At 42.9% G+C, this 57,671-nt stretch carries 43 protein-coding genes (2 of these 43 cut by a window edge); 23 read left to right on the top strand and 20 right to left on the bottom strand.

Annotation, left to right across the window (positions count from 1 at the left end; translation table 11 throughout):
- From dnaQ to ACS8FC_RS10655, 8 genes are all read left to right on the top strand, one after another.
- Positions 1–505 carry the 3' portion of a DNA polymerase III subunit epsilon gene (gene dnaQ, locus ACS8FC_RS10690; protein WP_439296742.1) on the top strand. Its footprint begins 1,112 nt before the window's first position, so 505 of the gene's 1,617 nt are visible here — the last part of the coding sequence; its start codon lies beyond the left edge, outside the window; its stop codon occupies positions 503–505.
- A 129-nt stretch (positions 506–634) separates the two neighbouring features.
- Positions 635–2,314 carry a hypothetical protein gene (locus ACS8FC_RS10685; protein ID WP_439296741.1) on the top strand — a complete coding sequence of 560 codons (1,680 nt, stop codon included), beginning with the start codon at positions 635–637 and terminating at the stop codon, positions 2,312–2,314.
- A gap of 61 nt (positions 2,315–2,375) precedes the next feature.
- Positions 2,376–3,371, top strand: a complete 996-nt coding sequence (gene nudC / locus ACS8FC_RS10680; RefSeq protein ID WP_439296739.1) for an NAD(+) diphosphatase — start codon at positions 2,376–2,378, stop codon at positions 3,369–3,371.
- Positions 3,372–3,508: 137 nt separating this feature from the next.
- Positions 3,509–4,387 (top strand): RnfABCDGE type electron transport complex subunit B, encoded by an 879-nt coding sequence (locus ACS8FC_RS10675; protein WP_439296737.1) that lies wholly within the window; start codon positions 3,509–3,511, stop codon positions 4,385–4,387.
- A 110-nt stretch (positions 4,388–4,497) separates the two neighbouring features.
- The gene (gene nth / locus ACS8FC_RS10670; protein WP_439296735.1) at positions 4,498–5,193 is read left to right on the top strand and encodes an endonuclease III; all 696 of its coding nucleotides are present in this window, start codon (positions 4,498–4,500) and stop codon (positions 5,191–5,193) included.
- A 254-nt stretch (positions 5,194–5,447) separates the two neighbouring features.
- A complete protein-coding gene (gene metK / locus ACS8FC_RS10665; RefSeq protein ID WP_299219483.1) occupies positions 5,448–6,614 on the top strand; it encodes a methionine adenosyltransferase in 1,167 nt (388 codons plus the stop codon).
- A 34-nt stretch (positions 6,615–6,648) separates the two neighbouring features.
- Positions 6,649–7,017, top strand: coding sequence for a DUF3144 domain-containing protein (locus ACS8FC_RS10660; protein ID WP_439260992.1), 369 nt, complete (start codon positions 6,649–6,651; stop codon positions 7,015–7,017).
- A gap of 275 nt (positions 7,018–7,292) precedes the next feature.
- A complete protein-coding gene (locus tag ACS8FC_RS10655; protein ID WP_439260993.1) occupies positions 7,293–7,634 on the top strand; it encodes a hypothetical protein in 342 nt (113 codons plus the stop codon).
- A 102-nt stretch (positions 7,635–7,736) separates the two neighbouring features.
- Here ACS8FC_RS10655 and ACS8FC_RS10650 read toward each other — a convergent pair whose 3' ends face one another.
- From ACS8FC_RS10650 to ACS8FC_RS10590, 13 genes are all read right to left on the bottom strand, one after another.
- Positions 7,737–9,389: a BCCT family transporter gene (locus ACS8FC_RS10650; RefSeq protein WP_439260994.1), complete on the bottom strand. Its 1,653-nt coding sequence runs from the start codon at positions 9,387–9,389 to the stop codon at positions 7,737–7,739.
- A gap of 199 nt (positions 9,390–9,588) precedes the next feature.
- Positions 9,589–11,217, bottom strand: a complete 1,629-nt coding sequence (locus tag ACS8FC_RS10645) for a BCCT family transporter (protein WP_439296733.1) — start codon at positions 11,215–11,217, stop codon at positions 9,589–9,591.
- A 152-nt stretch (positions 11,218–11,369) separates the two neighbouring features.
- Positions 11,370–13,022: a BCCT family transporter gene (locus ACS8FC_RS10640; protein WP_439296732.1), complete on the bottom strand. Its 1,653-nt coding sequence runs from the start codon at positions 13,020–13,022 to the stop codon at positions 11,370–11,372.
- A 282-nt stretch (positions 13,023–13,304) separates the two neighbouring features.
- Entirely contained in the window at positions 13,305–14,546 is a 1,242-nt protein-coding gene (locus ACS8FC_RS10635; protein WP_439296731.1) for a PQQ-dependent sugar dehydrogenase, read from the bottom strand.
- 137 nt (positions 14,547–14,683) lie between these two features.
- Positions 14,684–17,281 carry an ATP-dependent chaperone ClpB gene (clpB, locus tag ACS8FC_RS10630; protein ID WP_439260998.1) on the bottom strand — a complete coding sequence of 866 codons (2,598 nt, stop codon included), beginning with the start codon at positions 17,279–17,281 and terminating at the stop codon, positions 14,684–14,686.
- 401 nt (positions 17,282–17,682) lie between these two features.
- Complete coding sequence (locus ACS8FC_RS10625; protein ID WP_439296730.1) at positions 17,683–19,656, bottom strand: acyltransferase family protein; 1,974 nt, start codon at positions 19,654–19,656, stop codon at positions 17,683–17,685.
- A gap of 629 nt (positions 19,657–20,285) precedes the next feature.
- Complete coding sequence (locus ACS8FC_RS10620; protein WP_439296729.1) at positions 20,286–21,077, bottom strand: SDR family NAD(P)-dependent oxidoreductase; 792 nt, start codon at positions 21,075–21,077, stop codon at positions 20,286–20,288.
- Positions 21,078–21,183: 106 nt separating this feature from the next.
- Positions 21,184–22,896: an AMP-binding protein gene (locus ACS8FC_RS10615; RefSeq protein ID WP_439296728.1), complete on the bottom strand. Its 1,713-nt coding sequence runs from the start codon at positions 22,894–22,896 to the stop codon at positions 21,184–21,186.
- A 205-nt stretch (positions 22,897–23,101) separates the two neighbouring features.
- Positions 23,102–24,220, bottom strand: a complete 1,119-nt coding sequence (locus ACS8FC_RS10610) for a DNA topoisomerase IB (protein ID WP_439296727.1) — start codon at positions 24,218–24,220, stop codon at positions 23,102–23,104.
- 184 nt (positions 24,221–24,404) lie between these two features.
- Positions 24,405–24,689 (bottom strand): pyrimidine/purine nucleoside phosphorylase, encoded by a 285-nt coding sequence (gene ppnP, locus ACS8FC_RS10605; RefSeq protein WP_439296725.1) that lies wholly within the window; start codon positions 24,687–24,689, stop codon positions 24,405–24,407.
- A gap of 122 nt (positions 24,690–24,811) precedes the next feature.
- A protein-coding gene (gene prfB, locus ACS8FC_RS10600; protein ID WP_299219459.1) for a peptide chain release factor 2 occupies positions 24,812–25,907 on the bottom strand; the annotation gives its coding sequence in 2 pieces (ribosomal slippage) (positions 24,812–25,834 and positions 25,836–25,907; 1,095 coding nt in all).
- 178 nt (positions 25,908–26,085) lie between these two features.
- Complete coding sequence (locus ACS8FC_RS10595; RefSeq protein ID WP_299219458.1) at positions 26,086–26,793, bottom strand: HAD family hydrolase; 708 nt, start codon at positions 26,791–26,793, stop codon at positions 26,086–26,088.
- 88 nt (positions 26,794–26,881) lie between these two features.
- The gene (locus ACS8FC_RS10590; RefSeq protein ID WP_439296723.1) at positions 26,882–27,418 is read right to left on the bottom strand and encodes a gamma carbonic anhydrase family protein; all 537 of its coding nucleotides are present in this window, start codon (positions 27,416–27,418) and stop codon (positions 26,882–26,884) included.
- A 497-nt stretch (positions 27,419–27,915) separates the two neighbouring features.
- On the opposite strand from ACS8FC_RS10590, the gene carA reads away from it, so the two are divergent.
- The 7 genes from carA (at position 27,916) to ACS8FC_RS10555 (ending at position 38,424) form a co-directional block, all read left to right on the top strand.
- Positions 27,916–29,157 (top strand): glutamine-hydrolyzing carbamoyl-phosphate synthase small subunit, encoded by a 1,242-nt coding sequence (gene carA, locus ACS8FC_RS10585; protein ID WP_439296721.1) that lies wholly within the window; start codon positions 27,916–27,918, stop codon positions 29,155–29,157.
- 166 nt (positions 29,158–29,323) lie between these two features.
- Positions 29,324–32,587, top strand: a complete 3,264-nt coding sequence (gene carB, locus ACS8FC_RS10580) for a carbamoyl-phosphate synthase large subunit (RefSeq protein ID WP_439296720.1) — start codon at positions 29,324–29,326, stop codon at positions 32,585–32,587.
- Positions 32,588–32,839: 252 nt separating this feature from the next.
- Positions 32,840–33,316 (top strand): transcription elongation factor GreA, encoded by a 477-nt coding sequence (greA, locus tag ACS8FC_RS10575; RefSeq protein WP_299219453.1) that lies wholly within the window; start codon positions 32,840–32,842, stop codon positions 33,314–33,316.
- Positions 33,317–33,609: 293 nt separating this feature from the next.
- Positions 33,610–34,563: a hypothetical protein gene (locus ACS8FC_RS10570; protein WP_439296718.1), complete on the top strand. Its 954-nt coding sequence runs from the start codon at positions 33,610–33,612 to the stop codon at positions 34,561–34,563.
- Between the two features lie 192 nt (positions 34,564–34,755).
- Positions 34,756–36,024, top strand: a complete 1,269-nt coding sequence (locus ACS8FC_RS10565; protein WP_439296717.1) for a putative DNA modification/repair radical SAM protein — start codon at positions 34,756–34,758, stop codon at positions 36,022–36,024.
- A gap of 11 nt (positions 36,025–36,035) precedes the next feature.
- Positions 36,036–36,908 (top strand): TIGR03915 family putative DNA repair protein, encoded by an 873-nt coding sequence (locus ACS8FC_RS10560; protein WP_439296715.1) that lies wholly within the window; start codon positions 36,036–36,038, stop codon positions 36,906–36,908.
- A 139-nt stretch (positions 36,909–37,047) separates the two neighbouring features.
- Entirely contained in the window at positions 37,048–38,424 is a 1,377-nt protein-coding gene (locus ACS8FC_RS10555) for a glycosyltransferase (RefSeq protein ID WP_439296714.1), read from the top strand.
- A gap of 60 nt (positions 38,425–38,484) precedes the next feature.
- Here ACS8FC_RS10555 and ACS8FC_RS10550 read toward each other — a convergent pair whose 3' ends face one another.
- Positions 38,485–39,141 (bottom strand): cupin domain-containing protein, encoded by a 657-nt coding sequence (locus tag ACS8FC_RS10550; protein WP_439261012.1) that lies wholly within the window; start codon positions 39,139–39,141, stop codon positions 38,485–38,487.
- Positions 39,116–39,856 (bottom strand): gamma-glutamyl-gamma-aminobutyrate hydrolase family protein, encoded by a 741-nt coding sequence (locus tag ACS8FC_RS10545; protein ID WP_439261013.1) that lies wholly within the window; start codon positions 39,854–39,856, stop codon positions 39,116–39,118. The genes ACS8FC_RS10550 and ACS8FC_RS10545 overlap by 26 nt, the downstream gene beginning before the upstream one ends.
- Before the next feature lie 483 nt (positions 39,857–40,339).
- Here ACS8FC_RS10545 and ACS8FC_RS10540 point away from each other — a divergent pair, with 483 nt between their 5' ends.
- The 6 genes from ACS8FC_RS10540 (at position 40,340) to ACS8FC_RS10515 (ending at position 48,472) form a co-directional block, all read left to right on the top strand.
- Positions 40,340–41,683 carry a glutamine synthetase family protein gene (locus ACS8FC_RS10540; protein ID WP_439261014.1) on the top strand — a complete coding sequence of 448 codons (1,344 nt, stop codon included), beginning with the start codon at positions 40,340–40,342 and terminating at the stop codon, positions 41,681–41,683.
- A gap of 1 nt (position 41,684) precedes the next feature.
- Positions 41,685–43,055 carry an NAD(P)/FAD-dependent oxidoreductase gene (locus tag ACS8FC_RS10535; RefSeq protein WP_439296712.1) on the top strand — a complete coding sequence of 457 codons (1,371 nt, stop codon included), beginning with the start codon at positions 41,685–41,687 and terminating at the stop codon, positions 43,053–43,055.
- A gap of 189 nt (positions 43,056–43,244) precedes the next feature.
- Positions 43,245–44,738 (top strand): Na+/H+ antiporter NhaC family protein, encoded by a 1,494-nt coding sequence (locus tag ACS8FC_RS10530; RefSeq protein ID WP_439261016.1) that lies wholly within the window; start codon positions 43,245–43,247, stop codon positions 44,736–44,738.
- 133 nt (positions 44,739–44,871) lie between these two features.
- Complete coding sequence (gene aguB, locus ACS8FC_RS10525) at positions 44,872–45,741, top strand: N-carbamoylputrescine amidase (protein WP_439261017.1); 870 nt, start codon at positions 44,872–44,874, stop codon at positions 45,739–45,741.
- Positions 45,742–45,823: 82 nt separating this feature from the next.
- Positions 45,824–46,927: an agmatine deiminase gene (gene aguA, locus ACS8FC_RS10520; RefSeq protein WP_439296710.1), complete on the top strand. Its 1,104-nt coding sequence runs from the start codon at positions 45,824–45,826 to the stop codon at positions 46,925–46,927.
- Positions 46,928–47,098: 171 nt separating this feature from the next.
- The gene (locus ACS8FC_RS10515) at positions 47,099–48,472 is read left to right on the top strand and encodes an NAD-dependent succinate-semialdehyde dehydrogenase (protein WP_439261019.1); all 1,374 of its coding nucleotides are present in this window, start codon (positions 47,099–47,101) and stop codon (positions 48,470–48,472) included.
- Between the two features lie 79 nt (positions 48,473–48,551).
- Here ACS8FC_RS10515 and ACS8FC_RS10510 read toward each other — a convergent pair whose 3' ends face one another.
- The 3 genes from ACS8FC_RS10510 to ACS8FC_RS10500 form a co-directional block, all read right to left on the bottom strand.
- On the bottom strand, positions 48,552–49,994 hold the full coding sequence (locus ACS8FC_RS10510; RefSeq protein ID WP_439261020.1) for an APC family permease: 1,443 nt from the start codon (positions 49,992–49,994) through the stop codon (positions 48,552–48,554).
- Positions 49,995–50,342: 348 nt separating this feature from the next.
- Positions 50,343–51,605 carry a 4-aminobutyrate--2-oxoglutarate transaminase gene (gene gabT / locus ACS8FC_RS10505; protein WP_439261021.1) on the bottom strand — a complete coding sequence of 421 codons (1,263 nt, stop codon included), beginning with the start codon at positions 51,603–51,605 and terminating at the stop codon, positions 50,343–50,345.
- Positions 51,606–51,813: 208 nt separating this feature from the next.
- Positions 51,814–53,289, bottom strand: coding sequence for an NAD-dependent succinate-semialdehyde dehydrogenase (locus ACS8FC_RS10500; RefSeq protein WP_439261022.1), 1,476 nt, complete (start codon positions 53,287–53,289; stop codon positions 51,814–51,816).
- Positions 53,290–53,562: 273 nt separating this feature from the next.
- Here ACS8FC_RS10500 and ACS8FC_RS10495 point away from each other — a divergent pair, with 273 nt between their 5' ends.
- Positions 53,563–54,333, top strand: a complete 771-nt coding sequence (locus ACS8FC_RS10495) for an IclR family transcriptional regulator (RefSeq protein WP_439261023.1) — start codon at positions 53,563–53,565, stop codon at positions 54,331–54,333.
- A gap of 18 nt (positions 54,334–54,351) precedes the next feature.
- On the opposite strand, the gene ACS8FC_RS10490 is transcribed toward ACS8FC_RS10495, so the two are convergent.
- Positions 54,352–55,590, bottom strand: coding sequence for a CaiB/BaiF CoA transferase family protein (locus ACS8FC_RS10490; protein WP_439296708.1), 1,239 nt, complete (start codon positions 55,588–55,590; stop codon positions 54,352–54,354).
- 202 nt (positions 55,591–55,792) lie between these two features.
- The gene (locus tag ACS8FC_RS10485; protein ID WP_439296707.1) at positions 55,793–56,995 is read right to left on the bottom strand and encodes an acyl-CoA dehydrogenase; all 1,203 of its coding nucleotides are present in this window, start codon (positions 56,993–56,995) and stop codon (positions 55,793–55,795) included.
- Positions 56,996–57,212: 217 nt separating this feature from the next.
- Between ACS8FC_RS10485 and ACS8FC_RS10480 the strand changes: the two genes are divergently transcribed.
- Positions 57,213–57,671, top strand: the 5' portion of a protein-coding gene (locus ACS8FC_RS10480) for an IclR family transcriptional regulator (protein ID WP_439296705.1). The gene runs 369 nt beyond the window's last position; 459 of the gene's 828 nt are visible here — the first part of the coding sequence; the start codon lies at positions 57,213–57,215; its stop codon lies beyond the right edge, outside the window.

Here is a 57,671-nt window from a genome sequence, read left to right as displayed (position 1 = left end):
TTTGGCAGATAAGCCAACCTTCGATCAGGTTGCTAAGTCGTTATATGATTTTATGGATGGCGCAGAAATCATCGCTCACAACGCCACGTTTGATATGAACTTTTTAAACATGGAGTTTAGTAAAGTGGGTCTGTCAGACTTCGCCGAGCGTGTACAAGTGACTGACTCTTTATTAATGGCAAAGCAGCAATACCCTGGACAAAAAAACACGCTAGATGCTTTGGTTCGCCGATTAGATGTCGGTAAGCAAGATCGTACTTTTCACGGCGCCTTGTTGGATTCGGAGATTTTAGCTGAAGTTTATCTGGCCATGACAGGAGGACAGGTAACGTTAGCGATCGAAGAAGATACTCAAACAGAGGGTGGCAACACCGCTCATGCTAATTTTGCAAATTTGGCATCTTTATTGCTAGAGTCAACCGTAGACAACCATGCCAATCAAAACTGGTTTGCAGGGTTAGCAGAAGATTATCCTGATTTAAACGCTAGGCTATCGCAGTGGTAGAGCGCGTTACTGCGCATGATTAATTGGCTTGCGCCTATTATACGTCCAATAACATACTAAAAAGCCTGCTTTTATTAATAATTATCTGCTGTTAAAGTCGACTCTATCAATATTTTATGGAAAAAAACTATGAGCCAGTCTGAGCAAACAATATTGACCACCCCTGCCCTTAGTATTACTAACTTTAACCTACCTTCTCTACATCTGCTTCATAATGAGATTACAGTCATTTTAAAGGATACTGAGAATCATCTTAGCGAATTTAATGATGATCAAGAACAAGTCTCTTTATTATTAGACTCTATTAGTATGTTAACACAACTGTCTTGTATTTTTGAATTGGTTGCATTAACTGGCGGACAGCTACTAAGTACGGCCATCGCACAAGGTCTACAACAGCTTTATGACAATAATAATAACGGCGACACCGCTTTGATTATGGATCTATCAGAGGCGATCATGACACTTGATCGTTATATTGAATTTGTACTGTTAACTGAAACGGTAGAGCCAACCCTACTATTGCCAATTATCAACAAACTATATGCCCACAGTCAGCAAGATACGATCAATGCCGATTGTTTTTCTGACTTTGGTAGCAGCAGCGTTATTATTGCCAATCCTGAACAGAACTTTAAACCATTATGCGAGTTAAGCCTGAATAGCGACTTACTCACCAATGCTTATCGCAGCGGTCTAAATGTCGTTCTTGCCAAACATGCACCACTAACGGCAGATACCCAGCAAAAACTAGATGCTATGAGTGCTGCTTGTGCGATGATTGCTGCCCATACTGATAGCCTGTTTTGGCAAGCGGCAACGGCTGTCGTCACAGATATCAAAGACATATTACCGTTAAATGCTAGTCAAAAACATACACTAATCTACTTAGAGCAGCAGTTTCATAGCTATTTGCCAATCATGGATGCCCGTTTTGCAGACCTAGTAAGTTTTGCTTGTCAGCGTGACAATCAACAAGCGCAAAAGCTACGCATTCAGTATGCAAATAATCGGCTTGAGTCATCACAGCTTGAGCAAATGCAGCGCTTCTTGTTTGGACCAAACCGTGCCATTACTGATACGCTAAATGATATTATTCAAAACCAAATCAGCACTATCAAAGAAAAAGTTGATAGTTATGCCCGCGGTGACACGCTTAGCCCTGCGGCGGTACAAGTAAACTCAATAGCTGCCGATCTTATAGAGCTGAGCTCAGTATTGCAGTTATTATGTTTGGCTGATGCAGCAACCTCTCTTAAAAATGTTGCCTCAGCTGTAGCAAAATGGCAAACGCCAGCCCCTAATGAGTTTGACTCTCTGCTATTGGCGCTAATGCATGCCGAGAATGCTTCGAACGCAATGGCAAAAATACACACACCAGGCGCTATTCATTTGGCAACGCATAGTCAGCATATCTCATTACATCAAATCGATACGGCCTATGATACGTTGGTACAAGAGAGTCGTACAGCCATATCAAGTGCAGAGCAAGCAATTAACGACTATCTAGTGGACGACAATCGCGACCTGCTTAACCTTGAGAATATACCTGATCTGATACATCAAGTCGCGGGTGCAATACGCTTCTTACAATTGGCTACACCTGCAAATATGCTTAATCAGTTGACCATCAATATGCAAAAACGTCTTGAAAGTGGTCAAAGTATAGATGATCGTACACTTGCTCATATAGCTGATGTACTTATGGCAGTAGACTATCGCTTAGATGGTTTTGAGAACAACCATCCTGTGAGCAAAAAATCACTGGATGTTGCTCAGGATAGTTTGAGCCAACTACTTGCCGCTTAATCGTTGCAGATAAATATAAGTAAATTTTTATCAACCCTCTTGCTGCTTTGGATAGCTATTTATGACCACCGCTTTTGTAATTGATAACGAGACTGTACTGTGCCGCTATACTGCAAAAGGCTGGTGGCCTGTGCAAGTTCCTGTTTTGGCTATTGAAAACGATATTGTTACAAAAGACCAAGCAGCAGAGTCATCAATTAAGCTTTATCAGGTTGGCCGTGTTGAGTTACTGGCAAGCTTAGCAGCAAGTAACTGGGAGACAGGTGGATTACAAAAGTTGAATACTGATCCCGAGTCTATTGATGGCGATGATGTACCTGCTACCATTGCCATTACTTACGATTATGCGCAAACCCACGGCATTGCTATTCCTAACTTAACTAAAAACTCTTATAAGTCAACCGTATTGCAGACGCCATTAGCTGGTACTGAAAAGATAGGCTTTATTACTTACCGACAGCTTATCACCCAATTGCCAGCAGCGCTCTCTACGCAGCTGAGTCAAGCGATTCAATTGCTGCGCTGGCAAGCAGATACTCAGTTTTGTAGTCGCTGCAGCGCTTCGGTTACGGTAGCCAAATTTGGTGAGCGTGCGATGGTCTGTCCAGTCTGCCGCTTACGCCAGTATCCACGAGTACAACCTTGTGTCATCACAGCCATCACTCGTCCAAACCCACAAACCGGCGAGATGCAAATACTCTTGGCACACCATCACCGCTATGGTCGACCGAGTACCCAGCTTCAGTATGGACTGATTGCAGGTTTTGTAGAAGTAGGTGAAAGCTTAGAGCATGCGGTAGTACGTGAAGTCGCTGAAGAAGTAGGTATCTGCTTGACTGACATTCGCTACGTCAGCAGTCAACCATGGCCGTTTCCCTCAAACTTAATGCTAGGATTTCGAGCGTCTTATACAAGCGGTGAGATAGTCATACAAGAAGATGAGCTCTCGCACGCCGACTTCTTTGATATCTCAAACTTACCAAAGATACCTTTTAAAGGCAGTATTGCTTATGATTTAATTGCACAAATTGCTCACGAACAAGGCATAATACTCTAGCTTTATAGAATATATTCGTGTGTAACCAATAGTATGCCATTATGAACAATCCTCTTTTATGATAGATTATCTATACTAGTCACGACCAATAGTAACTCTCGCCAATTCTTTACGCCAGTTTTAAGGCCTTTGATTAAATGCCCAGTAATATTCATACCCGTCTAACAAACCTGCCGATACTGTTTGATACATTAACTTTAGAGACGCTGCCAGCCGACACACAACAACAAATTGCGTATGTTGACTCGTGCCTGCCCCAGACACAATGTGGTCTTTGTGATCATCCCGACGGGTGTCTACCTTATGCTACCGCTATCGTCGTAAATGGTGAACCGCATAATAAATGTGTACCTGGTGGACAACCTGTCAGTGATGCCATTGGCCATATTTTAGACGCAGATCATGCTACTTTAGATACGGTCTTTTTACAAAGCCAAGACTCAAGTAACGAGCCAAAACGCTTAAGTGCTGTACCATCAAAGTGGCCAATAGACCCCACGACTGAGCGTCCGCATGAAGTACGCGCCATCATTCGTGAAGATGATTGTATTGGTTGTACAAAGTGTATCCCAGCCTGTCCGGTCGATGCCATCGTCGGTACTGGCAAACATATGCATACGATTTTTACAGACTTATGCACTGGTTGTGAGCTGTGTATTGCACCCTGCCCTGTTGACTGCATCGATCTTGTGCCTATTGAGCGTGAATTGTCAGCAGCAGAGCGCACGCAAGAACAAAACGAGCTGCGACAACGTTATCACACGCATCTTAGGCGCGTAACTGAGCAACTGACCGACAGTAATAATAGTAGACCTGTCGTCAGTATGGTAGAAGCCAAGCTAAATAACGCCAGCGCACAAGCGATTGACATTGACGAGCAGCAAGCAAAGAATACTATTGCTGCCGCCAAACTACGTACCAAAATCAAAAAACTAGAAAAACAGCTAAGCGTCCGTCCTAATCCGAAAAAAAGCGCTGAGTTGGCTATGTTGCAAGATCAACTGTCTCAGTTATAGCTTTAGTATTAGTTTTAGAGATAGTTTGTCCATACCCTATTGTCTTATTTGATCTAATTCAGTATCGACCTTAACCACTATTAACAGCTATAAAAGATTGTCCATATACTATGAGCAAAACTGTCAAACACAAAACTGCAAACACACCGCCATCGAGACGATTGCCCAATCGTAACGTACGACCATTTTTTGAAAAGCTAGCTGCTACTATTGACGATCCCATTACTGAATTAAACTACAGTAATAATTTTGAGCTACTTGTTGCAGTCATACTCTCTGCACAAGCGACTGATGTGAGCGTCAATATCGCAACCCAGCAGCTATACCCAGTCGCGAATACTCCTGAGGCCGTATTGGCACTGGGTGAAGAAGGACTAAAATCTTATATCAAAAATATTGGCTTATACAATGCCAAAGCCAAAAATGTCATCAAAACTTGTCGCGATTTAATAGAGAAGTTTGACAGCACGGTACCTGATAACCGTAAAGACTTAGAGTCGCTCGCTGGGGTCGGACGCAAAACCGCTAATGTGGTCTTAAACACCGCTTTTGGACAACCAACAATGGCAGTCGATACGCATATCTTCCGTGTGGGCAATCGCACGGGGCTGGCTACTGGCAAGAACGTATCAATAGTAGAGAAAAAGCTGGTCGAGCGCATTCCAGAAGACTTATTGGTTGACGCTCACCACTATCTCATCTTGCATGGGCGCTATACCTGTCAAGCGCGTACCCCCAAATGCGGAGCCTGTCCAGTCTACGAGGAATGTATGTTTAAGGATAAAGCCGCGTTTTTAGAGATTTAACAATTCTTTATGGCTAATGTTGTTTAATAGAGTCACTTCAACTTAAAGAAAAACGATACAGATAACCACTGACAAAAATTTAGCTAGCTCGTTGGTTTTTACGATTGTTAGCAACCATAGCTGACACTAGAGTTTTGACTCGATTCACGGTAAAATGTGCTAATTTTTTGATTCACTTTTGCCTCTTATTTTCCGTTAACATTCAATTATGACTGATTTAGTAACGACAGTCCTTGCAATTAAGCGATCTAACTATGCGTGAATACAACTTATTTACATCTGAATCTGTAAGCGAAGGCCATCCTGATAAAATGGCTGACCAAATATCAGACGCTATCCTTGATGCCATCTTACGTGAAGACATCCAAGCTCGCGTAGCATGCGAGACGCTGGTCAAAACTGGTGCCGTCATACTAGCAGGTGAAGTGACGACTACTGCTAATATCGATGTAGAGCGTATTGTACGTGATACGGTTAATGGTATCGGCTATCATCACTCAGATCTTGGCTTTGATGGTGAGACTTGTGCGGTTATTAATATGCTTGGTAAGCAATCACCTGAAATCGCTCAAGGTGTCGATCGTAGCAGCCCAGAAGAGCAAGGCGCTGGTGATCAAGGCTTAATGTTTGGCTATGCTAGTAATGAAACCGAAGTATTAATGCCGGCTCCTATTGAGTTTGCGCATCGTCTTATGGAGCGTCAGTCTGAGCTACGCCGTGCTGGCGATCTGCCTTGGTTGCGTCCAGATGCCAAAGCACAAGTTACCTTAAAATATGATGGCAACCGTCCGACTGCGATTGACGCTGTAGTATTGTCTACTCAGCATGATCCAAGTATCTCGCAAAAAGATCTGCAAGAAGCAGTCATGGAATCTATCATTAAACAAGTACTGCCAGCCGATCTGTTACATGCTGGTACTCGCTACCACATCAACCCAACTGGCAAGTTTGTCATTGGTGGTCCTGTCGGTGATGCAGGCTTAACCGGACGTAAAATCATCGTCGATACCTACGGCGGTATGGCTCGTCATGGTGGCGGTGCATTCAGTGGTAAAGATCCTTCAAAAGTCGATCGCAGCGCCGCTTATGCGGTACGTTATGTCGCCAAAAACATCGTCGCGGCAGGATTGGCTGAGCGCTGTGAAGTACAAGTGAGCTACGCGATTGGAGTCGCTGAACCTACCTCTATCTCGGTGAATACTTTTGGCACGAGTAAAATTAGCTCTGAAGAGATCATTCGCCTGATTCGTACGCATTTCGATTTGCGTCCTTATGGCATCACGCAAATGCTCAACTTACTCCAACCTATGTATCAACGCACAGCAACCTTTGGACATTTTGGACGCGTTGGCTCTGAGACTGCCTTTACTTGGGAAAAAACAGACAAAGCTGAATTGCTAAAAGCAGATGCAGGTCTATAAATCTATATTCAAATACACTCAATAGGAGTCGCTTATGTCTCAAGATAATATTGATAACAATGCTCAAAATCACAATGCTGAAGCATTGGCTGAAATCACCCCTGAAATGCAGGCATTTTATCAGCGTGCTGACGCCATCATTGGTGTTGCGAATAGCCAATTGGGTCCTGATGCTCATTCAGGGCAAGTCGGCGCTTCATTGCTTTATGCAGCTGCGCGTTATAGCGCTTCGGTCGCCTCTATTGGTTTTGTAAAGGGTGATGACTTTGCAAAAGAAAAAGACGATATCGTAGAGTTTTACGTTAAGCAGTACCGTCAGATGCTAAGTGACAATTTGACTGATTATGCACAAAACTTTGATAAATATGTTCAGCTCAATCAAGATGATAAGTCGTCTAAATAAGCACTTCATTACTCAGTCTTAAAACAAAACCCCAGCCTATTTATAGACTGGGGTTTTTTATTGGCTATCTTTTTAGTACACGACTGACTACAATTAGACTAGTACTTAGGAAACTTAAGCTATTTAAGCTTAGGCCGTCTTTAACTTATAAAAGCAGATATAGCAGAAGAGTCTGCTTTATAACCGATTATTAGTTCATCCACTACAACAGGACGTTGTAGTTTTCATAAATTGCGACTTTCATACATTATGCTTTTCGTAAATAAGGACATCTTATGTTTAATAATAATTTTTGGACATCTTGGCGTTCATGCTTGTCGTTACTTGGAATATCTGTAGCGATGACAATAGCAGGCTGTAGTAATATTCCGAGTGTCGCCGAGCCCGACACTACTCCAATTCATACACCAGCCACTAATCAACCAGCACCCAGTGATAATCTATTTACTAAGTGCCCGCCTCACAACCCAGAGCAAAACATGTGTACCATGCAATACGACCCTGTTTGCGTTACTACTAAAGTTGGCTCGGTAGTCAGTTATCGTACGGCAGGTAATGCCTGCTCAGCCTGTGGCACAACTGCAGCGATAGGTTATGTACCAGGGAAATGTATCTAAACTTTTAATAGCCTTAAAAAATCTAGCGTTATACTTATAAAAAAACCCCAGCCTATTTATAAACTGGGGTTTTCTATTATTCGCGTCATTTTTACAATCTTACTAATCAGACTTGGTAACTTTAGGAGGACCTTTTAGCAAATGTTCATCACGGAACTCGTTTGCTGAGTTATGTTCTGCTGATTCTTCAGTGACAAACCACTGCTGATTGCGATATAACACCAGACGATCTCGGCTCAAGCCGCGAAGTAGCGCATACATCATGACCAGCATGACAATAGCAAAGGGAAACCCTGACACAATAGCTGCGGCCTGTAATGCCCCAAGTCCTCCCGCTGCTAACAATATCGCTGCAATCACACCTTCAGTCCCTGCCCAAAACAGGCGCTGAACCTTAGGTGGATTGGTATCACCGCCCGATGTCAACATATCGATGACGAAGCTGGCAGAATCAGATGAGGTCACGAACCATAGTACGATCATGACAATAATTAAGGCAGTTGCTGCTTGAGTAAAGGGATAGGTTTCCATCAATTTAAAGATAGCACTACCAGTATCTGCTTGTACTGCCTCAACCAGTCCAGGACTGGCTATGTCAGGACTGACTGCAGCCATTAGCTCCATGTGCACTGCCGACCCGCCGAAGGCTGTAAACCATAAGAACAATATGGTAACCGGAATCAGTAACACCCCTAATATGAATTCACGAATCGTGCGACCACGAGAAATACGGGCGACGAATACGCCAACAAACGGTGACCAGCTGATCCACCATGCCCAATAAAAGATTGTCCATGAAGATTGCCAGTTTTCTTGACCTTCATAAGACTCTGTCCATAAGGCTAGCGGAACAACTTGGTGCAGATAATTACCGATATTCTCTACAAAACTATTAAATATAAACTGCGTTGGACCTAAGATAATCACAAAGCTCAATAGCACAATAGTCAGAAAAATATTGATGTCACTTAAACGCTTAATACCTTTATCCAGTCCCATCAATAGCGACAGTCCAGCAAGCGCGGTAATAACCGCAATCAAGACAATCTGTACTGTGATGTTATTAGGAATACCGAATAGACTCTCAAGACCAGAGTTGATCTGTAACACACCTAAGCCTAAGGTTGTGACCACCCCAAACATCGTGCCAAACACAGCCAACGTATCAACAGTATGACCCCAACGTCCATAAATTCTTTGACCTAATAATGGATAAAGCGTTGAGCGAATGGAGAGTGGTAAACCACGGCGATAGTGAAAATAAGCCAATGCTAAAGCCACCATGCCATAAATTGCCCACACATGGATACCGTAGTGTAAAAACGAGATATTCATCGCAAGCTTGGCAGATGCGACCGTCTCTCCTTCACCAAGCGGCGGTGCCATAAAGTGGTACAACGGCTCAGCCGTACCCCAGTAAAGCAAACCAATACCGATACCCGCTGAAAACAACATACCAATCCAAGAGATGAGTTTGTATTCTGGCTTTTCCATCTGATGTCCGAGCCTAATATCACCATATCGGCTAAATATTAGATAGATACTCATGACCACGGCTAAGTTGACTACCATAATAAAGAACCAGCCAAAACGCATTGAGATAAACGCTTTTGCTTGCCCAAACACTACGCTTGCCAGCTCATTAAAAAAGGCACCGAAGATAATAAACGCGATAATTAAAATCGCTGAAGACAAAAATACTGGTTTACTTACCCTTGGAAAAGGGCCCAATCGACCAACTTTAACGTGATCCATAGATTTTTCCAAAATTAAAAAAAACGATACCCTATCAAGATATTGCTTACTTATCAAACGCAGTGTCGTTACGGTTGAGTTTTCATCAAGAAAAGTTTGAAAGTAGCCTGACTCTATTCACTACTTTATTAACTAATAAAACCCCAATCTACGAATAGATTGAGGTTTTGTGTAGCGACGTGCAATTTTATACTATGCTTTAATCACCCTTAGCAATCTCAGGTGGTCCTTCTAATAGTTCTTCATCAACGAACACATTAGCCGTATTGTGCTCGACCGACTCTTCAGTGATAAAGCGCTGCTCTGCACGGTACAATATAAGCTCATCACGATTAAATCCTCGTATCATAGCGTACAGCATGACAAAGACGACAACGGCAAACGGGAATCCTGCCACGATAGCAGCCGCTTGTAGGGCGCCTAAACCGCCCGCTGCCAGTAGAATAGCAGCAACAAAACCTTGAGTTATCGCCCAAAACAGACGTTGGATCTTGGGCGGATTGGTCTCACCACCTGCGGTTAGCATATCGATCACAAAACTTGCTGAATCTGAAGAGGTCACAAACCATAAAACAATCATGATGATGATCAACATCGTTGTGGCTTGCGTAAATGGATAAAATTCCATTAATTTAAAAATTGCATTTCCATAGTCATTTTGTACCACTTCAATGAACCCAGGATTGCCAATCAGCTCCATATTTACAGCCACACCGCCAAAGGTTGTGAACCAGAAAAACAGGATAACCATAGGAATAAATAATACGCCTAATAAGAATTCACGAATGGTACGACCACGGCTAATACGAGCGATAAACACGCCAACAAATGGTGACCAGCTAATCCACCAAGCCCAATAGAAAATAGTCCATGATGACTGCCAATCGCCCTTACTATAAGCTTCACTCCAAAAGCCTAATTGAACGATATTTTGTACATAGTTACCGACGTTTTCAACCAAGCTGTCCATAATGTATTGGGTTGGGCCCATAATAAAAGCAAACCCTAGCAGCACAAAGGTCAAAACAATATTGGTATCACTAAGACGCTTGATGCCTTTATCCAATCCCATTAATAAAGAACCACAGGCAAGCATAGTAATCAAAGCAATCAAGATAACTTGTACCGTTACCGAATTTGGTAAACCAAACAATCCTTCAAGCCCTGAGTTGATTTGTAATACACCAAAACCTAAGGTAGTTACTACACCAAACATCGTACCGAATACAGCCAACGTATCAACAGCATGGCCCCACCCGCCATAAATCCTTTTACCCAACAATGGATACAGACTTGAGCGAATAGAGAGTGGCAGACCACGGCGAAAGTGGAAGTATGCCAGGGACAACGCCACGATGGCATAAATAGCCCAAGCATGGATACCATAGTGCAAGAACGAGATGTTCATCGCTTGTTTGGCGGCCTCTACTGTCTCAGCTTCGCCAAGAGGTGGTGCCATAAAGTGATAAACAGGTTCTGCGGTGCCCCAGTACATGATACCGATACCAATACCTGCTGAGAACAACATGCCGATCCAAGATGGCAGACTATACTGTGGCCTTTCGGTCTGATGACCCAAGCGAATGTCACCATACTTACTAAAAATCAAATACAAACTTAACACCACTGCCACGTTCATTAAGATAACGAATAGCCAGCCAAATCGCCGAGTAATGAAACCCTGTGCTGCAGCAAATACTGAATCAGCCAGCTCATGAAACAGAGCGCCAAATATAATAAAACCCACGATCAAAACTGCCGAGGCAATAAAAACAGGCTTATTAACTCGTGGAAAAGGTCCTAGACGACCAATTTTGAGTTCACTCATAATACCTTCCTAAAATAGAGTTGTGCCACTATGTTTGGATATAAACAACCTATCAAACCTAAAAAATATATATAACCGCATAAAAATAGCCCTAAATGTGAGGGCTATCTGTATATGAAAATTCTAATAATAACAATAACAGGTAATATAGATTAGTCACCTTTAGCAATCTTAGGCGGACCTTCCAATAGATCTTCATCAACGAACTCGTTCGCCGTATTATGATCTGCTGATTCTGCAGTAATGTAATACTGTTGAGCTCTATACAGTATCAACTGATCCCTACTTAAACCACGTAGTAGCGCGTACATCATCACAAATACGACTAAAGCAAATGGTAGACCTGCTACGATAGCTGCTGCCTGTAAAGCACTTAGTCCACCGGCTGCAAGTAAAACTGCAGCTATGACGCCTTCTGTACTTGCCCAAAATAAGCGCTGAATTTTTGGCGGATTGGTATCGCCACCAGCTGTTAGCATATCAATGACAAAGCTTGCCGAATCTGATGATGTTACAAACCAAAGTACAATCATAATGACAATTATAAAAGTAATCGGTTTGGTTAACGGGTAGTACTCGATCAGCTTAAAAATGGCACTACCAAAATCTGCTTGTACCGCTTCAACGAGTCCTGGACTAGCCAATGCAGGATCAATAGCAGCGAGCAACTCCATATGAATAGCAACGCCGCCAAAAGTCGTAAACCAAAAAAACAAGATTGTTATTGGTATTAACATGACCCCTAACACAAACTCACGAATGGTCCGGCCGCGACTAATACGGGCAATAAATATACCGACGAATGGCGCCCAACTTACCCACCACGCCCAGTAAAATATCGTCCATGAAGACTGCCAGTTTTCTTGACCTTCATAAGCTTCGCCCCACAGTCCTAGTGGAACAAACACTGATAAATAGTTACCGACGTTTTCAAGGAAACTATCGAAGATAAATAACGTTGGTCCTAGAATAACCATAAAGCCAAGTAAGATGGCTGTCAGTCCGATATTGATATCACTTAGGCGTTTGATACCTTTATCCAAACCCATTAACACGGAAATAACGGCTAAAACCGTTATAAAAGCAATTAAAGCAATTTGTACTGTTAAACTATTAGGCGTACCAAATAGTTTCTCAAGTCCTGAGTTTATTTGCAAAACCCCCAGACCCAAAGATGTTACAACACCAAACATTGTCCCAAATACTGCTAGGATATCAACAGCGTGCCCCCATCGACCGAAGATCTTTTTGCCTAATAACGGATAGAGCGTTGATCGAATTGATAGAGGTAAGCCGCGGCGATAATGAAAATAGGCGAGAGACAATGCAACAAACGCATACAGTGCCCAAGCGTGTAATCCCCAATGCAAAAAGGTAAAGTTGATAGCTTGTTTAGCCGTCTCTACGCTATTTGGCTCACCTAATGGGGGCGCCATAAAGTGGTATAAAGGCTCAGCGGTGCCCCAATAGATCAAACCAATACCGACACCCGCAGAAAACAACATGCCAATCCATGAGAATAGACTGTATTGTGGTGCCTCTGTTTGAAGACCCAAACGAATGTCGCCATAACGGCTCATGGCTAAATAAATACATAACGCTAAAGCCAAGTTCATTAATAGAATAAAAAGCCAGCCAAACTTATCAGTAATAAAACCCTGCAAAAAACTAAAAAGAGTACCAGCAGTTTCAGTAAATAGCACGCCAAAGATAATAAAACCGACGATTAAAATACCTGACGTAATAAAAACAGGCTTACTCACTCGCGGAAACGGTCCCAATCTCTCAACTTTTAGATGGTCCATCTGTAAATTTACCTTAATTTCCTGTGAGGCACACAATAACAAGATATTTCTTAACTATCAAATCTAATTCAACTACTTACAAGTTTGCAACTGACTGCAATACTGCGGATTAATGGCTTATAACCAGTTTAAAAACAGTAATAATAGTAAGAATTAAGCATCAATACCTCTTATTATTACAGATGTGTCTTAAAACATTCTACTTCTTTATATACTAACAATTAGGAATCATCGCAGCATTTATATGGCAAAAGTATATAAATCAAATAAAGAGGCATATTCTTATTTTGGTAAGAGTTGTAACAATCTACCGCTATCGCCATCTTCTAATACCCACACTTCACCATCGACTGTCAGAACATTACGAATACGAGCACCCATATCATAACGATAACGCTCAGACGCATCGCCTGTCTCTTTCATATCGACTACGATTAAAGCTTTGGATGATAAACCACTCATAAGCGCATCACCCTGCCATTCTGGAAAATTGTTTTGATTACCAGCGCTATAGATACTCATAGATGAGGGTGAAATAACCGGTGTCCATGTAATTTTAGGCGGCTCGAACTCAGGACGGGTGTCGTGATCAGGAATATCAGTACCCGAATAGTTACGGCCATTAGAAACCACAGGCCAGCCATAGTTATTGCCTTTTTTAATAAGATTAAACTCGTCACCGCCACGAGGTCCCATCTCATTGACCCACAATCTGCCTGACTCATCAAATGCCATACCAAGCACATTACGATGGCCTATTGTCCAAAACTGTGAAGCAATGTTGCGAGTATTGCCAGCAAATGGATTGTCTTTAGGGACAGACCCATCAGCATTTAGCCGAATTATTTTACCCAAATTAACGGTCATATCCTGTGAAGGGTCCTTTTTCTGACGCTCCCCTGAACTAATGTATAAGTGCTGTCCATCAGGAGAAAATAGTAATCGATGACTATAATGACCCTGTCCCTTTACTTTTGGGGTTTGCTGCCAAATAGGTGTGATAGCTTGCAAACTTGGCGAATCAGTGTCTAGCCCTACAAGTTTGGCTTTAACGACCTTAGCGCCAAATGTGTTGTTGTCGGGACCGTCACCTGCTTCAACATAACTGATATATACCATCTTACTCGTTGCAAAATCAGGCGCTAACACAATATCTCCAAGACCGCCTTGTCCGCCATATGCCACACTTGGCACACCATCGACTTGTGTCTTATTGCTCGTTTGAGTATCAACGATAAAGAGCTCACCTGTTTTTTGGGTCACAAGTAGTTTGAGAGGGTCATTAGCTGTTTTTGGTAGCGCTGCCATTGCCCATGGCTCATTGAAGGTCGCAAACTCTTTAGTCGTAAATTCAGGTTTGTTGGTGCTTTTTTGCGCACTATTAGCAGCATCATCAGACGCTTTTATTGGTGGGGGCGTTGTATCAGTATTTAAGGTGGTTGAGTTAGAGCAAGCAGAGGCACTAAATAGTAATGCTACTATGCTCAAAGGTACATTGATACGTTTGGTAATGGTTGTCATCATATTCTCCCTATTGATCTGCTTTTATCTAATATAGCAAGTGAAAACACCGTCAAGGTACAAATTATGTTTTTAAATAAAAAAACCCCTTACCTGCTATTGCAAGTAAGGGGTCAGTTTTGTACTACACTTTAGCGTTATTAACTCATTCTAAGCTTATCAAAGGTGAGCTTATCATCTACATCTACGTCGACTTTGATAATGTCACCTGCGACAAAGTCACCTGCCAGCAGTTTTAATGACAATGGGTTTTCAATCTCTTGCTGGATAGCACGTTTTAGTGGACGTGCACCATATACTGGATCATAACCCACAGCGACCAACTGACTCATTGCTTCATCAGATAAGGTAATATCTAACTCACGATCTTGTAAGCGGCGACGCAAACGCTCTAGTTGGATATCAGCAATGCCGGCCATCTGTTCTTGACCGAGCGCATGGAACACTACGATCTCATCAATACGGTTGACAAACTCAGGACGGAAATGCTCACCAACTGAATCCATTACTGCCGCTTTGATGTCTTGGTAGTCTTCACCAACCATCTCTTGGATTTTATGTGAACCCAAATTACTGGTCATGATGATAACCGTGTTCTTAAAGTCTACGACCCGACCTTGCGAATCAGTCAAGCGCCCGTCATCCAATACCTGTAATAAGATATTAAACACATCTGGATGCGCTTTTTCTACTTCATCAAATAGCACAACACTATAAGGCTTGCGGCGTACAGCTTCGGTTAATGTACCGCCCTCTTCGTAGCCGACATAACCAGGAGGAGCACCTACCAAGCGACTGACACTGTGCTTTTCCATGAACTCACTCATATCGATGCGCACCATCGCCTCTTCACTATCAAATAAGAAGTTTGCTAGAGATTTCGTCAGCTCAGTCTTACCTACCCCTGTTGGCCCTAGGAACAAGAACGAGCCAGAAGGACGATTCGGATCAGACAAACCTGCCCGACTACGACGCACTGCATTAGCAACCGACTCAACTGCTTCGTCCTGACCAATAACGCGTTCGTGGAGTTTGTCCTCCATTGCTAGCATCTTATCGCGCTCACCTTGCATCATTTTACTGACCGGGATACCTGTCGCCGCGGCCACCACTTCAGCAATCTCATTATCAGTGACTTTATTACGTAGTAATTTTACGCCAGCAGGCTCACCTGTTTGCTCCTTTTGCTCAGCCAAGTCAGACTCATTGATACGGCGCTCAAGCTGCGGTATGGTTTCATACTGCAGTTTACTCATGGTCTCGTAATCGCCTTCTCGGCTTGCCTTATCATAAGCGATGCGCGTTTTGTCAAGCTCATCTTTGAGCTGTTGACTGCCTTTGACCAGCGCTTTTTCTGCTTGCCAGACTTCGTTAAGATCAGCGTATTCTTTTTCAAGCTCATCAATTTGCGTATCAAGCACTTTACGCTCAGCTCGTGCGCCAGCATCTTCTTCATTTTTGAGCACTTCGCGCTGCATTTTTAGCTGAATAAGACGACTATCAAGCTTACCTAGCGCTTCAGGTTTACTGTCCATCTCCATACGCAAACGACTGGCTGCTTCGTCTATTAAATCGATGGCCTTATCCGGCAGCTTACGATCAGTAATATAGCGATGACTCATACGCGCCGCCGCGATAATGGCGCTGTCTTGAATATCAACACCATGATGCAACTCATAACGCTCTTTGAGACCACGAAGAATAGCAATGGTATCTTCAACCGTCGGCTCATCGACCAATACCTTTTGGAAACGACGCTCAAGTGCGGCATCTTTTTCAATATACTGACGATATTCGTCCAAGGTCGTCGCCCCAACGCAATGTAGCTCACCGCGCGCCAATGCAGGTTTTAACATGTTCCCGGCATCCATCGCGCCGTCCGTTTTACCCGCACCAACCATGGTATGCAGCTCATCGATAAACAAGATAACGTTACCTTCTTGTTTGGCCAAGTCGCTCAGTACACCCTTGAGACGTTCTTCAAACTCACCGCGGAATTTTGCTCCAGCAATCAGTGCACCCAAGTCAAGCGACAGTACTTCTTTACGACGCAGACCCTCCGGCACGTCACCATTGATAATCTTTTGCGCTAGACCTTCAACGATAGCCGTCTTACCGACACCTGGCTCACCAATGAGCACTGGGTTGTTTTTGGTACGGCGTGATAGCACCTGAATAGTACGGCGAATCTCCTCATCGCGGCCGATGACTGGGTCGAGCTTGCCAAGCTCTGCCTGCTCGGTTAGATTAATCGTATACTTATTGAGTGCATCACGCTGATCTTCAGCGTTTTGATTATCTACTTTGTCGTTGCCGCGTAACTGCTCGATAACTACTTTTAACTTATCAGCAGTCACCCCTGCACTCTCAAATATCTTTTTGGTCTCACCTTGTTCAGCCAATGCCAATATGACCCATTCAGTAGCAATAAAATCATCACCCGCTTTTTGCGCTTGACGATCTGCAAGATTTAGAATTTTGACCGAGTTTGGATTTAGGTTGACATCCCCTGTCGGCTCGCTAATTTTGGCTTGATTGTCTAACGCCTTTGCCACGCCATTTTTTAGTGCAGGAATAGAGGCACCTGCCTGCTGACAGATAGACAAATTGGACTCATCTTGCAGCAGTACGGCAAGCAAATGCACTGGATCGATACCAGTATTATCACGTCCTAACGCTAGGCTTTGCGCCTCTTGAATGGCGGCTTGCAGCTTTTGCGTAAACTTCTCAAATCTCATAGTATTATCCTTTTATAATTCATATTTTTAACAGTTTTTATAACGGGCTTATATCATGGCCCTTCTGTTTGTCTGCTATGTATATGCGGGATATCGGATTGTATTTCAACTAAATATATTTAGTGTCAACACCAGATAATGACTTACTAGTAATAGTGCTCACATATACCAACTAAAATTACTTTGTTTTAAACCTTGCCAGTAGTAATGATATTACTTATAGGCTATCAATTGGTGTGTTGTATAGCTATTTCAAGAGAAGAATATGGTAAGGAGAAATTATAAATTTATGGCTCTAGAGGCTGTTAACATAAAAAAAGCCCAAAGCGTTGATTTAACCAATGCGCTGGGCTCTTTCTGTATTAACTTAACATTTTGAATATTTTTAGCTGACCATAGATTTAGCTGACCATAGATAACGCTTCTTTTAATTTATCTTCAAAGGTATCTTTTATAAAGTGTGCATACTCTATACTGATGTGTTCTGCATCACGATACATTATTTTTCCAGAAAAAGTAGTCGGGCATTTTTCGGCGGTACAGAACATATCTGACATATCAATACCTGTAATAATGTCTTGATACTCTATAGTAGGATCAGTTGGCAATAGAGCCTCAGTCCGGTCTATGACACACGCATCTGTATCTGCTGCGTTCCTACTTCTATGTAAGCAGTCTGGTACATCAAAACCAAAGCGTGGATTGTCTCTTATCCCAATCACATCTATTTCGTTATCAGAGATTACTTTCCAAGTATCAATATAAGATTGAGGGATAAACTCCTTTTGATCTACCACCGTTCTAGTAGAATTGGTGATGACAGCATGAGGCGCTATCTCTATGATTTTTTCAACCGCCTCCTCATTCCATATGTGACAAGATTCGTTAGACTCTTCTACCACTCCTAAAGGACAACCCGCTTTTGTCATATTGATTACTTTAAAGTTATTCTCTTTACCGATGCTGTCTAGTGCGGTGATCCATTGTACTGCATGAGAGCCTCCTGCCAGTACTATCTCACGATCAGATGATAAGTCTCCAAAATCGCAAGTAGTCACCTCCTCTCCGTCCATAGATTGATTGCAACCAGCAGCATAGGCAGCAGGGACCCTTTGCTTTATCGTAAGCAGACGTTCACGATCTGGTTTGAAGCTTTCATTTTCTAAGTAAATTTTATCACCTGTAAATGGTTCAATAGATTTTTGTTCCAATTCTATTTTAGCGCTTTCAGTAGTAGAGACGACTTCGTGTCTAAAAGCGAAAGCCGCTACCATCACAGGTAAGAAAAATAGAATTCCGATTGAAAAATTCACCAGTACTTTTTCTCTTGGTATTCTTCTAAAAGGAGATTCTATTTTTTTGCTGGTAAAGTAGGCCAAAAGCGTAGATACGCTCATGATCATTAGCCCTTGTATCAGACTAATAGACTCATAACCAAAATATTCTTTATAAAATATCAGGATAGGCCAATGCCACAGATAGATAGTGAAAGATATCCCCCCTAAAAATACTAGGAATTTGTTGGACAATAGCTTGTTTACGACGCCCTGACCACCGACACCTGACATAATAATAAAAACTGCACCAAGTACAGGAATTAAAGATATAGGACCTGAAAAATTTGCGCCTCTAGGTATAAAGATTGCACCGCCAATAATCAAAGCAATACCTAAGATGCCTAAAATCTGTCTATATTTTATTTTTTTGGCATTGGATATTAAAAGAAACGAGAGTGAACCGAAGAAAAACTCCCAAATTCTAGACAATGGATTGAAGTAACTCATTGCTGGATCGTCTTTGACCAGCATAGTAGCGTAGGCAAAGGATGCCAGTATAATAACAATTATTCCCAAAAAAAGAGGCGTAGATGTTTGTCTTTTCTTCGCAAAATAAGCAAGAGGAATCAAAATCAGTGGAAAGACCACATAAAACTGCATTTGAATAGACAGCGCCCAAAACTGCTGAACCGGGCTTGGCGGTCTACCAGTAGATAGATAATCGACAGAAAGCCTAATTAACTGGATATTTTCAAGATGCAAGGCACTGGCGATGATCTCATGTAACACGGTATATATAAGAACTGGCGATGAGATAAAGTAGCTGGCAATAAGTGTCGCTGCAAGTACAATATATGCTGATGGCGCGACTCTTTTTATAACGCCGCCCCAAAAAGGAAACGGACTTACCGTACCATTTAAAAAATAGCCTTTTAATACTATTGAAGCCATTAAGAATCCGGAAACGACGAAAAATACATCAACCCCACCTGATACCTTATTAAACCAGATATGGAACACCATGATGATAATAGCCCCTATGGCCCTCAGTCCTTGAATGTCGTTTCGATACTCATGGTGGGTATACTTTTCAAACACGGGTTCCTCTCTATATTCAGATAAGCGATTATAGACAATAGCACAGAAATACTAAAAGGGAAGAGGTAACATAAAATAGTCTAGATATACGGTACTATAACGTTGATATATGGTTCTGTAATAGGGTAACAATAACCTCTGTAGCTATTTTTATCGTTGAAGAAGTGCCTTTAAAATCGTTCTATTGATGAGTTGAAATGATAAATTATAGATAGTAATTATCAATAAGAGTCAATAGCCACAAGGCGTGCACAGAATTAAAAACAAGCCTTTGATTTATAAGGACTTTATTCATAATTGTATTATAAGAGTAGCTTTAGAACGATAGACGAGTATCTTTTTGCAGTTAATGCTATTGACCTGGACTGTTGAAATTGTATTTACATCAACAATCAGAATTCATCTAATTTAGATAAAAGATGAACTTATAACGAGTAATTTGGAGAAAAATACAGAGAGATGACAAGCGCTTTACTCTCAATCGATATTTATTGGGCAACCATATTACTATATCGACCAATCTTGCATCTATTATAAATAGCAAAGCGCTATGCTAAATGTTGTGTCTTTTTTATAAATAAGAAATTTATATCAAGGAGTTATCGGATTTTACAGCCAATTAATACAGATTAAACCATACGAATGGCGCCATCTAAGCGAATGACCTCACCATTTAAGTAAGCATTATCAATGATGTGAGTCACTAATTTGGCAAATTCACTAGGGTTGCCCAAACGTTTAGGATAAGGAACGCTCGCTTCTAACTGCTCACGTGCTTTTTCAGGGATAGTATCCATCATAGGTGTCGCAAAGACTCCAGGCGCGATCGTCATAACGCGAATACCGTGACGTGCCAGCTCACGAGCTAGTGGCAAGGTCAAACCGACCACGCCCGCTTTAGATGATGAATAGCTTGCTTGCCCTACTTGCCCATCAAAAGCAGCGATAGATGCAGTATTGATAATGACACCATTATCGATGTTCTTATCTGCAGCGCTCTCTGTATCACTGTTATTCGCTATGCGCTTAGCAATGGAGGCCGCGACCAAACGTGCCACGTTAAACGAGCCAACGAGATTAATATTAACCCCACGACTAAAGGCATCAAGGTCCGCTGGGTTATTTTCGCGATCGAGTAGCTTTTGTACGACAGCGATACCTGCGCAGTTAATAGATCCTTGCAACCCGCCAAACTCCTTTTCAGCCTTATCAACAGCCGCTTGTACCTCTTCGCCACTGGTGATATCACAGCGTACAAAACGAGCATTATCGCCCAGCTCATCGACCAATGCTTGTCCAGTTGACTCATTCAAATCAGCGATAACGACTTTGCCGCCTTTACTAACGATGGCACGAACGACTGCCTCACCCAATCCTGATGCACCACCGGTGACTAAAAAGCTGTGTTGTTGAATTTGCATTATTATTCCTTAACCATTTAAGATTTTGTATTTTTAGTTGAAATGTTGAAAAATTTTAGTTAAAAATATTAAAAATTTTGACAATTAAGCCTATTCATTTAGCAGCTTATTCAGCAGTCAAACTACGTAATAAAAAGCGCTGAATCTTGCCACTTGGTGTTTTCGGTAATGCTGCAACAAACTCAATCTCACGTGGATAAGCATGGGTTGATAAACGCTTACGTACCAAGTCTTTAATTTGCTGGGCAATCTCGTCACTGCCTTCGATGCCGTCTTTTAGCACCACATAAGATTTGATATTATGTCCGCGCACCTCATCGGGGACACCGACGGCAGCCGACTCTGCGACGGCCTCATGTTCTAATACAGTATTTTCAACATCAGTTGGACCGACACGGTAACCTGCCGTCGTAATGATGTCATCATCACGACCTGAGAACCAATAGCTGCCATCGCTATGACGCTCGACCACATCTCCTGTCAGATAGTAATCCTCAAAGAAAGCCTGTTTTTCGTTCCAGCTATAACCACGGAAATAAAATGCTGGCGATTGACTGACCACAACTGCCAGCTGGCCTTGCTCACCATCAGGCAATACTTGCATATCATCACCCAATACGACGAGGGTATGCCCTGGCAGAGCCATACCCATCGAGCCGACTGGGCATTCATGTTCTAACGCATGGTGCTCACAGCAGGTCATTCCGGTCTCTGTCTGCCCATATTGATCGCAGACTTGGCAGCCTAGATGGTTTTGCACCCAGCTTACTACTTCAGTATTTAAAGTCTCACCTGCTGAGTTGGCACAGCGTAGTGATAATGTCGAAGGATTATTATCAGTGATTTCTTCAAAGACACCGCTTGATTTCATCATGCGAAATGCCGTTGGTGAAGAAGCTAAATTGGTAATTTTATGACGCACCATAAAGTCGCGCGTATTGGTCGCATCAAAACCCGCTTCGTTAAAATAAGTTGTGACACCTAATAGTAGAGGTCCGGTAATCGCATAATACAAACCGTACGCCCAGCCTGGATCTGCCATATTCCAGTAGTTATCACTCTCGCGTAGATCAATCGCATAGCGCATATATAGATAAAAAGCTGGCAACGCGGCTAATGGAACACTGACACCTTTTGACTTGCCAACGGTCCCTGAGGTAAACATCTGCAAAAACGACGCATCTGTATCTAACAAAACTGGTTCTATATCTTGCGACTGTGTTGCTATCATCTCGTTATAATTGTCGTCACCCCAAGCCTTACTATCAGCTGCACTACCGATAAAGACCATTTTGGTCTGCTCAGCCAAATCTTCAAACTTGCTACGATTATCAGCGTTAGTGAAAACTACTTTGGTGTTGGCTTTGTCCATCCGGTACTTGATTGAATCATAGCCAAAAGCGGTAAATAAAGGCTGATATATCGCACCTAATCGCCAAGTTGCCAATACAATGATTAATAACTCTGGCGTACGCGGTAGCATGGTCGCTACTTGGTCACCGACTTTTACACCATAAGACTGTAATAAGCTGGCTACCTGTGCGCTGGCTTTATCTAACTCACCAAAGCTCATGCGCGTTATATTACCCGCAGTATCTTCGTGTACCAGCGCGATATTATCAGCACGGCCATCACGCACATGACGTCCACAGCAAGCCATATAAGCATTAAGCCGATCGTCCAGATGATCACCAAAGATCTCTGTTAACAACGCTTCCATATCAAAATTATTATAATAATCAGCATAGCTTGCTAGAGTGTTTGAAGCATTCAAAGCAGTGTTTTGAGATGCATTGGTATTTGAAGACGAGATAATCATGAGCTAATCCTTTAGCAATTTATAAATAGAGATCAACGGGTCAAGTCAGATATATGTTAGTTCTAATAGCAAAACGGTCATATCCTATAGACCGTCTCTTATTCTTACATTTAATATAATCTATTAGTAACGCATTTCTATGTTTATTTCAATACATAACGTATCATTTTTACGATTAAATGCAAGCTTTCTAATAGCTATAAATTCATTCTAATGTACTTAAAAACCCAAGTAACGCTTTCTCTTCACAGCGTTGATATTCTTTAGTGCGTCCACGACGTGCTTGTTTATAGGGCTCAAAAAACTCTCCCGCTAAAAACTTCTCAAGAATGACGGGATGAATATAGGAAGCTCGGCACACGGCGGGCGTATTGCCTAGCTCATCCGCCACATCTTTGACCATATCCGTAATGAGCTGTTGGCGCTCGTCGCTTTCAGGCGCACTTGTCAGTATCTCCTTGCCTACTGACGTTTGCAGCTCATCGTAAAGGTAGCTGGCCGCCAGCACACTTGCCATCCATGTGCGAAAGTCCTTTGCGCTATACATCTTGCTTTCACAATCATTGTCGCAAGTGTGCATCCGTAAATAGTCATTAATATCTGCACTATCAACGACTTGCTTATCGCCATTGTCATCCAAATATTTGAAAATCTGATAACCGGGCAGCTCACTACATGCCTGTACAATGTCAATTAAACGCTCGTCCTGCAATTCAATATGATGCTCCTTCGAACTTTTACCAACAAAATCAAACGCCAGCCCGTTGTCTGTTTCGCTCACATGCTTACTGCGTAAAGTACTGAGACCATAGCTTTTATTGAGTTTAGCATAGCGGCTGTTACCAATACGAATCAAGGTCGTCTCAAGCAATTTGACCACTGCAGCCAATATATTGGCGCGTGATAACGACTGCGTATCTAAATCTTTTTCGACTTGTGCGCGTAGGTTTGGTAATGCTTCTGCAAAACCTATCATGGCATCAAACTTAGCCTGATCACGGATATTGTTCCATGACGGATGATACAAGTACTGTTTGCGTGCTTTGTCATCGCGACCCGTTGACTGCAAGTGGCCTTTGTCATCTTGGCATATCCAAACCTCTGACCACATCGGTGGAATAACCAAAGCGTCAAAACGCTTACGCAACGCTTTATCTTTCACAGTTTTGCCAGTCGCATCACGATAGGTAAACCCGCGCCCCCAACGTCTACGTGTAAATCCAGGTTCATCGTCGCTTACATAACGCAGATTGGCACGGCGCGCTAAAAGCTCATAATCATGACGCCTATCTTCCGTAATTGCTTGCTGGTTTTCCTTTGCCATAAAACAGTACGCCTATTGAAAGTTATTGTTTTAGCATAATTAACTGTCATTATTTTTGCTGTTTACTTGCCACAGATAAAGTGTAATGCTGTGTAAAACCTAGCTTATCAGATTCCCACAAAAAAACGCCAAGCGTTAACCACTTGGCGTTTTTTTAGCTAATATGTCTATAAGTTAAAATCTACTATTTACCATAAACACATAAATAAGCCGTTTCTACTTCAACTTTGACATTAAATTTTTTATTGGCTTCAATAGTAAATTGCTCGCCAGCATTAAACGTTTGCCATTCATCGTTTTCTGGCAGCTTTACCGTCAACGCTCCACTAACGACTGTCATGGTTTCAAATTCGCTAGTGCCAAATTCATACTCACCAATACTCATGACACCGACAGTAGCTGGCTTAGTCGCCGTCTGAAAAGCAATAGAAGTGACTTTATCATCAAAATAATTATTTACGCTTAGCATAACTTTTCCTTAAGTAATTTTTGTTTCGTTACCCAACTATCAACCTTATGAATTGCTGTAGGCGGTGGCTACGTCAAAAAGAGTAGAGAATTAAGAGTAGGGATTTATTCTTAAAAACACCCCTACAGTCCCGCTTTTAGGCTCGCTTCGATAAATTGATCGAGATCGCCGTCTAATACTGCACCGGTGTTAAAGGTCTCAACACCCGTACGCAAGTCTTTGATACGTGAGTCATCCAGCACGTATGAGCGAATTTGACTGCCCCAACCGACATCAGATTTGTTATCTTCAACCGCTTGTTGCGACTCCATACGTTTTTGCATCTCAAGCTCATAAAGCTTAGCACGTAGCATTTTCATCGCAGTGGCCTTGTTACCATGTTGGCTACGCTCATTTTGACAAGTCACGACTACGCCACTTGGCTCGTGAGTAATACGTACCGCAGAATCCGTGGTGTTCACGTGCTGACCACCCGCGCCCGATGAACGATAAGTATCAATACGCAAATCCGCTGGATTAATATCAATCTCGACATTATCATCGATTTCAGGCGAAACAAAAACAGCAGCAAATGAGGTATGACGGCCATTATTACTATCAAATGGTGATTTACGGACTAAGCGATGCACGCCAATTTCGGTACGTAACCAACCAAACGCATAATCGCCCTTGATTTCAATCGTGGCTGACTTGATACCAGCGACGCTACCTGACGACACCTCAATGACATCGACTTTAAAGCCATGCGCCTCTGCCCAGCGCGTATACATGCGCAGTAGCATTTCGGCCCAATCTTGCGCTTCGGTGCCGCCGCTGCCCGACTGTATATCTAAGTAGCAGTTATTTGGATCCATCTCACCGCTAAACATGCGACGAAACTCTAAGTCCGCAACGCGCTTCTCCGCATCGTCGAGCTCGGCTTGTACATCAGCAAGCAACGATTCATCTTCTGCTTCTACTGCCAGCTCCAGCATGGCAGATGCATCTTCTAAGGTGGTCTCAAGCGAAACCACGACATCGATGACCCCATCAAGTTGGCTTTTTTCTTTGTTAATCTTAGTGGCACGCTCGGGGTCATTCCATAGCTCAGGGTTTTCCAATTCTAAATTGACTTCTTCTAAGCGTTCTTGCTTACCATCGAAGTCAAAGATACCTCCGCAAGTCCTGCCCACGCTCAGATAGATCTTTGATTTGTTCTTGATACGGATTGATTTCCATAGGTTTTCCTGTGTTTATTAAGTAATAGTGTCTATTGTAGGCTGGTTTTTTAACCCAGCTTCAGGACTTTACAAATTTAAAATGCTGGGTTAAAAACCCAGCCTACGCCAAAAAAAATAATTATTAAAAGCGATATTGTAGACTACTCATTGCAATGACGTTGCTGAATAATGAAAAGCTAAATCGACCAATCTTCTACTGCCCAGCGATGAGCAAGCGCATGCGCATGCAGTGCATCATCAGGTGACACGCAAATAGCCACATCGGCCCAATCTAATAGTGGGATGTCATTTTTGGAGTCTGAATACGCATAAGTTTTCTCAAACTTAACTCCTGCTATTTGCTGCTTATCAAGCCACTTATCAAGATGATAAATTTTGCCCGCTTGAAAGTTTGGCTTATCAGTCAATTTGCCAGTATAGCGTTCGTCTTTAATTTCAAGCGGTGTGGCAAGCACATTGGCATCCGTAATGCCAAACCGCTCAGCAATGGCAGACACCACAAAATCATTGGTCGCAGAAATAATCACGACATCATGACCTTGCTCAATGTGCTGACACAGTACTTCCATCGCTTTTGGACGAATATGAGGCTCAATTTCACTTTTAATATAATCTTCTCGTAATTCGTGCAATCTATCCATTGGCAAACTGCTCAAAAACTGCGCGACAAATTCATTATATTCCGTCGCATCAAGAGTGCCTTCGATATAGTCCTGATAAAACTTTTGATTGGCTGTGCGATATTCGGCTTCATCGACAAGATCATGTTTGACGATATATTCGCCCCATAGATAATCGCTATCGACATCGAGTAAAGTGTGGTCTAAGTCAAATAACGCCAAGGTGCGGGCTACAAAAGCAGTATCGATGTTTTTGGTGCTCATATTGAAGTGCTCATTAGAAATAAGTGTTGGTCAGTACGTTTCGATATTGTTGAATTAGTATGTTGATAAATTAGACATTAATGCTCAACTATTCTGGTTGTTCAACCTCGACCAGACCAGTTTTAAACTTCTGGCAACGCGCCGCATAATGCATAGCAGACTCTTTTATCATAGCCGCTTGCTCATCAGTCAGAGTTTTGACCACTTTTGCAGGCGCACCCATCACGAGCGAATTATCTGGAATCTCTTTGCCTTCAGTGACTAAGGCTTTGGCACCGATGATGCAGTTTTTGCCAATTTTAACATTGTTTAATACTACAGCGCCGATGCCAATCAGACTATTATCATCCACTTCGCAGCCGTGCAGCATGGCTAAATGCCCAATAGTAACATGATTACCAATTTTGACTTCAATACCTTCATCGGTATGGATAACACTATTCTCCTGCACATTACTATAATCACCAATATGAATGCGCTCATTGTCACCGCGAATGACCGCGCCGAACCAAATACTGGCTTGATGACCTAAGTAAACGTCACCGATGACGCATGCTGAATCTGCGACCCACCCGTTGAATGGAACAGCAAACTCAGGGGTTTTGTCTAAATACTGATAAATCATAACGGATCCTTGTTTTAGTTGTACGTGTTGACTTTATTATTTATTGGATATAATTAAGTGCCGTCCATTGTGGCAAAGCTATGCCTTAAAATCCAGCCGTTTTGATCGTAGACTCATAGTTATATTAACTTTGAGTAAGCAATTAGATATTTTAGTACTTAGGTTATTCTTGATTTTTGGAATAATCAGTTGCAACTATCATTTAATAAGTGATTATTAACCTTGCTAATCGGCTAGCTATATTGGCATATATTGTATATAATGCGCAAAATCTGTGCCTAAGCGAGCGGACATGATGCAAGTTACCTATTCACTACCCAGTGAGTTTTGTAGTTTTCATCAATAATGTCTTCTCGCTTTTTTGTGGAAAATTTTTGACTTTAGCCCTTTTTTATTCTGGTTTTGACGGCAGTTATAACAGTATAGATAGCGATTATAGGCCAATATTTGAATCAACACATTATAATGGCACTCACCAATAATAGTGGAGGCAACCCTTGAGTTCATCGACAGAAATACAAGCAATTTTGGCACTAGCAGACGGTACGATTTTTCGCGGTGTCAGTATCGGTAGTCTTGGTCATCGTGTCGGCGAAGTGGTTTTTAATACAGCCATGACAGGGTACCAAGAAATCCTGACCGACCCAAGCTACGCACGCCAGCTAGTCACTCTCACCTATCCACATATTGGCAATACTGGTACTAACGCTGAAGATGTTGAGTCTGGTAACGGTCATCAAGTCTGGGCAGACGGTCTGATTATCCGCGATGCGACGATGGTTACTTCAAACTTTCGTAATTCAGAATCGTTGAGCGATTATCTGCAAAATCATGATACAGTCGCCATTGCCGATATTGATACCCGTCAATTAACACGTTTGTTACGTGATAAAGGTGCACAAAACGGCTGTATTCTAACTGCTTCTAATGGTGAAACTATCAGCAGCGATGATGAGCAGCAAGCCATTAAACTAGCACAAGAATTTGCTGGCTTAGAAGGCATGGACTTAGCAAAAGAATGCTGTACGCCAACAACGTTTGAGTGGACAGCGGGCAGCTGGGATTTATCAGATACTCTACTCAACCGTGATGTACCCGGTAGCCATGATAGCGGTACAGGCGGCTTCTTTAAGCATTTAGGTACGCATGTTGAAGCAAAGTATAACGTTGTCGCCTACGACTTCGGTAGTAAAACCAACATTCTACGTATGCTAGTAGATCGTGGCTGTCATGTGACCGTCGTGCCAGCACAAACACCGATCAAAGACGTGCTCGCGATGAATCCAGACGGTATTTTCTTATCAAATGGTCCTGGCGACCCTGCTGCCTGTGATTACGCTATCGATGCGGTACGTCACATCATTGAAGAAACCGATATTCCAACTTTTGGTATCTGCTTAGGTCATCAGCTGATTGGTCTTGCCAGTGGTGCCAACACCATCAAAATGAAAACTGGCCATCATGGTGCCAACCATCCTGTACAAGATTTAGCCACTGGTACAGTTATGATTACCAGTCAAAACCATGGTTTTGCGGTTGATGAAGACACGCTACCTGACAATGTGAAGTCTACCCATCGCTCATTATTCGACGGTACTAACCAAGGGATTGAGCTGACCAATAAACCAGTCTTTAGCTTCCAAGGTCACCCAGAAGCCAGCCCTGGCCCGCATGATGCTGCGCCACTGTTTGATAAATTTGAAGAGATGATGGCAGCTGCTAAGACGGCGAAGGCTTAAAGTCTTGACAACCAGTCATTAACCATAAGTAGATAGTCAACTGTCGAACAATAAATATAACGCTTGAATCATTAATAGCGGTTTAAGCGTTATCATACAAAACACGATAAGCCCTATAAAAGTATAGATTCACTAAAACATCATTTAAACGAAGGTAGCCCTAACTATGCCAAAACGTACCGACATAAAAAGCATTCTTATCATTGGCGCAGGCCCTATCGTCATCGGTCAAGCATGTGAGTTTGACTATTCAGGCGCGCAGGCGTGTAAAGCGCTACGCGAGGAAGGCTACCGCGTCATCTTGGTCAACTCAAACCCTGCCACCATCATGACCGACCCTGTCATGGCTGACGCGACCTACATCGAGCCAATCACTTGGCAGACGGTCGAGCAAATCATCGCCACTGAGCGCCCTGACGCTATTTTGCCAACGATGGGCGGACAGACCGCGCTTAACTGTGCGCTAGATTTAGACAAGCATGGCGTACTGACCAAATATAACTGCGAGTTGATTGGTGCGACCAAAGATTCAATCGAGATGGCAGAGGACCGCGAGCTGTTTGACCAAGCCATGAAGCGTATTGGCCTTGAATGTCCGCGCGCTGAGACTGCTGAAACCATGGAAGAAGCCTTTGCGACCCAAGAAAAAATGGGCTATCCGTGTATCATTCGCCCCTCATTTACTATGGGCGGCTCAGGTGGCGGTATCGCTTATAACCGCGATGAGTTTATCGAGATTTGTGAGCGCGGGTTTGATTTATCACCGAACCATCAATTGCTTATCGATGAGTCATTAATCGGTTGGAAAGAGTACGAGATGGAAGTGGTTCGTGACAAAAACGACAACTGCATCATCATCTGCGCCATTGAAAACTTTGACCCAATGGGCGTCCATACTGGTGACTCTATCACCGTTGCACCAGCACAAACTTTGACCGACAAAGAATACCAAATCATGCGCAATGCTTCATTAGCAGTACTGCGTGAGATTGGCGTAGAAACTGGCGGCTCAAACGTACAGTTCGGTATCAACCCTGACACGGGTCGTATGGTTGTCATCGAGATGAACCCACGCGTCTCACGCTCATCAGCATTAGCATCAAAAGCCACAGGTTTCCCGATTGCTAAAATCGCGGCAAAACTGGCGATTGGTTATACCTTAGATGAATTACAAAACGACATCACTGGTGGTGAGACTCCTGCCAGCTTTGAGCCTGCGCTTGATTATGTGGTCACTAAGATACCGCGTTTTAACTTTGAAAAGTTCCCACAAGCGGATAATATCCTATCGACGCAAATGAAATCAGTCGGTGAAGTCATGGCAATCGGTCGTAACTTCCAAGAGTCTATGCAAAAAGCCCTGCGCGGTATGGAGACAGGTGCTGATGGTTTTGATGAGCAAATCGATCTGGCAAAAGTACCTGCTGACAAAGCGCGTTCTGAGATTATTAACCGCCTGACTATTCCAACGCCTGAGCGTATTTACTATCTCGCTGATGCTTTTCGCGTCGGCATGAGTGTCGATGAGGTATTCAACTTTACTAAAATTGACCCGTGGTTTTTGGTACAAATTGAAGACATTGTCAAAACCGAAGCACAAGTGAAAACCTTAGGCTTTGGCGGCTTAACTGAACAAAATATGCGTAGCTTTAAACGTAAAGGCTTATCAGACCTGCGTCTGGCGAAATTACTTGGTGTATCGCAAAAGCAGCTACGCAAAAAGCGTTGGGATCTAAACGTCTATCCAGTCTATAAGCGCGTCGATACCTGTGCCGCAGAGTTTGCTACCAGCACCGCTTATATGTACTCAACCTATGACAGCGAATGCGAAGCTAACCCAACCGACAAGAAAAAAATCATGGTCATCGGTGGTGGTCCTAACCGTATTGGCCAAGGTATTGAGTTTGACTATTGCTGTGTACATGCAGCGCTTGCCATGCGCGAAGATGGCTTTGAAACTATCATGGTCAACTGTAACCCTGAGACGGTTTCGACCGATTATGACACCTCAGATCGTCTTTACTTTGAGCCAATCACCTTAGAAGATGTGTTAGAGATTGTGCGTATCGAAAACCCAGACGGCGTCATCGTACAATTCGGTGGTCAAACCCCATTGAAACTTGCTCGTGCACTAGAGTCAGCCGGCGTCAAAATCATCGGTACCAGTCCTGATGCAATTGACCGTGCTGAAGACCGTGAGCGCTTCCAGCACATGATCCAACAACTAGACTTAGTACAACCATCAAATGCGTTGGCGACCAGTTTAGAAGACGGTTTGGTTAAAGCTAAAGACGTTGGCTATCCGTTAGTGGTACGCCCCTCTTACGTCCTAGGTGGTCGCGCCATGGAAATTGTCTATAACGAAGATGAGCTGAGACATTACTTGCGCACTGCCGTACAAGCATCCAATGAAGCACCAGTCCTATTAGATCGCTTCTTGGACGATGCCATCGAAGTTGATGTCGACTGTGTTTGTGACGGTAATGATGTCGTAATCGGCGGTATCATGCAGCACATCGAACAGGCGGGCGTACACTCTGGTGACTCTGCCTGTTCACTGCCGCCTTACTCGCTCTCTGATGAATTATGCGACGTGATGCGCGCGCAAACCGTTGCTATGGCAAAAGAGCTTGGCGTTATCGGTCTGATGAACGTACAGTTTGCCGTAAAAGGCAAAACGGTCTATATTTTAGAAGTTAACCCACGTGCTGCCCGTACCGTACCGTTTGTCTCTAAATGTATCGGTACGTCATTGGCACAAGTGGCAGCGCGCTGTATGGCTGGCACCTCGCTTAAAGATCAAGGCTTTACCAAAGAGATTGTCCCTGCATTTTATGCAGTAAAAGAAGCCGTATTCCCATTCGCCAAATTCCCTGGTGTCGATCCAATCTTAAGTCCTGAGATGAAATCAACCGGTGAAGTTATGGGCGTTGGTAAGACCTTTGGCGAAGCATTTTATAAAGCCGTGATCGGTAGTAATGAGCGTCTGCCAGGCTTGCCAACGGCAGACGAAACCAAGACTGCTTTTATCTCAGTTCGTGATAGTGACAAAGCACAAATCGCTCCTATCGCACGTCAGTTGGCAGACTTTGGATTTGATATCGTTGCTACTACTGGTACCCAAAAAGTACTGAGCGATGCAGGTATTGAATGTCAGCAGATCAATAAAGTTACTGAAGGTCGTCCGCATATCGTTGATGCCTTGAAAAACGGTAAGATTAACCTTATTATCAATACAACCGAAGGCAAACAGGCACAGGAGGATTCGTTCTCCATTCGCCGTAGTGCGCTCCAAGGTAAAGTATTTTATGTCACAACCTTAGGTGCAGCAGATGCTGTTTGTAAATCCTATGCGATTGACTTGCCATTTGATGTGTATAAGTTACAAGATTTGCATGAGCAAGCAAAGGTAGTTGACGCGACCGAATAAATTCAGTAAATTAACCATAATCGTAACCTTACCTTAATAGTATAATTTTTAAAAAGCATAGTGGCTTAATTGCGACTATGCTTTTTATCACGTAAGTTTATTGTAAGATACCAAATCAATTGTTGAATCCTTAACGTTTTAAAGATTGAACAACACAAAAACCATCTTTTTTATATTTCACATTTATTGTAATAACATCGACACCATCTCATTATGAGGTGGTGTGATGTTATTGGTTTAAGGAAAAAAACCATGCAACGTTACCCTATGACTCCACAAGGGCATGCCGCCTTAGAAGCCGAATTAAAACAACTAAAAAGCGTCGACCGTCCACGTATTACTGCTTCTATCGCTGAAGCTCGTGAACATGGTGACTTAAAAGAAAACGCTGAATATCATGCTGCCCGTGAGCAGCAAGGATTTTGTGAAGCACGTATCCGTGATATCGAAGCCAAGCTTGGCGGAGCTCAAGTCATTGACCCTACAACCTTAAAACAAGAAGGTCGTGTGGTGTTTGGTGTCACTGTCGTCATTGAAAATATGGATACTGAAGAAGAAAAACATTATAAAATCGTCGGCGATGACGAAGCTGATTTTAAAGTGGGTAAAATCTCTGTCAACTCCCCTATTGCCCGTGGCTTAATCGGTAAGTTTGAAGGCGATGAAGCTCGTATTGAAACGCCAAAAGGTGTGGTTGAATATGAAGTAATGAAAGTCATTTATGGTTAGTATAGAGACTTGGAATTATTGTTTATTAGCTACTGACTATAGAGTCCTTTGACAGCTATTTAGCTTTTGTAAATTACACAATTGTGCTTTTCTACTGATATTTTTTTAGTGCATAATTGTTTGGATTCAAATTAATACTTATCCTGTGATTGGTATCTGTCAAGCTGGCGGTTGCCATTAAGATTTCCACCCTTGTGGGTTGACACGGTCTACAGTGTTAGCTTACAAGGGTTTTTTCTATTTATATAATACTTATCTTAGCTTTATTTACTATCATCTGAAAGGACTCTGTCATGACCATGAATATTAGTGCGCCAAAAACACTTAACAAAAATCAGTTCGTATACATGAGAGTAACTCTTTTTAGCATATTGATTGGTTGTGTTCTTGCTACTTCTATGGCAAATGCTGCTTCTAAAATTGCTATTGGTCAGCCTACTACTGGCAATACTACTGTGGTCGAGCAGCACTCTAATGGCAAAAACGCGACCATTACTGCGACGCCTAATGGTATTACGATGCAAGACGGTCTACCGTTTTCAGTCGCTCAAATCTCCAATGTGCCACGCTATACTATTCATCAAGGCACCACTCAGGGCAGTACAACGATCACGACAGTTCCAGTTGATACGCTACCTCTTAATACCATACCAGTGACCAAACAAGTTACTCAAGCAGGTGTCCTAACCACTCCTGTAAATACAGTAGCCCAAGTACTGCCTGTTGCTACTAGTAATGAGATGCCAGTGTTGAATCAAACAACTAGCGCCCAGCCAACCATTAATCAAACTGTTACTAGCCAAGCAGTGACCAACCAAGTCGTCTCTATAGCAACATCTTTAGATACCTTACAACTACAACCAACTTTTAGCACACCCGATATCGTTGGCGCGCAAACTAAAATCATGAAAATTCTAAAAAATAGCGAGGGCCGCGACATGGCCGTACCGGCCAATCACGTCGCGCCCGGTGATGTTATTGAATACCACACCACTTATATCAATACGACTGCGCAGCCAGTGAGTGATATCAATGCAAAGGTGTCATTACCAAGCGGCGTCAAACTGGTGTCTTTAAACAGCTCGCTACCGACGTTTGCGACCACTGGTGGTGACAACTATCAGACCATCAAACAAGTTGGTAATACTGTCGTTGTTCAAGAGAATTATTCTGGTCTCAAATGGAACTTAGTCAACCTCGATGCTAATACGCCGCAGACTGTGATTATACGCGCTAAAGTTCAATAATCATCTATCCTACTATGGCGTATGCTGTTTTGACACATCACTTTATAAAAGGTCTTGAATGTTCAAGACCTTTTCTTGTTTCTTTATACGACACTATCTGTCGTGTTATACCCCTAATTCTTCTATAAATCCAATGACTTAGCGTTAATTTTGATAAAATAGTACTCTACTAATGAATGGGCACTATAACTTATGGCAACCATCAATTACGATCGATTACAAGGCAAACTTAACATCTTAGCGGACGCTGCTAAGTATGATGTTTCTTGCTCATCCTCAGCTGGCACGCGTAAAAATCAAGGTGGCGGACTCGGTGACGCTTCTGCGACAGGAATCTGTCACAGCTATACCGAAGACGGTCGCTGCGTCAGTTTGCTTAAAATTTTGCTGACCAATCATTGTATCTATGACTGCGCGTACTGCACCTCACGCAAAAGCAATGACACACCGCGCGCCGCTTTTAGTGTTGAGGAAGTGGTTGATCTGACCATGCAGTTTTATCGCCGTAACTATATTGAAGGGCTGTTTCTCAGCTCTGGTATCTTTAAAAGTGGCGACTATACGATGGAACGACTGGTCGAGGTCGCTAAAATCCTGCGTACTCGTGAGCGCTTTAACGGTTATATTCATCTAAAAACCATCCCTGGCGCGTCAAAAGAGCTGCTACTAGAAGCAGGGCTTTATGCTGATCGTCTCAGCGTCAATATTGAAATTCCAACCAAATCGGGTCTGGCTTTGCTTGCGCCAGAAAAGTCGCACGACGAGCTAAAAGCACCAATGGAAACGGTAAAAGAAGAGATCATCACCATACGTGAGAGCCGTAAAACACACAAAAAAGCACCAAAGTTCACTCCAGCAGGTCAAACCAGTCAAATGATTGTTGGCGCGAGCAATGAGACTGACTTACAAGTGATTCAGTTATCGAGTCATTTTTATAAGCAGTATGATTTAAAGCGGGTTTACTACTCAGGTTACGTGCCGATGCTGTCTGATAATCGCTTACCAGCCATCGGCACGCCAGTACCGATGGTGCGTGAAAACCGCCTATACCAAGCTGACTGGCTGATGCGTTTTTATGGTTTTGGCGCGCATGAAATCGTTGAGCCTGAGTCGCCATTTTTGGATTTAGACTGTGATCCAAAACTCGCTTGGGCTATCCGTCATCGCGAGCATTTTCCTGTCAATATTCAAACAGCAAGCTACGAGATGATTGTACGCATTCCAGGTATCGGCACCAAAACCGCCAAAAAAATAGTCAAAGCGCGTAAGTTTAATCAGTTGACGCTTTATCATCTCAAAAAAATGGGCGCTGCGGTCAATCGTGCCAAATACTTTATTGCTACTACAGGTAAAAACGAGCATCTTGCGCATTTAACACGTGACAACTTTCGTCAATACGTACTGGCGCAGACGCAGACTAAGTACAAGGATCAACGCAGTGGGCAACTGGCACTGTTTTAAAAGGAGTGTATATGCTAGAGCTGGCCCCAAACACCACGTACTCTGTTGGTCAATTGACACCCAGCATTGTACTTTACGAGCCAAGTTTTGAAGGTTGGCTAAGTGCTGTCTTCTATGTTTATGCTAATAAATTACAAGACGATGAAGCACTACAATTAATTGCCCAAGACTGTTATGTACCTTCTTTGATTGCTCAAGCAACCAGCGTTGTGCCTAATGAAGAAAATGCTGAACGTGTATTGGTAAAACTAAACCAGCTATTAGGTCGCTCAGGTATGCGCAATTTACTTTGGGGGTTTTTGTCTGAAAAGGATGACATTGGTACCACTTTATTTCAAGTAGTCAAATATGCTATTGACTACCCTAGTCGCCATGTTATGCAGGACTTGGGTAACTTGAACATACTTGAGCTGGTACAAACTGTAAAGTCTGTCGGACGTGAAAAGCACCGTATGGAAGCCTTTGTGCGTTTTGAGCATACAACCAGTGACATCTATTTTGCCCGTGTTGAGCCTGATTTTAACGTCTTACCGCTGATTGGGGAGCATTTTCGGCAGCGCTATCAAGATCAGCATTGGGCCATCTATGATCTGGCTCGTGACTATGGCATTTACTATAATACGAGTCAAAGCACGCCCACGCGCCCCGCTGCCCTACAAACCATCACTGAGCTTGATGAGGCAGTCCTTCGTCATCCTGCCAGTATTCATAGTGAGGACGAACAGCGCTATCAAAAATTTTGGCAAGGTTACTTTACCAACGTCAACATTAAAGAGCGCAAAAACCCTCGTTTGCACAGACAGTATTTACCGCAGCGCTATTGGAAATACTTAAGCGAAAAGCAAATATTGCCCAATGCTGAACACTTGCAAAAGCGTCGTTAGCCACTTATCAATTCTTTAGACTGTAGAAACTTGAGCCAGCATGGTGATTTGTCATCTCTAATCGGTCTTCATGGTTGAGTTTTCAGCATTTTTAACTGACAATAGCAGCTTGATATCCTAACTGGTGGCCCACGCTATTATGAAAGTTATGCGCTTACTGTCGTCCTTGAAGCATGATGAATCCGAACGTGGGATTTTTCATCTTGGACGTGCTTTGGCCAAAAACGGGCATACTTCTATTATTGTCTCTAGTGCCGATGATGATAACGATTTGGTCAAACGTTTAGAGCGAGATGGCAATATATACCATCAGCTGCATATGTATAAAAAATCATGGTTATCAATCTTACAAGTTGCCCCTTTACGTCATCTTATCGAACAATACAATCCTGATATTATCCATGTGCATTCACGCACACCTGCTTGGATATTGCATTTAGCCCTGCGCCGAGCACGCGTAAAACATCGACCAAAGCTAGTCTCAACCATGTATGGTTTTTATTCAATTAATAAATATTCACAAGCACTACTGGATGTCGATACTATTATTACGGTATCAGATAGTGTGACGAATTATTTGAGAAAAGGTCTACATCGCGAAGAGATCGATCCAAAGTCCATCAAGCGTATCTACCGCGGCGTTGATACGCGTCGTTATCCGTATCGGCACAACCCTTCTGTATATTGGTTGCGCCGTACCTTTGCAGAATATCCAGAGCTTGAACACAAGAAATGGTTGGTTTTTCCGACTATCATTGGTAATGAGTATGGACAAGAATGGCTGATTGATATTTTAGGTAATCTGCAAGAACAATTTCCCAACATTCACGCTATCATTATGGACGAAGACCATAGAGATGGTGATGTGGCGCATGAAGACTTTCGTCAACGCACCAATACGTTGGGTCTGGCCGAACGTATTACCTATGTCGGTCGTAAACGTAACGACATGCGCGAGTGGCTATCAGCGGCCAATATCGTTATGGCACTTGCCAACCAGCCTGAGTCTATCGGTATTAATGCCCTGCAGGCCATTCATCTAGGTACGCCCGTGATTGGTTGGGATCAGGCGGCTTTTAGTGAGATTTTGCAGCCGTTATACCCGCAGGGCTTGGTTAAAAAATATAATGCTCAGGCTCTATGCAAAGTTGTCAAAAGTCAGTTAGAAAGTGTCACTCGACCTGAGATGACAGATAAATTTACCATGCGCCAAATGATTAAAGAGACCATTGAAGTCTATCAAGGTCTGTATGAAGCACTGCAAAAAGAACAAAAAGCGTTGTTAGATGCTCACTCTTTACAAAGATCCAAAAAGCATCTAAAAGTGGCCAATTCTCCTTTTATCGATACTCATGATAAAAGGACAATAAATACAAAGATTAATCTATTAAAAAAGCCGCCAAAAACAACTGGCGACTCAGTGGCAAATATAGAACAGACTGCTAATGATAAAGCTGTCGTCACTAATAAAAGTAAAATGGATAAAAGTAAAACGGAACACGATTATAAGCAATAACAGTTAAGAACGAATTGCATTACTTTTTAGTATAGCAGCAACCCTATATAATCATTTTATCTAATAAGTCGTTGGTGTATGCGCACTCACTATATGAGTCACCGTATCGCTAGGATTGATAAAGGTATGCGGCTTCATGGTATCAATCACATAACTGTCCCCTTTATTTAGCAAGTATGTGGTCTCCTCGATACGAATCAAAATCTTGCCCTCAATGACCGTACCGATCTCTTCTCCTTCGTGAGCGATTTTTTCTTCCGTTGAGCTGTTGGGCTGATAGGTTTCAATCAAAAACCCCAAGTTTTTGGTTGTGCTGCAGTTGTATACCTGTTTGAGTGATACCCTGCTATTTGGTTCACTAAGCTCAATCAAATCTTTGGGAGTTACCACCACCCTTGCTTTAGGCTCTTTCCACTCATCACTAAAAAAAGTCGTCAAATCAGAGCCTAGCACCGCTAAAATTGCTTTTAATGTATTGACAGCCGGACTCACTTTATTACGCTCAATAGCACTGATTGAGGTATTAGTCAGTCCTGCAAGCCTTGCAAGCTTACGCTGTGAATAACCTTTAGCAAGTCGCAGCTGATTAATCTTTTTACCAATATCTTCTTCTGGTCGTTCATCCGCCTCCATGGCTGTCTGAGCCTTTTCGGCGGCGACTGTATCGTCTAAAGTGGTTGTATCTGAAACGTTATCTAGAGAGTTTTTTGCTGGCATGTTGAATGAATTCCGTGAACAAAAATTTGGACAAGTTATCTTGCGCATAATTTAACTCAGGGTGCCATTGTACACCAATCATAAATGGATGTTGTACTAAGCTGATTGCTTCTACTAGCCCATCACGTGCTACAGCTTCCACAGATAAGCGCTCTCCGACTTTATTGATGGCTTGCTTATGCAAGGAGTTGACATGCCATTCTTTGCCAAACTCCGCCAACCGTCCTTCTGGCTGGATTAAGACATCGTGTACAGGTTGATACTGTACCTCAAGAGGCGCTGTACTGTCTTCTAGATGCGGCTCATAAAACCCTTCGACTTCGCGCCAGTCTGGATGTAGCGTTCCCTCAAAATGTACATTCATCTCTTGTAGACCGCGGCAAACCGCTAATAAAGGTGTGCCTGTCTTATCTGCATGAGCCAGTAACTTAAAGCTCAGATCATCACGACCCAAATCTTGTTTTTCTTCAAGATGCGTTGCGCCATAACGGGTTGGCGCAACGTTACTATAGCTACCCGTCAATAAAATACCATCAAAAATTTCTAATAATGCGTCGAAGTTTGCACTATCGGCAGCTGTGTTTGGTAGCAATATAGGATTACCGCCATAAAAGTTCACAGCATCGATATATTTTTGATAAACCGACTGTGATGGCTGACCATCAACCATCTTATAACAAGAAACAATAGCGATTACAGGTCTAAAAGTATGCATGTCAATCTTCCTTGAATGTAACATCCGAACCTAAAACTTCAGATTGGATGAGCTTATAATGGCTTAAAATTTAACATACTCGCTCATAAAATGTAAACTATAAACTTCATTATTAATGCTACGGTATCCATAATGGTTATAATAAGTTACTTATTAATAGTTTTAAATAGTAATTGACATATATAAATTTCAATCATATATTGAATGACATCAGTAAGACAAAAGATACATTTCATCCATTAAGCGTATTGATAAATAGTGATGTAAAAAGACACTAAGGCATTAATATTATTGATGAAGATAAATAAAACGTGCTTAGCAGTAACTGGTAACGAGGCAATAAACTTTATTTATGACATCACTTATAGTCACTGTTTTATTTGAAATCTTCGATAACCTTTATAAAAAAGTGATACACAACAGCTACTAAAGGCTTAGTAGCAACAACTCAAAAAATCTTGAAAATCAATAGGAATTAGAGACATGACGACAACCAATGGAATGGTCGAATCTGCAAACAACACTGAATATGTCTATGTGGCTGCAGGTGATATTAATGGCTTACTTCGTGGTAAGCGCATCCCTTTTAGTCAAATGGAAAAAGCTCAGAACGGTAGCATCCGTTTGCCCTTGTCAATCTTAGGCGTCGACATATGGGGTGCTGATGTCATTGAGTCTTCTCAATGCAATGGTGATATAGATGCCATTGCTCGTCCTACAGGCCGTGCAGCATATCCCCTTCTTAACACTAGTGCACCATCATCTTTGCTACCCGTTTGGCTTTATACCGAAGACAACGAGCCTTATTATGGTGATGCCAGACACGTTTTAGATTACATCAGTAAAAAATTCAAAGAGCTTGGACTCACGCCAGTTATGGCAACGGAACTTGAGTTTTATCTGCTTGATTACACTGAAGGCGAAACCCCAAAACCCCCTATTCGTCCAAAAAGTGGGCTACGCCTGAATAAAACATCGATTTTAAGTATCAACGACTTACTACAATTCGATGAATTTTTAGATGAAATCTATGCTCAGTGTAAAAAGCTTGATATTCCTGTTGATGCTGCCTTGGCTGAAAATGGTTGTGGCCAGTTTGAAATCAATTTATTACATGTCGACGATCCATTAAAAGCTGCAGACGATGCCATTTTGTTTAAACAGGTTGTCAAAGCTGTCGCTGCACGTCGTAAACTAACCGCAACTTTTATGGCAAAGCCTTTTGGTTTGCAGTCAGGTAATGGCTTTCACGTTCACTGTAGTCTGCTTGATAAAGATGGCAACAATGTTTTTGATGATGGCTCAGAAGCTGGGTCAGATATGCTACGTCATGCGGTAGCTGGCCTTCTAAAAACCATGTCAGATTGCACCATATTATTTGCACCGCACGTCAACTCGTATCGCCGCTTTACTCCAGGGACACTGGCACCAAATAATATCTCATGGGGCTATGAAAACCGTACGGCAGCCGTACGTATCCCAGGTGGCGACTCTAAAGCACGCCGGATTGAGCATCGCGTGTCTGGTGCAGATGCCAACCCTTATCTGGTCTGTAGTGCAGTCTTGGCAGGCATGCTATATGGTATTGAAAACAAGCTTGAAGTCCCAGAACCCATCAACAGTATCACTTATGACGATAGTGAGCTTAAAACGTTACCTTTAGACTGGTTATCAGCCATTCGTAAGTTTGAAAATAGTGATTTAATCGACTCATTGTTCCCAAGTGAGATGATTGAGCTGTTAATCGCTGTCAAAAAACAAGAAGCCAAGCGCTTTGCTCAGCAAGTTACTAACCTTGAATACCTCACCTATTTACAGGATGTTTAATATGTCAAATAGCAATGTTACACCGCCTATGGAGCAAAATGCTCAGCCGAACAAGCCGTCTAATAATAAGCGCAATATTCCGCATTATTCAGACAAAGGGCAATATCCTGATAGCTATTATGCCGCCAGTCGTAATCCTAAGCCTGACAGACCGACGCTAAAAAATGACATTCAAACGGAGGTTTGTGTGGTTGGTGGTGGCTATAGTGGCTTATCAACCGCCCTACATCTGATCGAGACCGATCATGAAGTCGTCATTATTGAAGGCGCGCAGATCGGCTGGGGCGCATCAGGACGTAATGGTGGTCAAATCGTCAATGGCCTTAACGCCAGCCTACAAAAGATTCAAAAATCTTATGGTCAACAAAACGCAGACTTCGTCGGTCAACTAGTGACTCGCGGTGGCAAAATTATTCGTCGTTTTATCGCTGATTACAATATTGACTGCGATCTAAAAGAAAAAAACATCTTTGCAGCTCTAAACAATGGACAACTAAGGGACTTACAAGAAACGCATGCATTGTGGGAAAGCCATGGCATGCATGATCGAGAAATGTTGGACAAGTCTGGCATTCAAGAACACATAAAAACAGATGCTTATGTGGGCGGTGTCATTGATCATTCAGGCGGGCACTTTCACCCACTCAATCTAGCACTCGGTGAAGCCGCTGCTGTCGAACAAGGCGGCGGTACCATCTATGAAAATACGTTGGTCGTTGATATTGAATACTTCGATGACTCTATCAAAATCATCACTGAATTTGGCACAGTGACTTGTAAGCAGGCTGTAATTTGCGGCAATGCTTATCTAAATAAAGTCATTCCAAAACTGACGGATCGCGTCATGCCAGTATCAACGCAAATCATCGCGACCGAACCTTTGGGTGATTTGGCAGACCAACTGCTTCCAACCGATGTTTGTGTTGAAGATGTGCGCTATATTCTGGATTATTACCGTCTTTCTGCTGATAAGCGTATGTTATTCGGTGGTGGTACCGTCTACGGTGGTCAAGACCCATCTGACATTACAGCTAAAATCAGACCCAATATGAATAAGATATTTCCAGAATTGCGCGATGTCAAAATAGACTACGCGTGGAGTGGTAACTTTGCCTTGTCTTTTTCTCGTGTGCCCCAGCTGGGTAAATTACATGATCGCGTATTTTTCGCGCATGGCTATAGTGGTCATGGCGTGACAGGATCGCATCTATTTGGACAGATACTCGCCGATGCTATCAATGGCAAGACTGCAGAGTTTGATACGTTTACCAAGATACCATGGATACCTTTCCCAGGGGGCCGTGCATTAAGAGTACCTTATTCGATGATGGGATCATGGTGGTATGCCTTAAAAGATCGTACTGGCATGTAGACCAATAAGATAAATTAATAGATAATAGTTCATTTTTTAAATTTTTTGAGGATCGTTGTTACATTACACCATCACAGCAAAGGAGTGTTGTGATGAGCTTGATACCAGTAAATTCATAACTGTTATCAAGCATAAATTAAAGAGCATATTTTGTTCTATAAAAAATGAGGTTTTACAAGGAGTGTAACCATGAATATGAAGCTCAACGACGCTGTTGAAGGACTGTTTCATAACAAACGAGTGTTCTTAACGGTGGTAGTAGGCATAGCTATCTATCTTGCCTTTGTCTGGCTTTCAAGTACTCGAGATGCATCAGAATCTTGGGGTGCATTATCATTATTACCAACGCTACTAGTCTTAATCACTGCTATTGTCTCAAGACGCCCGTTTGAATCAATGATAGCAGGCTGTGTCGCCGGCCTGGTCATGCTCAATCCTTTTGATCTGGTCTCCCCCTTCGCCGACAATATCTCCATGGTTCTAGGTAATGAGACGATTATCTGGATCGTTTTGGTGTGTGGTCTTATGGGCGGGCTTATTCAACTGCTTGAGATCAGCGGTTGTCTAGATGGCTTTAGTGAATGGCTACAAAAGATCATCAAATCACGTAGACAGTCACTTTTGGCTACCTTTGCTTTGGGTATTGTGGTTTTTATTGATGACTATCTCAACTGTCTGGCCGTATCGACTTCTGTCAAAAAACTCACAGATGCGTATGGCGTATCACGTGAAAAACTGGCTTATATCGTCGATTCTACAGCGGCGCCCATGTGTGTTATTGTTCCTATTTCTACTTGGGCTGTCTACTTTGCAGGCTTGTTGGAAGAGAATAACGTCGCAGGAGACGGCGCTGGTTTAGGGCTTTATATCAGTGCTATTCCTTATATGGCGTATGCTTGGTTTGCCCTTATTATCGTATTCTTGGTTGCAACTGGTATATTTGGCAACTGGGGACCAATGAAAAAGGCTGAAAAACGTGCACAAGCTGGTAACCCTGTTCCTGAAGCCTTTGTAGAGGAGCAGTTAATCTCAAACGTCAAAGCCAAACGCAAGTTATCATTTAAAGCCAATATCTTAAATTTTGCTTTTCCTATGATCTTATTGATCGTCTCAACCATCTACTTTGAAATTGATTTATTAAGAGGCGCGTTATTGACGTGCTTTGTGACGGTTCTTGTATATTGGGTACAAGGAATTTTGAGCTTTGAGACCCAAGTTGAAGCTATTTTTAAAGGCTTTAAGGTCATGTTATACCCACTCTCAACTGTAATTGGAGGCTTTTTTCTAAAAGCCATCAACGATGAGCTTGGCATGACTATGTATGTCATTGAATCCATCACACCATATATGACCATTATCATCTTCCCTGCTGTCATTTTTGCAGTCATGGCTTTTTTAACATTTGCAACGTCGTCAAGCTGGGGTCTATATGTCTTAGCGATGCCAATTGTCTTCCCAATCTCTATGGCGCTGGGGGTTAGTACGCCACTTATGATTGGTGCCTTGTTATCTGCCTCTTCATTTGGTAGTCATGCTTGTTTCTTTAGTGATTCATCATTACTAGCAGCACAAGGCGCTGGGTGTTCACCGATGCAGCATGCCTTTACACAGTTCCCTTACGCTATGCTAGGTGCGGTACTGTCTGTCGCAACCTTCTTAGGCTTAGGGTTTATGATGGCCTAGATATAGCATAGTGTTGTTATCAGACCGTTATACTATGGGCAATTACCGTTTGGTCATTGTCCATTATCAACTATTTAATATGGTTTTTTTGTCCGACCTTACTTCTTAGCTAATATATAAAAGGAATTAGATTATGCGTACTGTAACTGTTGCTGCCACACAGATGGCTTGTGGTTGGGATATTCAACAAAACATAGATACGGCAACTGACTTGGTTACCAAAGCAGCTAAGGACGGTGCCAATATTATCTTACTCCAAGAGTTGTTCGAGACGCCCTACTTTTGCCAAGTTCATGATTTTGATTATTTTAAACTTGCCACCTCTGTCGCAGATAATGCTGCCATCACTCATTTCAAAAAATTGGCCAAAGAGCTAGAAGTGGTCTTACCGATTAGCTTCTATGAAAAGTCGGGCAATACGTTTTTTAATAGTATCACCATAATTGATGCCGATGGCGAGATACTTGGCACCTATCGTAAGACGCATATACCAGATGGCATTCCCTATGCTGAAAAGTTCTACTTTACCCCAGGCGATACTGGCTTTAAGGTGTGGCAAACCAAGTACGCCAAAATTGGGGTCGGAATTTGCTGGGATCAGTGGTTCCCTGAATGCGCGCGTAGCATGGCATTGATGGGTGCTGAAATATTATTTTACCCAACCGCTATTGGGGATGAGCCAACACTAGATATCGAATCAAAGGGGCATTGGCAGCGCTGTATGCAAGGACATGCAGCAGCCAACCTAATGCCAGTGGTTGCATCTAATCGTATTGGCTCTGAGACCGTCACACAAAATGGTGCTGATAGCGTGATGTCGTTTTATGGTGGCTCATTCATCACTGATGGCCGAGGCGAGATAGCTCAAGAAGCATCAGCAGATAATAATGAAGTCATCAGCGCCACCTTTGATTTAGACAAACTTGCTCGTGAACGCCAAGAATGGGGCGTTTTTCGTGATCGCCGTCCTTCTATGTATGGCACGTTACTGACTCATGGCTAAGCTGCACGTAATGTCAAACTGTGACTGAGATAGGTTATACAAAATTGTTTCTTAAAAGATTACTGCTAACAAGGTGACTTATATGTCTGAACTCATTCAAGACTCAACTCCGATAGACGACGGTTTTTATATGCCAGCCGAGTTTGAGCCCTTACAGCAAGTGTGGATGATCTGGCCTTATCGAGAAGACAACTGGCGTCAAAAGGCGGTCCCTGCCAAAGCAGCTTACAAAGCGGTGGCAATGGCTATTAAGCCCTATTGTAAGGTTGCAGTTTTAGTCAACCCTAATGACTACCAAGCTTGTCGTGATAGTTTGCCAGCTGATATTGACGTCATCTCCATGCCGAGCAATGATGCGTGGGCGCGGGACATCGTACCGACATTTTTAATCAATGATGCAGGTGAGCTACGCGGCTGTGATTGGACGTTTAATGCGTGGGGCGGAGACTACGATGGCCTTTATGCGCCTTGGGATGACGATGATAAGTTAGCTGCACGTCTATGCGATTATTTGAATATCGAACGCTACCGTACCGAAGATTTTGTGCTGGAAGGTGGCGCGTTTCATGTCGATGGTGAAGGCACAGTATTGACCACACGTATGTGCTTGCTCAGTCCTGGCCGTAATCCCCATCTTAACGAAACTCAAATCGAGGACAAGCTGAACACTTATCTTAATACCCAAAAGGTGCTCTGGATTGATGATGGTATCGATCCTGAAGAAACCACAGGACACATTGATGATATCGCCTGCTTTTCTCGTCCGGGTGAGGTGGTTTGCTTGTTTACCGATGACCCCAACCATCCGTTTTTTGAGGCCACTCAAAAAGCCTATAAACAACTCTCAAACATGAAAGATGCTAAAGGCCGACGTCTAACAGTTCATAAGCTTTGCTGTACCCAAAAGCCAGTTACGTTGCCTGAAAACTACGATATAGTACAGTCTGATGATGCCAAAGCGCGCCATACAGGTGATGTATGTATTGCCTCGTATGCCAACTTCTTAATCTGTAATGAGGCCATCATTGTCCCGCAATATGATGATATTAACGACAGTTTGGCCATTGAACAGCTTGAAAAAATCTTTCCTCGTCATCAGGTAGTGGGAGTACAGACAAAAGAGATTGTTTTTGGAGGCGGTAATATTCATTGTATTACCCAGCAGCAACCAGCCCTTAAACGCTAACGCTTAAACAATAGTAATTTTACTAAAGACATTATGCTATTCATACAGTTTAATATGTTACTGTAATGGGCTTTACCATTTATCAGAACACTTATAAGTGGTGTAAAATTAAATTTTAAACGTTAATTGTTTGAATAATAATCAATATGGATTTTAACCAAAGGAATATTTATGAGCGACTATCAAGTTAGCAACCCCGCGACTGGTGAAATCGAAGCCACCTACCCAACAGCGACTGAGCAAGATATTCAGCATGCTATTGAACAAGCAGACAATGCTTATCAAGAGTGGCAAAAAACCTCTCTTAGCGAACGTAGTGCGATAATGAATAAAGTCGCTGACATCTATATTGATCGTCAAGATGAGCTTGCACGTATCGTTGCCAATGAGATGGGTAAACCTGTTGGGCAAGCAAAAGGTGAGATCGGCTTGGTCGCTGAAATTTATCGCTACTATGCAGACAATGCTGAGCAACTATTGGCACCGAATACGATCGATGTTGATCAAGGTTCAGCGTCTGTAGAAAAGTTGCCAGTTGGTACATTATTTGGCATTATGCCGTGGAATTACCCTCATTATCAGGTCGCACGTTTTGTCGCGCCGAACGTCATGGCAGGCAATACCATTATTCTAAAGCATGCGCCCCAGTGCCCGAATACCGCAGAAGTCATCGTTGATATCCTAAAAGACGCAGGCCTGCCTGATGGTGTGTATAACAATGTCTTTGCTACCAATGAGCAAGCGGCGACCATTATTGAAGACAGTAAAGTCCAAGGCGTCTCATTAACAGGCTCTGAGCGCGCAGGACAAGCAGTTGCAAAAATAGCGGGCGGCGCGCTTAAAAAGGTCGTTTTAGAGCTTGGTGGTTCTGATGCCTTTATTGTGGCAGCAGATGCTGATATTGAGCAAGCTGTTGAAGGAGCTATTGAGGGTCGTTTTGGTAACACCGGCCAAGCTTGTAATGCAGCCAAACGCTTAATTGTCGTTGATAGCGTATATGATCAGTTTGTTAAAGGCTTTACCGACGCGGTACGTGGAATGAGCCTAGCGGATCCGCATAATGAAAAAACTTTCATTGGACCGATGTCATCAAAAAGTGCAGCGCAGAATTTGCAAGAGCAGTTAGATGGCGCTATTAAAGCAGGTGCAACTGTGCTTGTTGAAGGCGGCATGGTTAAAGATAAGCCTGGCGCTTGGTTTGCCCCTGCTGTACTGACAGACGTTGATGATTCGATGGATGTTTATCGCGAGGAGCTATTTGGTCCTGTCGCGGTCATCTATAAAGCCCGTGATATCGCTCATGCTATCAAAATTGCCAATGATGTTCCGTTTGGTCTTGGCGCGTCCATTCAGACCCAAGATTCGGCTCTAGCAGCACAGATCGCTGAACAACTAGAAGTGGGTATGGTAACGATTAATTCACCGTCTGGCTCTGAAGCCAACACCCCATTTGGCGGTGTCAAACGCTCAGGGTTTGGTCGTGAGCTTGGCACCCTTGGTATCACTGAGTTTTTAAACTATAAGTTGATTCGTGATAAATCGTAATTAATAGAGTCATTGTTTATACAAACAAAAAGCCTAACATTTGATGTTAGGCTTTCTTGCAATTAGAACCGTAACAAACTTATTTCTTGTAAGGATTCTCTTGTAACCACTGCTGATTGACAATCTTTAACTCTTCTAACTCAGCTGCCATGACCACTTTGCTCTTGCCTGGATTTTTGATCGACTCATAAGTGAAGAAAATGATACCTAATATGGTCCAGCCGACGAATATTGACCATTCAATTCCAGAGAGTGCCGATGGCATTCCGGGTAGATATAATACAAACAAGCCCAAACTGAGAATAATAGTAATCATACCGACAACTTTGCCTGCTGGAATCTTAAACGGACGTACCATATTAGGCTCGCGATAACGCAATACCAAAAACGATACTGCTACTAAGGTATAAGCAATGACGACACCGAAACCACCCGCTGTAACGATCCATACTAGCATCTTACGACCAAATAATGGTGCAAGCGTAGCAAGTCCACCGATAAGTAAGATTGCATTGATTGGTGTCTTATGCTTAGGATGCAGTTTACCCAAGAAGGCTGGCAGCATATGAGCTTTAGACATCGCATAAAGTAAACGGCTACCACCAATCAAGAAGGCATTCCAGCTCGACATAATACCAAGTACACCACCGATGACCAGTAAGACACCTGCCCATTTGCCTTGCCATGCGGTCTCCATTGCATCAGCAGTGCCTAAAGAGGATGTTTCAGCTAGCGCCAACGGTAGCGTCACGCCTACACTCCAAATGACCGCAACATACCAAATCACCGCGACAATTAACGAGACAATTAAGAATTTACCGATATTTGGACGGGTTAAGTTCATCTCTTCTGCTGCCTGCGGGATAACATCAAAACCTACAAACATAAAGGGAACCATTACGATAACGGCCATAATACCGCCAATACCACCAATGAACGCAGGCGACAACTCAGTGTTTGTCGTTTCAGGATTGAAGAGCAGTGCCCCTATAAACAATAGAACACCAACAATCAAAATACCAGCCACTGCTGTTTTTTGAAACCAAGCACTGACTTCCATACCACGTGTGTTCAGCCAAGTCACTAAAACAGAGCCTGCCATACCGACGCCTGCCCATGTCGCATAGACATCCCACCCTGCTACATTCCATAAATACCCTTGATTATAATTCGGTATCAAATACTCTACCACGGTAGGTAGAGCAACGGCTTCAAAAGCCACGACCGACAAATAACCAAAGAGCATACTCCAAGAGCATATAAAGGAGACATTAACCCCTAAAGCACGGTGGGTATAAGTGTGCTCACCCCCTGTAATCGGCATGGATGAGGTCAGCTCAGCATAGGTCACACCGATCATAACGACCGCAAGTCCACCGACTAAGAACGCGGTGATAGCGCCCCACGTCCCAGCTGAGACTACCCAACCACTAGCCAAAACGACCCAGCCCCAACCTACCATAGCACCGAATGCTAGAGCGATAATATCGACTACCCCTAACGATTTTTTCATTGCAGACATAACTTGCTCCTTGTCCGTGTATCATCCGTGTCAACCTTTTACGGTTAAGCTGGCTTGATTTGATATCTAAAACCTACCGCCTAGACTCTAATACTCATATTACTTGTTTGGTATTAGCGCAAGCAATGGCTTCTCATTACTGTAACTTAAAATATGAACTGACAAAAACAACAACGGCGTCTTGATTTACAAGACGCCGTTATAGAGCTTATATTCAGAATTAATACTCCAAAAGCGTCCTTGCTTTTATATCTATACCCTACCTTTTAACCAAACTAAAAATTTAGTTAAAACCGATACAATCGTTACGATATGTTTTAGCACAAAGCCCCTAAAACTGCGTAGCAATTAAGCGGTTAAAATACCTTTTATAATATCAAGACCTTCTTGCAATACTTCATCTTCAACTGTTAGAGGAACCATGACACGAATCGCGTTGCCATGCATACCACAAGACGCTAACAATAAACCTTGTTCAAAAGCTTTAGCTTTTAGGTTAGCTGTTGCATCCGTATCAGGTTTGCCTTCACTATCGATCAGCTCAAAAGCTAACATTGCACCTTTGTGACGAATATGACCGATACTGCTAAGGTTTAGATCTTTTAAGAATGCTTCGATTTTATCGCCAATCTCAACACTGCGCTCAAGTAGGTTTTCTTCTTCAATGACTTCCATGACGGCCAGTGCTGCCACACATGCAAGCGGGTTACCAGAATAAGTCCCACCCAAACCGCCGACTTGCGGTGCATCCATAATATCAGCACGACCAATGACTGCAGAGATAGGATAACCACCTGCTAAGCTTTTAGCGCTCGTCATTAGATCAGGCTCGACGCCTAGCTGCTCACTGGCGAACAAAGTACCCGTACGTGCAAAACCACACTGGACTTCATCAAAAATCAGTACAATGCCATGCTCATCACAAATTTTACGCAACGATTTAGCAAATGATGGCGTTACCTGATGAAAACCGCCTTCACCCTGTACTGGCTCAATGATCATCGCGGCCACTTCGCTTGGATCGATATCCGCTTGAAAAATCATCTCAAGACTATGTAGCGCTTGTGCTTCTGTGACGTTCAACTCTTCAGCTGGGAATAGCGCATGAAAAACAGGTCCTGGCATAGGGCCAAAGTTCTTTTTGTATGGAAGCACTTTACCTGTTAGGCTCATGCACATTAGCGTACGGCCATGCCAACCGCCAACGAAAGAGATAACACCTGGACGACCTGTTTTAGCGCGAGCAATCTTAATGCAGTTTTCAACCGCTTCAGCACCAGTCGTTAAAAAGAAAGCCTTGGTATCGCCACTGATGGGGGCTTTTTTGCAAAGTTTTTCAGCAAGATCTACGTAGCATTCGTAGTTAATCATTTGCGCGGCTGTATGCGTAAACTTGTCTAGTTGCTCATGGACACGCTGGGTGATTTTTGGATGGCTGTGACCAGTATTGAGTACTGAGATACCGCCTACAAAGTCGATATAACGATTACCTTCAACGTCCCAAACTTCAGAATTTTTTGCTTTTTCTGCGAAAATAGGAAACGCCACACCAAGTCCTGTTGGTAACACAGCTTTACGGCGCTCAAGCAATGATTGATTGTTCGTAGTCATAGGAATGTCCTTTTCTTTATTTTTACATAAGTGGCGGTTATTGAGTAACGATTTATCTAATAAATACTAGATACCAAATTTTATTAATTTTATTTAACACTAAAATTCTTTAACGCATTGATCCTCAACTTAACATTCATCAAAAACTATGGAAGAAGCTGAGGATCAAAAAACTGACTGTTAAAAACCAAATGCATCAGTCAAATCATTAACTGACGTCAGAGCACCAGTACTTGGTCACAACGTATTCTTCGATACCATATTTAGAGCCTTCACGACCAAATCCTGACTGCTTCACACCGCCAAATGGAGCTACTTCTGTAGAGATAAGTCCCGTATTATGACCGATGATACCGTACTCAAGACCTTCCGAGACGCGCCATGAGCGAGCATAATCTCCGCTGTAGAAGTAAGCGGCCAATCCGTAAATCGTATCGTTAGCTCTACGAATCACTTCTTCTTCGTCGTTAAAGGTAAATATGGTAGCGATAGGACCAAAAATCTCTTCGTGAGCAATGTCCATGTCACTACTAAGATCAGTAATGACAGTCGGGTTATAGGTCAACTCTGATGCGCTATTGATACTACCACCAGCGATTAGTGTTGCGCCTTTATCCAATGCATCTTTGAGTAGTGCTTGTACCTTATCTAGTGCTTTTTTGTTGATTAAAGGACCGATATCCACGCCTTCCTCTAAGCCGTTACCAACGTTCAGTTCAGCTACTTTTTTGACAAACACATCCAAAAATTCATCTTTGATGCTGTCTTGGACATACACACGGTTGGCGCACACACAGGTTTGACCAGCGTTACGATATTTAGAAGCAATCAAGCCTTCGGCTGCTTTTTCAAGATCTGCGTCATCAAAAACGATAAATGGGGCGTTGCCACCCAGCTCTAATGACAGCTTTTTGATAGTCGGTGCACATTGAGCCATCAAAGTACGGCCCACTTCCGTAGAACCTGTGAATGATAACTTATGAATACGAGTATCGCCTGTAAGGATGTCACCAATCGTTGATGATTTACCAGTAACGACTTGAATGACACCAGCTGGGATACCTGCTTGCTCTGCTAATGCACCTAATGCTAGCGCAGAAAATGGAGTCTCAGTGGCCGGTTTGATGATCATCGTACAGCCTGCCGCTAATGCAGGTGCAGCTTTTCGGGTAATCATCGCAGCTGGAAAGTTCCAAGGCGTAATAGCCGCGCAAACACCAACTGGCTGCTTAAGAACGACGTGGCGCAGTTGGGATTGATTGGCAGGAATCACATCACCGTAAACGCGCTTGCCTTCCTCTGCAAACCAGCGAATAAAGCTATTGGCATAACCAATCTCACCGCGCGACTCGGTCAAAGGCTTGCCTTGTTCCGCGGTCATAATGATTGCAAGATCTTCTTTATTTGCATCAATGAGATCTGCCCATTTTTGCAATAATTCTGCACGTTCTTTTGGTGTTTTTGCAGCCCATGCTGTTTGTACGTCGTGCGCATAAGCGACAGCGTCATTGACGTCTTCGGTGGTAAGACTTGGAATAGTGCCAATAACGTCCCCACCAAAAGGGTTACTTACTTCAAGAGTGGCTTCATCACTAGCAGCATGCCATCCATCCTTAATCAAGCAGTGTTGCTTAAGCAGGTCTGGGTTTGACAACTGTAGAGTAGATTGTGACCGTTGTGACATTTTGACGCTCCTTGTCGATTGGACTAATGGCATATTATAAAGGTAGATAAAACGGTTATTAGTAGCTTTGATAATGAAATCGTTTTGATACGACTCTACATAAATAATTATTGATAACTGTTATATTGTTCAATATACTGAACATAGATTCTATATATGAGACATCATTATAAGAATGATGGGATCCATTTTGCAACCTTTATTCTCATTTTCATGACTATTTAACGCTTTATTTTTATTGTTTTTAATTTTACTCACCTTTATAGGCCCCTTATGAGCTCAACCGCTGTTCCTGCATTAGACAAAACTTTTCAGATTTTAGATTTGATTACGGCAAGTACCCAGCCCTTGACAGCCGCTCATATTGCCAAAGAATTAGATCTTCCTCGCAGCTCAACCCATAATATTTTACAAAGTCTGCTCACCAAACATGTAATCTATAAAGACGCTGAAAATCGTTTTCATTTAGGTTCTTATTTAATGTACTGGGCGGGCAAATATGAGCAGCAGCAAGGTGTGATCCAGCTATTTAAAGACTTAATCGTACAGTATCCTGCCCTACTACAGCATACCGTCACGCTATCTAAACTGGACTTAGGAGAAGTGGTATTTTTGGCCTGTCATGAAGCCCCTGCGCCGCTCGGCTTTACCTTCCGTGCTGGGGTACGTGTGCCCGCCGTATTTTCGGCGACGGGCAAAGCCATGCTCTCAACCTTACCTATAGATACTATAGAGACGATATATGAGGGGCAATTTCCTAAACCGCTAACCCCAAATGGCGTTGACAACTTTGTCAGCTTTGCCGATGAGATGGCAGCTATTCATGACAGCCGTATTTCATTAGATGATGGACAGCTACGCGAGGGTATGTATTGCTTAGGTACTTATATTCGTAATGCCTCTGGTCACGCAGTCGCTGGCATGGCAGTCAGCTTTTTGCAAGTTGAATATGAAGCCAAACGCGCTGAGGTGAGTGCTGTTCTGATTGAGTTGGCCAAACAAATAGAGCAGCGCTTAGGCTTTATACCTTCACGCTCAGCCTAGCTTTGTTGTCCATTTTAACTAAACAATACCGTCTGCTTTGAGTTTGGCTATCATCTCGCTATCATAGCCAAGATCTGCAAGCGTGCTATCGGTATGCTCGCTTAGTCGCGGCGGCGGTGTACGATAAGTTACTGGAGAAGCTGATAGCTTAATAGGGCTACCAAGCGCTCTTACCGGACTGCCTTGTGCGGCAAAATCAACAATCATCTCACGTGCTTGCGCTTGCGGCATTGCTAAAGCTTCAGCGATGTTATGAATGGCACCGCAAGGAATACCTGCCTGCTCTAATGCCTCTAACCAATACGCACGCGGATGCTCGGCAAACTTCTTAGCCAGCTTATCACACAACAGATCACGCTCTACTACTCGTGCAGGATTGGTCATAAAACGGTTGTCGGTATGCCAATCGACTCCTAGCACTTCGCAAAGTTTGGCAAATTGGCTGTCGTTACCACACGCTAAAATAAAATGCTCTTCACCCTGACCTGCAAACACCTGATAAGGTACGATGTTTGGATGCTGGTTGCCCAGTCTTGGTGGTACAGTTCCTGATGCTAAATGATTCATACCGACGTTAGCTAACATGGCCAGCGCACTATCTAATAACGCCACATCGACGTGTTGTCCAAGCCCAGTATGTTGACGCGCCAATAGTGCCGCTTGGATACCAATCGTGAGTTGCAGACCTGCAAATAAATCGACAATGGCAACGCCAACCTTATGTGGTTCACCATCGCTGGGGCCTGTAATACTCATCAACCCTGATAGTCCTTGGATAATATAATCATAACCTGGACGCTTAGCATCTGGTCCTGTCTGACCAAAACCCGTTAAAGAGGCATAAATTAGGCGCGGATTGTCTTGTTTCAGGCTATCGTAGTCTAAGCCGTACTTTTTGAGACCGCCAACCTTAAAGTTCTCTACCACGATATCGCTATCAGCGATTAGCTGCTTGATAATGGCTTGTCCGGCTGGGGTCGTGATATCGACAGTGAGCGATTTTTTATTGCGGTTAATAGTCGCATAATAGGCAGAAGTGTCATCGCTGAATTTGGGCGGTGCCCAATGACGGGTTTCATCTCCGATGCCAGGACGTTCAACCTTGATGACTTCTGCGCCAAGATCGGCGAGCACTTGTGTACAGGATGGACCGGCCAATACTCTAGACAAGTCCAATACCTTAATACCCTGTAAAGCTGCCCGTGGTGCATTATCAATATCGTCTTGTGAATTAGAAGGTTGTAATGTCGTACTCATGATATTCCCTTACCTTTTAGAAACATTGAGGTATTCATTATTTTAAGCTTGCGCATACATCATTATTTCAAATTATAAAAAAACGCACGCTAATGTTAAGCGCTGTATTAAAGGCTAAACAGTAACGTACGTTAGTCGTTGAAAATTGATATTTAGCTATGAATTAATCAAAAGCTAATTATTACCTTGCTAGCGCTTTAGATTAATAAAACGCTTGAATACCAGTCTGCGAACGACCTAGGATAAGTGCATGGATGTCATGCGTACCTTCATAAGTATTAACCGCTTCTAGGTTCATGACATGGCGAATGATATGGAACTCATCAGAGATACCGTTACCGCCATGCATATCACGAGCAACACGAGCGATATCTAATGCCTTGCCGCAGTTGTTACGCTTAATTAGCGATATCATCTCAGGCGCTGCATTATGCTCATCCATCAAGCGACCAACACGTAGCGCTGCTTGCAAGCCAAGGGCAATCTCAGTTTGCATATTAGCAAGTTTTAGTTGTACCAATTGCGTTGCGGCTAATGGACGGCCAAACTGTTTGCGATCAAGGGTATATTGGCGCGAGGCTTTCCAGCAAAATTCAGCCGCACCCATTGAACCCCATGCGATACCGTAACGGGCTTTATTTAAGCAACCAAACGGACCTTTAAGACCACGAATATCTGGGAAGGCATTGGCTTCAGGAACAAATACTTTGTCCATGACAATCTCACCAGTCACTGAAGCGCGCAGTGAGAACTTACCTTCGATCTTCGGTGCAGATAGACCTTTCATACCTTTATCTAAGATAAAGCCTCGAATGTCGCCTTCATCATCTTTTGCCCATACGACGAACACATCAGCGATAGGACTGTTGGTAATCCACATCTTATTACCAGTCAGCTCATAACCGCCATCGACAGCACGCGCACGAGTCGACATTGACGCAGGATCTGAACCTGAATCAGGCTCGGTCAGACCGAAGCAACCGACATATTCCCCTGAAGCAAGCTTAGGCAGATACTTCTCTCTTTGCTCTTCAGTACCATACTCATGGATAGGATGCATAACCAAGCTTGACTGCACACTCATCGCAGAGCGGTAACCGGAATCTACTGCTTCCACTTCTTTAGCAATTAGACCATAAGCCACGCTTGACAAACCAGCACAGCCGTAACCTTCAATCGTTACGCCAAGTAAGCCCATCTCGCCCATTTGACGCATAATATTACGGTCGAAATTTTCGTTGCGATTGGCCTCTAAAATACCAGGCATTAATTCTTTTTGAAAAAACTGATGCGAGCTTTCATTGACCATGCGCTCTTCATCAGTAAGCTGATTACGCAATAAAAAAGGATCTTCCCAATCAAAACTTGGGCTGGCATTCGTTCGTAGGTTAGTAGGTGCTGACATGTCGTACTCCTTTACTTAAGACGGCTTGTAAAAACTGTTCATCAACGTTTTATCAAAAACTACTTATATAACCAGCTAAATCACAAGCAAATTTTATTTGACAACAATTTTATTTGACAACCAAGTTCCGCTATGTGAAACTTAGTTTCATAATGTAAAACTATTTAAGCAAAATTTATCTCTCTTGTAAACCTTTTTGAATATATGCGGTCAAAAAATGACAAAAAACTTGCCAAAACCGACGCCTTTACTAGTACGCACGAATAATGCCCTTGTGCAAAGCAAAAAGACAGAAGACAGACAGTTTGTCACGGCGCTTGGGCGCGGCTTGTCTATACTTGCTGCCTTTGAACAGCAAGAGCAGTTAAGTCATCAGCAATTGTGCCAAATGACAGCACTACCGAAAGCGACCATCACTCGGTTAATTTACACTTTAACCACGCTTGGATTTTTACGTATCACCGCCTACGGTCAGTATGAGTTGGGTAGTAGCGCAGTGCGATTAAGCGCTACTGCTTGGAGTCGTCATGATGTAGTCGCATTTGCTGAACCTTTGCTACGTCAGTTTGCAACACAAAACGAAGTGTCAGTGAACTTAGCCACAGAGATTGCAGGCGAAATGCGTTATCTTGCCTGCTGCCGTAGCCCTGCTCGCCTATCGGTCAATTTACAAGTT

The sequence above is a fragment of the Psychrobacter sp. 1Y4 genome, assembly GCF_051847555.1.
Note: the sequence above shows the minus strand (reverse complement) of the source record. Positions and strands in the feature narration are given on the sequence as shown.

Excerpts from the sequence above, each read along its gene's own strand:
- ACS8FC_RS10615 (WP_439296728.1), bottom strand. The coding sequence starts at position 22,896 with ATGATTATCTCGTCTTCAAATACCAATGCATCTCAAAACACTGCTTTG.
- ACS8FC_RS10515 (WP_439261019.1), top strand. The coding sequence starts at position 47,099 with ATGAGCGACTATCAAGTTAGCAACCCCGCGACTGGTGAAATCGAAGCC.
- ACS8FC_RS10635 (WP_439296731.1), bottom strand. The coding sequence starts at position 14,546 with ATGATGACAACCATTACCAAACGTATCAATGTACCTTTGAGCATAGTA.
- ACS8FC_RS10570 (WP_439296718.1), top strand. The coding sequence starts at position 33,610 with ATGACCATGAATATTAGTGCGCCAAAAACACTTAACAAAAATCAGTTC.
- ACS8FC_RS10645 (WP_439296733.1), bottom strand. The coding sequence starts at position 11,217 with ATGAGTGAACTCAAAATTGGTCGTCTAGGACCTTTTCCACGAGTTAAT.
- ACS8FC_RS10640 (WP_439296732.1), bottom strand. The coding sequence starts at position 13,022 with ATGGACCATCTAAAAGTTGAGAGATTGGGACCGTTTCCGCGAGTGAGT.
- ACS8FC_RS10545 (WP_439261013.1), bottom strand. The coding sequence starts at position 39,856 with ATGCATACTTTTAGACCTGTAATCGCTATTGTTTCTTGTTATAAGATG.
- ACS8FC_RS10490 (WP_439296708.1), bottom strand. The coding sequence starts at position 55,590 with ATGAGTACGACATTACAACCTTCTAATTCACAAGACGATATTGATAAT.
- ACS8FC_RS10495 (WP_439261023.1), top strand. The coding sequence starts at position 53,563 with ATGAGCTCAACCGCTGTTCCTGCATTAGACAAAACTTTTCAGATTTTA.
- nudC (WP_439296739.1), top strand. The coding sequence starts at position 2,376 with ATGACCACCGCTTTTGTAATTGATAACGAGACTGTACTGTGCCGCTAT.
- ACS8FC_RS10485 (WP_439296707.1), bottom strand. The coding sequence starts at position 56,995 with ATGTCAGCACCTACTAACCTACGAACGAATGCCAGCCCAAGTTTTGAT.
- nth (WP_439296735.1), top strand. The coding sequence starts at position 4,498 with ATGAGCAAAACTGTCAAACACAAAACTGCAAACACACCGCCATCGAGA.
- ACS8FC_RS10660 (WP_439260992.1), top strand. The coding sequence starts at position 6,649 with ATGTCTCAAGATAATATTGATAACAATGCTCAAAATCACAATGCTGAA.
- ACS8FC_RS10595 (WP_299219458.1), bottom strand. The coding sequence starts at position 26,793 with ATGAGCACCAAAAACATCGATACTGCTTTTGTAGCCCGCACCTTGGCG.
- aguA (WP_439296710.1), top strand. The coding sequence starts at position 45,824 with ATGTCTGAACTCATTCAAGACTCAACTCCGATAGACGACGGTTTTTAT.
- ACS8FC_RS10510 (WP_439261020.1), bottom strand. The coding sequence starts at position 49,994 with ATGTCTGCAATGAAAAAATCGTTAGGGGTAGTCGATATTATCGCTCTA.
- clpB (WP_439260998.1), bottom strand. The coding sequence starts at position 17,281 with ATGAGATTTGAGAAGTTTACGCAAAAGCTGCAAGCCGCCATTCAAGAG.
- ACS8FC_RS10560 (WP_439296715.1), top strand. The coding sequence starts at position 36,036 with ATGCTAGAGCTGGCCCCAAACACCACGTACTCTGTTGGTCAATTGACA.
- ACS8FC_RS10610 (WP_439296727.1), bottom strand. The coding sequence starts at position 24,220 with ATGGCAAAGGAAAACCAGCAAGCAATTACGGAAGATAGGCGTCATGAT.
- ACS8FC_RS10555 (WP_439296714.1), top strand. The coding sequence starts at position 37,048 with ATGAAAGTTATGCGCTTACTGTCGTCCTTGAAGCATGATGAATCCGAA.
- carB (WP_439296720.1), top strand. The coding sequence starts at position 29,324 with ATGCCAAAACGTACCGACATAAAAAGCATTCTTATCATTGGCGCAGGC.
- ACS8FC_RS10565 (WP_439296717.1), top strand. The coding sequence starts at position 34,756 with ATGGCAACCATCAATTACGATCGATTACAAGGCAAACTTAACATCTTA.
- gabT (WP_439261021.1), bottom strand. The coding sequence starts at position 51,605 with ATGACTACGAACAATCAATCATTGCTTGAGCGCCGTAAAGCTGTGTTA.
- ACS8FC_RS10550 (WP_439261012.1), bottom strand. The coding sequence starts at position 39,141 with ATGCCAGCAAAAAACTCTCTAGATAACGTTTCAGATACAACCACTTTA.
- greA (WP_299219453.1), top strand. The coding sequence starts at position 32,840 with ATGCAACGTTACCCTATGACTCCACAAGGGCATGCCGCCTTAGAAGCC.
- ACS8FC_RS10500 (WP_439261022.1), bottom strand. The coding sequence starts at position 53,289 with ATGTCACAACGGTCACAATCTACTCTACAGTTGTCAAACCCAGACCTG.
- ACS8FC_RS10675 (WP_439296737.1), top strand. The coding sequence starts at position 3,509 with ATGCCCAGTAATATTCATACCCGTCTAACAAACCTGCCGATACTGTTT.
- ACS8FC_RS10590 (WP_439296723.1), bottom strand. The coding sequence starts at position 27,418 with ATGATTTATCAGTATTTAGACAAAACCCCTGAGTTTGCTGTTCCATTC.
- ACS8FC_RS10685 (WP_439296741.1), top strand. The coding sequence starts at position 635 with ATGAGCCAGTCTGAGCAAACAATATTGACCACCCCTGCCCTTAGTATT.
- ACS8FC_RS10620 (WP_439296729.1), bottom strand. The coding sequence starts at position 21,077 with ATGCAAATTCAACAACACAGCTTTTTAGTCACCGGTGGTGCATCAGGA.
- ACS8FC_RS10530 (WP_439261016.1), top strand. The coding sequence starts at position 43,245 with ATGAATATGAAGCTCAACGACGCTGTTGAAGGACTGTTTCATAACAAA.
- ACS8FC_RS10540 (WP_439261014.1), top strand. The coding sequence starts at position 40,340 with ATGACGACAACCAATGGAATGGTCGAATCTGCAAACAACACTGAATAT.
- ACS8FC_RS10655 (WP_439260993.1), top strand. The coding sequence starts at position 7,293 with ATGTTTAATAATAATTTTTGGACATCTTGGCGTTCATGCTTGTCGTTA.
- ppnP (WP_439296725.1), bottom strand. The coding sequence starts at position 24,689 with ATGCTAAGCGTAAATAATTATTTTGATGATAAAGTCACTTCTATTGCT.
- metK (WP_299219483.1), top strand. The coding sequence starts at position 5,448 with ATGCGTGAATACAACTTATTTACATCTGAATCTGTAAGCGAAGGCCAT.
- aguB (WP_439261017.1), top strand. The coding sequence starts at position 44,872 with ATGCGTACTGTAACTGTTGCTGCCACACAGATGGCTTGTGGTTGGGAT.
- ACS8FC_RS10650 (WP_439260994.1), bottom strand. The coding sequence starts at position 9,389 with ATGGATCACGTTAAAGTTGGTCGATTGGGCCCTTTTCCAAGGGTAAGT.
- ACS8FC_RS10535 (WP_439296712.1), top strand. The coding sequence starts at position 41,685 with ATGTCAAATAGCAATGTTACACCGCCTATGGAGCAAAATGCTCAGCCG.